Raw genomic sequence first — 47543 nt, forward strand, 5'->3', positions numbered from 1 at the left:
CGCTTCGCTTCCTCAAGCCCACGCTTCGCGGGTCCAAACAGGACGCGCTCCGCGCTCGCAAGCTCGAACGCGCTCCGCGCTTGAAAGCGCGAAAAGCGAGGTCGAGCAGGTGGAGCATGGCTCCGCCCAGCTAGTACACCAGCTTGTTGATCCCACGCATCAACAACCGATAAGCGTCCCCCGCCAACCCATTCCGCGCCAACGCCGCCCGAGCCGCATTACCCCCAGCCGCCCCATGCACCCCACCCCCAGGATGAGCCGAGGCCCCAGCCAAGAACAACCGATCCACCGGCGTATCCGCCCGCCCCGCCCCAGGCACAGGCCGAAACACCAACTGCTGATGAATAGCCGCAGTCCCAGCATTGATCGACCCCCCAACCAAACTAACGTTGCGCTCCTCCAAATCCCCAGGCCCCCACACAAACCTCTTCACGATCAAGTCCCGAAACCCAGGCGCATGCTGCTCGATCAACTGCTCCACCCGATCAGCCCGCCGCCGCAAACGATCCGCCGACCACTTCTCCCCGCGCGGCACATGCGTGTATCCCCACGCCACCTCAGTCCCAGCCGGAGACCGCGTCGGATCAGCAGTAGTCATCTGCCCCAAAATCACAAACGGCGTCCGCGGCAACCGACCCACCGCGATCTCCGTGCTCCCCACCGCCAACCCGTTGAAATCCCCACCCACATGGACAGTCCCCGCGCCACGCGGTTCCTCCGCCGTCCACGGAATCGGACCCGACAGTGCCCAGTCCACCTTCACCGTGGCGTCGTCCCACTCGAACTTGGCCAGGTCATCCACCAACCGCGCCGGCAGATGCTCCTCACCCACCAAATCCAAATACAACACAGGCGCAGGCACATCAGCCAGCACCGCCTTACGCGCACGCACGAACCCCCCAGAGGCGTCCTGCACCCCCAAAGCCCGCCCCCGCGCCACAACCACCCGCGACACCCGCCGCCCGCACTCCACAACCCCACCCAGCCGCTTCACCAGCGCCTCGGTCAACACCCCGGCCCCACCCTCAGGCACGGGATAACCGAAGTCCTGGCCCAACATGCTCAGCAGCCACCCAAAAGCAGTGCTACCCGCCTGATCCGGACCAAGATCCGTGTGCATGGCGTTGCCCGCCAACAACAACGGCCCGCCCTCACCCCTGAACCGCTCGTTCCCGAACGCCCGCACCGACTGCGTGAACATCCGGACCAAGCGCAGCGTGTCCGCCGTGCCGACCGCGTTCACCAACCCGGCCGACGCCCGCACCGGCGGGAACGGCCGCATCAACGCCTCGATCAGCGTGTCCCGAACCCTTTGCCACCGCTCGAACTCCGCACGCCACTGCTCGCCATCTCCCGCACCGAACGACTCCACCGACGCCGCCGTGCGCTCGACGTCCCGGGACAGCAGCACCGCCCGGTCGTCGGGCAGGACGTGCGCGAGCACGTCGGGTGCGTGTCGCCAGCGCAGACCATGCCGTTCCAGACCAAGACCGGCGATGATCGGTGACGCCGCGCCCAGCGGGTAGAAGGCGCTGAACAGGTCGTTGCGGAACCCGGGGGCGGTCAGTTCCGCAGTGCGCACCGCGCCCCCGGGCTCGTCGGCGGCCTCCAGGACGGCCACCTCCCAGCCCGCGTCGGCTAGCAGGTTCGCGGCGACCAGCCCGTTGGGGCCGGACCCGATGACCACCGCGTCCACGTCGTCGGCCACTCAGCCTCCTTGGCTCTGGTGCACGGGGCGTCCCCACCCCAGTCTGCCCAACCGCGGCCCGCCGTGCGGGGCGAGCGGCCCCCACGACCCGCGCCCCTGTGCCACCGCCGCCACGAATTCCGCCAACGCCTCACGGGCGTCGTGCCTCGGTTCCCACCCCAACGTGCGCAGCCGGGTGGTGTCCACAATGGACGCCTGGTCGGCGAGTCGGAGCCAGCCGGGGTGCAGGGGCTGGAGGCCGAGCCGCCAGGTGGGCCAAGCCAATGCTGTCAACACCGGCAATGGCACCGGCAGCCGGAACCCGCCGAACACGCGAGCCAGGTCATCCGCGTCCAGCAGAGGCTCACCGGCCACGTTGAACGCGCCTTGTGCCCGGTGACGCAGGATGACCACGATCGCCCGCGCCACGTCGTCCGCGTGCACCACCTGGGCGCGCAGCCCCGACCACAGCGGCACCGGCAGCCAGGGCTTGCGCAGCAGTCCGGGCGGTACGAGCGGGCTCAACGCCCAGCGGTCCAGTTCGGCCCCCGCGTCGGGCTGGACGACCGCACACGGCCTGATCCGGGCGACCGGCGCGCCGTCGTACTGGTCGAGCAGGTGCTCCAACCTGGCCTTCTGCCGGCTGTACGCGCTGCCCGGGACCCCGCGGCACGGCCAGGTCTCGTCCACCACGTGCCGTGCGGGCGCGTAGGCGGCGACCGAGGAGGCCACCACGACGTGGGGCACGCCGGCCGCCGCCGCGAGGACGTGGGCACTGCCGTCGAGGTTGGTGCGCCGCATGGGCGGATCACCGGAACCGGGCTGGACCGCCCACGCCAGGTGGACCACGGCATCGGCCCCGGCGAAGACATCCCGCAACACGACATCCGCCGCCGGCGCGCCGACATCGCAGCTAACCCACGCCTCGGCCGCCGCGCTCCCCGCCGCACCAAGCCCGGCCGCGCCTCCCGCCGCACCCGGCCCGACCGCGCTTCCCGCCGGACCTGGCCCGGCCGCGTTCGTAGCCGGACTCGGCTCGGCGGCGTCCTCGGGCACACGCCGGGCCACGCACACCACGTCCGCACCCAACCCGGCCAAGACCCGGCGCAGGGCCGTCCCCACGTTGCCGCTGGCACCCGTGACGACGACCCTCATGGCAGTCCGGGTACCCCTACTTCGACCCGCCAAGCCCCGCACGCCGCAGCGCCTCGGCCATCGCCCCGTTGGCCGGCGGTCGCTCCTGCCGCTGCCCCTGCTTACCACCCCGACCGCCGCCGCCGCCGCCACCGCCGCCGCCGCTACCGCCGCCACGCGGACCACGCTGGTCCCGCTGCTGCGGCCCCTTGCGACCCGGCTCGTCCTCCAGCCGCAGCGTCAACCCGATCCGCTTGCGCGCGATGTCCACTTCGAGCACCTTCACACGCACCACGTCACCGGACTTCACGACATCGCGCGGGTCCTTCACGTACGTGTTGGACAGCGCCGAGATGTGCACCAGCCCGTCCTGGTGGACGCCGATGTCCACGAACGCCCCGAACGCCGCCACGTTCGTCACCACACCCTCCAGCACCATCCCGGGCTTGAGGTCGGCGATCTTCTCCACGCCATCCGCGAAGGTCGCCGTCTTGAACGCCGGACGCGGGTCGCGGCCCGGCTTCTCCAGCTCGCGCAGGATGTCGGTGACGGTCGGCAGACCGAACTGCTCGTCCACGAACTGCTCGGGCTTGAGCGCCTTGAGCACCTTGGTGTTGCCGATCAGTTCAGCACCGGCCGCCTGCTGGATGCGCCGCACCACCGGGTAGGCCTCGGGGTGCACCGAGGACGCGTCGAGCGGGTCGTCGCCGTTGGGGATGCGGAGGAAGCCCGCGCACTGCTCGAACGCCTTCGGACCCAGGCGCGGCACGTCCTTCAAAGCGCGCCGCGACCTGAACGGGCCGTTGGCGTCGCGGTGCTGCACGATGTTCTCCGCCAGGCCCGCCGTGATGCCCGAGACGCGGGTCAGCAGCGGCACGGACGCGGTGTTCAGGTCCACGCCGACCGCGTTCACGCAGTCCTCGACCACCGCGTCCAGCGAGCGCGACAGCTTGGTCTCGGTGATGTCGTGCTGGTACTGCCCGACGCCGATGGACTTCGGGTCGATCTTGACCAGCTCGGCCAGCGGGTCCTGCAACCGGCGCGCGATGGACACCGCGCCGCGCAGCGACACGTCCATCCCGGGCAGCTCGGCCGAGGCGAACGCCGACGCCGAGTACACCGACGCGCCCGCCTCGGACACCACGGCCTTGGTCAGCTTGAGCTCGGGGTGCCGCTTGAGCAGGTCGCCGGCCAGCTTGTCGGTCTCGCGCGAGGCGGTGCCGTTGCCGATGGCGATCAGGTCCACGGAGTGCTTGTGCGCCAACGCGGCCAGCTTGGCGATCGACTCGTCCCACTTGTTGGCGGGCACGTGCGGGTAGATGACGTCGGTGGCGACGACCTTGCCGGTCGCGTCGACCACGGCCACCTTCACGCCGGTGCGGAACCCGGGGTCCAGGCCCATCGTGGCGCGGGTGCCGGCGGGCGCGGCCAGCAGCAGGTCGCGCAGGTTGGACGCGAACACCTTCACGGCCTCGTCCTCGGCGAACTGCCGCAGCCGGGAGCGCAGGTCGATGCCCAGGTGCACCAGGATGCGGGTGCGCCACGCCCAGCGGACGGTGTCGGCGAGCCACTTGTCGGCCGGCCGACCCTGGTTGTCCACCCCGAACCGGGCCGCGATGGCGACCTCGTAGGTCGAGGGCTCCTCGTCGTCGTCGCCCGGCTCCAGGTGCAGGTCGAGGACCTCTTCCTTCTCGCCGCGGAACAGCGCGAGGATGCGGTGCGAGGGCAGCTTGCCGAAGGGTTCGGAGAAGTCGAAGTAGTCGGAGAACTTGGCGCCCTCCTCCTCCTTGCCCTCGCGCACCTTCGACGCCACCCGACCCCGCGACCACATGCGTTCGCGCAGCTCACCGATGAGGTCGCCGTCCTCGCCGAACCGCTCGACCAGGATCGCGCGGGCCCCCTGGAGGGCGGCGGCCACGTCCGCGACCTCTTCGGTCAGGTACTCCTTGGCCACGACCTGCGGGTCGAGGGTGGGGTCGGCCAGCAGCCCGTCGGCCAGCGGCTCCAGCCCCTGCTCACGGGCGATCTGCGCCTTGGTGCGCCGCTTGGGCTTGTAGGGCAGGTAGAGGTCCTCCAGGCGGGCCTTGGAGTCGGCGGCCAGGATGGCGGCCTCCAGGGCGTCGTCCAGCTTGCCCTGCGACCGGACGGACTCCAGGACGGCGGCCCGGCGCTCCTCCAGTTCCCGCAGGTAGCCCAGCCGCTCTTCCAGCGTGCGCAGCTGGGCGTCGTCCAGCGCGCCGGTCGCCTCCTTGCGGTAGCGGGCGATGAACGGCACGGTCGAGCCCCCGTCGAGCAGTTCGACGGCGGCACTGACCTGTCCGGCACGCACGCCCAGCTCGTCGGCGATCCTCTGGTGGATGGCTGTGGTCACGACGGGCATTCTGCCCGCACGCCGACCGCGCGGGCGGGCAGGGGCCGAACTGGGCGGGTCGCGCGGGGGTCGTGCGGGCGGGGGAAAACCGGGTGCTCGCCGGCCGGACCCGGGGGGATCATGGCGGCCGTGGACGGCTTCCTCGACCGGCTGGTGTGGCGGCTGCGTGAGATCTTCGACCGGGTTCCGGCGGTGTCGGAGCCGGTCGCCGTCGTGCAGGTGCCGGACGCCGCGGACCCGCGCGGGTGGATCGCGCTGGACGCTTCCGCGCGGAGCTCGACGTGGAACGCCCCCGCGTGGACCTACACGGCGGCCCGCCGCCTGGCCGCCGGTCAGGCCGGACCGCTCGACCTCCTCCTCGCCGCCTGTCACCCGAACGGGTATGTCCGGGAGGCGGTCGTCACCGCATTGGGCGAACGTGACGATGTCACCGCGCTGCCGATGCTGGCGCTGCGGGCGGCGGACTGGGTCCCCGAGGTCCGCGACCGGGCACGCCGGGTGTGCGCGGGGATGCTGGACCGGGCGCCTGCCGAGGCCGTCACCGCCTTGGCTCCGGTCGCTCTCGCCCTGCGGGCGCGGCAGGAGGGCCGATGGCTGGCCGAGACCGTGGAGAACGTGCTGCGCGCTGGCCCCGCCGCGGCCCTGACCGCGGCGTTGGCGTCCGAGGACCGGCACACCAGGCGCCTGGCGCACACCATCGCCCTGGACACCGGCCGGCTCGACGTCGAGCGCCTGGTCCGCACGGCCAGGACCGACCCCGACCTGCCGATCCGCGTCCTGTGCGCGGAGGCCGCCATCCGCTCCACCGGCGACCCCGAGGTGGCTCGCCGACTGCTCACCAGCCGGACGGCCTCGATCCGCGCCGAAGCCGTACGCGCCCTGGCCGCCGCCGGCGACACCGACCCGGCGGACCGGGCGCTCGCCGACCGCAGCGCCCTGGTCCGCGCGACCGCCCAGGTGGCCCTCCGCCGCGCAGGCACCGACCCGGCCACCCGGTACCGCGCCCTGCTCGACCAGCAACGGCCACCCCGTCCCGCGGTGATCGCCGGCCTGGCCGAGACCGGCACCCGCACCGCCAGCACCGCCCGCGCCGAGACCGCCGCCCGCGCAAACAGCGCCGACAGCGCCGCCTGCGCCGAGGCCGGTGCCCGCGCAAACAGCGCCGACAGCGCCGCCCGCGTCGAGGCCGGTGCCCGTGCTGACAGCGCCGAGACCGGTGCCTGTGCCGACAGCGCCGCCCTGCGGCCGTGGCTGTCCCACCCGTCCTCGCGTGGCCGCGCCGAGACCGTCCGCGGCCTGCGCCACCTCGGCGACACACCGCGGGACCTCCTGCTGCCCCTGCTCACCGACCCGGTGGGGTCGGTGACGCGCCAGGTCGTGCTGTCCCTGCTCGACCAGGCCGACACCCTCGACGAGCGCTCCCTGCGCGCACTTCTGCACCGACCGCACCCGACCCACGTGCAGCGGGCCGCCTACCGCCTCCTGTGCGCCCACGGCGTCTGGACGCGGATCAGCGTCGACCTGCACCTGATCGGCGGCCCCGAACACGCCCTGCGCGCCACGGCCCGTGCGGACCTCGGCAACTGGCTCAGGCACGACGCCACCACCACCTACTCGGTCCCGGAAGGCCCGCGCGCGACCGAGCTGTCCACGCTGCTCACCCAGGCGGAACCGGTCCTGGGCCCCGAGCGCACCCGCATCCTGCGCTTCCACCTCAACCTGACCTGACCTCATCTCGACCCGACCCGGGCTCACCCCGACCCGAGCCGAAGGCCGGACAGCGCCGCCGGTGGCGGGCCGGGGTGCACGACGCCCAGTCGGTGGGTCGCCCTGGTCATGGCGACGTAGAGGTCGTGGTGGCCGAGCGGGGTGGCGTCGAGGATGCCGGCCGGGTCGGCGATCAGGACCGCGTCGAACTCCAGGCCCTTGGCCTGGTCGGGGGTGAGCAGCACGACCTCGTCGGCCAGGTCCGGTGGTGCGGGCAGGGACAGCGCGGCGGCCAGGGGCTCGATCCGGGCGTGCGGGGCGATGATCGCGAGCCGGCCGCCGGTGTGGACCCGGGCGAGGTCGGCGACGACGGCGGGCAGCTCAGCGGGTGTGGTGCCGATCCGCCAGGGTGTCTCGCCGGCCTCGCGGACCGACCGGGGTGGCGGTGTCGTGAGCAGGCCGGCGGCGGCGGTCATGATCTCCGCCGGTGTGCGGTAGTTGACGGTGAGCTCGACGAGCCGCCGGCGGTCGCCCACGTGGGGTCGCAGCACGTGGTCCCACGACGAGGCGCCGGCGGGGTTCCCGGTCTGGGCGAGGTCTCCGACGACGGTCATCGACTTGGTGGGGCATCGGCGCATCAGCATCCGCCAGGCCATTTCGGACAGTTCCTGCGCTTCGTCGACCACCACGTGCCCGAAGGTCGGGCGGTCGGCGTGACCGATCAGGGCGGCGGCCTCGTCCAGCAGCGGCACGTCCGCCGCGCTCCAGCCGTCGACCCGTCCGCCCAGGGCGTCGGAGACCACTTGCTCCGGCGTGAGCGGGGGCCACAGCTCGTCGAGCGCCGCCTGGACGCCTTTGTCGGCGATCAGCGAGTCCCGCAGAGCGGCGCGGTCGGTCTCGTCCAACAGGGTCCTCGGCTCGTCTTGATCATCGTCGACCACGACTCCCGCGGCAGCCAGCGCGCGCAGGTCGGCTTCGCTGAGCCGGCCGTCCGGACTGCCGCCGTCGAGCGCCTCGCCGGAGTCGTCGAGCACGACCGCCTCCATGCCCTCGACCAGGTGCCGCGCGAGCACGTCCGCGATCTCCTGATGGAACACCAACCTGGCCTGGTTGTGGGGGAGTCCGGTCCGCCGGGCCTTGCGCACGGCTCGGGCGCACGTGTCCGGGTCGAGCCACAGCACCTGCTGCTCGAACTCGACGTCCACCGGGTCCTCCGGGATGCGCACCCGGGACCGCACCGCCGCCGCGATCCGCTCGGCCATGACCGCCGCGCCCTTGGCCGCGACGACCTCGGGCGGGTCCACCCGGCCGACCTCGACACCCGGCAGCAACTCGCTGATCGTCGTCGTGATCACGCCCTGCTCGCCCAGCCCCGGCAGGACCTGGTCGATGTAGTGGAGGAAGACCCGGCTGGGCCCCACCACCAGCACACCCCGGGTGCGCAGGTGGGGACGGGTGTAGAGCAGGTAGGCGACCCGGTGCAGGGCGACGGCCGTCTTCCCGGTGCCGGGACCGCCCTGCACCACCAGCACCCCGCCGGCGTCGCTGCGGACGATCCGGTCCTGCTCGGCCTGGAGGGTGGTCACGACGTCGCGCATCCGCCCGGTCCGCTCGGCCGTCACCGCCGCCAACAACGCGGCCCCGCCGACCAGGCCTTCCCCATCCCCGTCTTCCAGCAACTCGTCGTCCAGCGCGACCACGGTCCGCCCGCGCGTGGTGATGCGCCGACGCCGTCTCACGCCCTGCGGGTCCACGGCGGTGGCGGTGTAGAAGGCCTGAGCCACCGGAGCCCGCCAGTCCACCAACAGCGGCTCGTCACCGTCCTCGGGGAACAGCCCGAGCCTGCCGAGGTAGACCCGCCGCCCGTCCCGCAGGTCCAGCCGCCCGAAGCACAATCCCTCCTCCACCGCCTCCAGCCGCTCCACCTCGGCCCGCCACACCCCCGCGGCTTCCCGGTCCGCGACCTCCAACCGCCGGGCGGCTTCCTCGCGCATGTCGTCCAGCAGGCCGTACAGCCCCCGGACGTACTCCTGCTCGACCTCGATCTCCCGCTCGACACCACTGCCGGCCACGCGCCCCCCAATCGACGATCAACGCCGTCGAGGGTGCACGGAGACATCGATCACAAACAGTCTTGTTCTTCCGCGCCGCCTCAGCCGCCCTGGAAGTCAGGCGCTGAGGTCGAGAGGGCTGCCGTAGACGGCGTCCAGCACCACCGAACCGGCGGCGACGCTGAGCACCTCGTGCCCGAAACTGGTCGGCACCACCGCGTCGGCCCGGTCGCCGACCTGCGCGCGCAGTTCGTCCAGGCATTCCGGGAAACCGATGACCCCGGCCTCGGTGACCACCAGCACCTCGGGGTTGATCACGTCCAGCAGCAGCCCGGCGGCCCGGCCGACGTGCCGCGCCCGTTCGCGCAGCAGGGTCCGGGCGTCGATGTCGTGCTCGGCCTTGTCGAGGAGCAGGGGGAGGGACGGTTCGGGGATCAGGCCTGCGCGTGCCGCCCGCTCGGCCACCGCGCGGTCGGACACGGTGGCCTGGAGGCACCCGCGCCGCCCGCACGGGCACTCCGCGGTGCTGTCTTCCAGCCGCAGGTGCGCTACGTCGCCGGACGCCGACCGCGGCCCGTGGTGCACTGTGCCGCCGGTGGCGATTGCCGCGTCCACCACGTTGCCCACGAACAGGTGCACGAGGCTGGACCGGGTCCGCTGGTCGCCGAACAGCTGCTCGGCGCGGGCCAACGCCCGGCTGTGGCTCTCCACGTGCACCGGCATCCCCAGTGGTGCCAAGGCTTCCCGCGCCGGCACGTCCCGCCAGCCCAACTGGCTGTGCCGGACGATCAGGCCGCGCTCGGGGTCCACCCAGCCGCCGGTCGCCAGACCGACGCCCAGCAGCGTGCGGCCGGCGCGGGTGGCTTCCAGGAAGGCCGGGAACCTGGCCAGGACGCGGCCGAACACGGCCTCCGGCGTGCGTGCGCCGTGCGGCTCACGCTCTTCGTGCAACACGCGACCGCGCAAGTCCATCAACGACAAGGTCGTGTGCGGGACGGCGATGTGCACGCCGCACACCGCGAACCGGTCCACGTCGATGTCCACCGGCACGTGCGGCCGGCCCACGGTGGCCCGCGGCACGCGTCGCTCCTGGACCTCGCGCACCAGCCCGAGGCCGGCCAGTTCGGCGTACTGCCGGGTGACCGCCGCCGGCGACAGACCGGTCAGCCGCGCGATGGTGCTGCGGGCGACCGGACCGTTGTCCAGCACCGAGCGCAGGACGGTCGCGGCGGTCGAAGTTCTGCGGCGGGCGTGCATGGGGTGTCCCTCCCGTGCTTGGTGTCCACAGTGGACTGGTCAAGCGGGCACGGCACACATCGCGCTCGCCTGCCGACGGAAGTCGACGTGGCGGCGCGTGCACAGCGCGGGTGCCCGGGACATGGCTCGATGCTGGCACCCCGGCCGGCGCGGGGCCAAGGGCGTTCGGATCGTGGGAAGGGCTGGTGGACTCGCGGCTCAGGGCAGGTAGCCCGTGGGGGTGGTGCCGGTCAGGGCGCGGAAGTCGCGGTTGAGGTGGGCTTGGTCGGCGTACCCGCTCAGGACGGCCGCGGTCGCGAGGTCGGTGGTCGGCAGCAGGCGCACGGCGTGGTGCAGGCGCAGCACCCTGGCGGCGGCCTTCGGGGTCAGGCCGAACTCGTGGCGGAACCTGGTGACCAGGTGCTGGCGGCTCCAGCCCAGTTCGGTGGCCAGCGCCGCGATCCGCAGCGTGCCGCGGGTTTCGGTGAGCCGTCGCCACGCGTGCAGGGTCGCCGCCCGCGGGCGCGGACCGGTGGCGAGTCGGCCGGCCAGGAAGCGGTCGAGCAGGGCGAAGCGCTCGGGCCACGAACCCAGGTCCGCGAGTTGCTCGGCCAGGTGGGTGGTGAGCGCTTCGGACAGGCCCACCGCGGTGCCGGCGAACGGGTGCAGCGGACCGAGCAGCGCGTGCGCGGCGGGCAGGCTCAGGGCGATCGTCACGCCCTCCGCCCGGCCCGACTGCGTGGCGGTCAACGGGCGGTCACGCGGACCGATGATCGCTGAAGGTGGCAGGCCGGCGCGGTCCGGGGTGATCAGGTCGACGGTCAGGGTGACCGCGCCGAGCGGCATGACGGTCCAGTGCTGCACGTCGGTGGTGGTGTCGTGGGCGCTGTAGGACAGCACGCCCGGGACGCGCGGCCGGCCGAACACCAGCGGGTCGGCACGGGCGATGTCCCGGTGCGGTGCGACGAGCGACCAGGCCGACATGGGCCGAGCTTACTTTCGTCCAAGACCCCGGGTGGGCCGGTTCCTAGCGTTCGGGGCATGAGAACAGGGGATTTCCGCGGTGCCGAAGCCCGTGACCGCTACCTGGCCGCCTACCGCGCGGCGTGGGAGGGCGCTCCGGTGCCCGACGCCGCGCTGGACGTGCCGACCTCCTACGGCCCGACCCGGGTCTACCGGTTCGGGCCGGGTGACGACGTGCCGCTGGTGCTGGTGCCCGGGATGTCGGTCACCGCGGTCGGGTGGGGCGACGACCTGACCCGGTACTCGGCCGACCGGACCGCCTACGCCGTCGACACCCTGGGCGAACCCGGGCTGAGCGTGCAGACCGCGCCGCTGCGCGACGCCCGGGACCGGGGCCGGTGGCTGGGGGAGGTGGTCGCCGGGCTGGGGGTGCGGCGGGCGCACCTGGTCGGGGCGTCCACCGGCGGGTGGCACGTGTGCGCGGCGGCGGTGCACGCGCCCGAGCGGGTGGCGTCGGCGAGCTTGCTCGACCCGACCGGGGTGTCGGTGGGGTTCGGGTTCGGCGTGGTGTGGCGGGGCGCGGTGGCGATGGTGGTGCGCCGCGAGTGGGCGTGGAGGTGGTTCCTGCGCTGGGCCGGCGGTGTGGGCGTGGACCGGCCGGACGTGCGGTTGGTCCTCGCGGGCATCCGGGAGTTCCGCGCCCACCTGCCGCCGCAGGTGCCGTTCGGCGACGACCTCCGCCGGGTGACCGCCCCGGTGTTCGCGGTGTTCGGCGGGCGCAGCGTCGTGCACGACGGGGTCAAGGCCGCGCGCCGGCTGAGCGCGGGTGTCCCGCACGCCGAGGTCGAGTTGTGGCCGGAGGCCGGGCACCAGGTGCACGCCGCCGAGCGGGTCCTGGAGTTCGTGCGACGATGCGGGGCGTGATCGAACTTCCCGGTCCGGTCGGGTTCGTGCTGGGTGGCGGGGGCAGCCTGGGCGCGGGGCAGGTCGGCATGTTGCGGGCGCTGGCCGAGCACGACGTCGTGCCGGACCTGGTCGTCGGGACGTCCGTCGGCTCGGTGAACGGTGCCCTGCTCGCGCTGGACCCAGCCAACGCCTTTACCCGTCTGGCCGAGATCTGGCACCACATGACCCGCGCCCGCGTGTTCCCCGGCGGCCTGCTGGCCCAGGCCCGGACCCTGCGGCAGCACAAGACCCACCTGTTCCCCAACACCGGCCTGGCCGAGGTGCTGAAGTTCGGGTTGGGCGGCGCCGCGGACTTCGCCGAGCTGACCCTGCCGTTCGGCGCGGTCGCGGTGGACTGCGTGACCGGCACGGCGCTCACCCTGACCGAGGGGGACCTGGTGTCGGCGGTGCTGGCGAGTGCCGCCATCCCCGGCATCTACCCGGCGGTCCACCGCGAGGGCCGGGTGCTCTACGACGGCGGGGTGCTGGCGAACGTCCCCATCCGGCAGGCGCTGGCGATGGGCGCGCGGTCCCTGGTGGTGCTGGACTGCGCGTTCCCCGGCCACCTGCCGACCGTGCCCGCCACCCTGGCCGAGACCCTGCTGTTCTGGGCCACGCTGGGCATGCGCAACCAGGCCGTGCTGGAGGTCGAGCTGGCGGCCACGCACGTCCCGGTCCTCTACCTCCCCGGTCCGCCGGTGCAACCGGTGACCCCGCTGGACTTCGGGCACACCGCCGAGTTGGTGGAGGCGTCCTACGCGGCCTCGACGGCGTTCCTGGCCGGGGTGACCGTCGACGGACCCGGCCTCTACGGCCACCCTTCCGGGGCGATATCCGGTTGAGATGTATTCAGGGCTGGTGCGACCGGTTCTTGAGAAACATCATGGAAAGTCTGGGGAGCTCGACGACGAGCCGGGGGTGAGGGGCCATGTCGGCACTACCGGAGATCACACCGGACCCGCCCACGCCCTCGCCGAGCGCCGCGCCCGCGCCGCCGGATGCCACGCCCGCGTTTGCCGGTGGCGCGCCTGCCTCGCCTGCGTTCGCCGGTGCCGAGCCCTCGCCGCCGGACGCCTTGCCCGCGTTCGCCGGTGCCGAGCCCTCGCCGCCGGACGCCTTGCCCGCGTTCCCCGGTGCCGAGCCTGCGTTGCCGGCCGAGCCCGCTCTGCCGAGTGGCGCGCCCAACCTGCTTTGGTACCTCACCGAGCCGACCCGGGCCGTCGTGGACATCGGGCAGTTCGCCGCCACCCGGTCCCTCCTGCGGGCCGCGCCCAGCGGGGACGGGCACGGTGTGCTGGTCTTGCCCGGTCTGGGCGCCACCGACGGGGCCACCGGGATGCTGCGGAAGTTCCTCGCCGGCCTCGGCTACGACGTCCGCGGGTGGGGGTTGGGTCGCAACATCGGGCCGTCCGTTCCCGTCGTCACCGGCATGCGCGCCCTGCTGGAGGACATGGCCGCCCGCGGTCCGGTCAGCCTCGTCGGGTGGAGCCTGGGCGGCATCTTCGCCCGTGAGCTGGCCCGGGAGAGGCCCGAGCTGGTGCGCCAGGTCGTCACCCTGGGCAGCCCCTACGCGATGACCGACCTCCGGCAGACCCGGGTCAACCCCGTCTACCAGCTGCTGGCCCGGTTCTACGTGACCGGCGCGGACCGGCCGCCGCCCGAGCACACCCGGCCGCCGATCCCGGTGCCGGCGACGTCGGTCTACTCCAAGTCCGACGGGATCGTGGCGTGGCGGACGTGCGTCGAGGAGCCCGGGCCGCGCCGGGAGAACGTCGCCGTCGCCTCCAGCCACCTCGGCTACGGCTACAACTCGACGGTGTGGTGGGTGGTCGCGGACCGCTTGGCGCAGCCGGCGGACGACTGGCGGCCGTTCACCCCGCCGCCGGGCATGGCGAAGATGTTCCCGGCCCCCTGAACCGAACCGTTACCCCGCAAGGGGATCCGGGTGCGGGTTCCCGCATTTTCCCGCGCACGCCCGCAAAGCTCATCTGATCAACGCCTTGCGTTGGTCGCCGCTTCACCGCAGGGTTCCGCGTGGCCCGTTGGCTCAGCCGTCGGGCCACATCCCTGTCAGGAAGGTGGAGCACCTTGTCCCCTGCACGCAAAGCCGCTGCGGTGCTGTTGACCGCGGCGGCGCTCTCCGCGACCCTCACCCCGCCCGCGTCGGCCGCGACCGACGCCGAACTGGCGTTCCACTGGGCGCCGGTCCACTACCAGGACACCGACTCGTCCGACTACGACGCCGACTACCTGTCCACTGTGGACTTCGACGGCGAGTGGAACGCCTTGAACAACTGGGAGTCGCAGGACGACACCCTGTCCCGGCTGACCGGCGCCGCCTACTACTCGGTGGTGGAGACCACCACGCACTGGTTCCTGGTCTACAGCTTCTACCACCCGCGCGACTGGGAGGACTTCCCCGACCCGTTCGGCCAGTACACCCACGAGAACGACATGGAGGGCCTGCTGGCGACCGTCCGCAAGGACGGCTCGGTGTACGGCAAGCTCGAAGCCGTGATCACGGTGGCGCACAGCGACTTCTACTCGTACGTGCCCGCCGGCAGCACCTTCACCAGCGGCCGGGAGAGCGTGGACGGCACGCTGGTGTTGCAGAACGGCCGGCCGACCACGCGGCAGGAAGCCAAGGGGCACGGGCTGTACGCGTGGAACGGCGCGGAGTTCCCGGGCGGTGACGGCGTGGTGTACGTGCCGTCGTCCGCGGGCGAGGTGCCCTCGGGCGGCAACGACCGGTCCGTCGGCTACCGCCTGGTGGACTCGTTCGCGACCGGCGGCCTGTGGGCGCGGCGCAACGACTCGACCACCTACGCGAGCTGGGGCACCTTCCGCGGCGACAACGGCAAGGACAACGCCGCAAATACGGCATGGGGCTGGGACGACGGCAACGACGGCAGCGACCTCCAGCGCGGCCTGCTCGCCACCGACCCGGCGTACCTGGTGTCGGCGTACTTCGCCAACCGGGGGACCTTCAGCCTGACCTACACGCGCAACGCGTACCGCCAGTAGTCCCGTCACACGGCCCGGTGGTCGTGGGCGATCTTGGCGACGCCCGCGGCCACCGCGCTTTACGCTGCGCTGCATGGCCATCTCCACGCCGCCGTTACTCGCCCGAGTGGTGACGGAGGTGCTCGCGCCGTGGGTGCTGGTGCTGAGCCTGCCGCTGCTGGTGGCCTGGCACGCGACCGGCGACCCGGTGGCGACGGTGGTGTGGGGGACGGTCGTCGGGGTGTTCGGGTCGGTGATCCCGATGGCCGTGGTCGTGCGCGGCGCGCGGCGGGGCCGGTGGCAGGGCCACCACGTGACCAACCGCGAGGGCCGCCTGGTGCCGCTGTTCACGTGCGCGGTGTCGTTGGGCGCGGCGATCGTGCTGCTGGTGTGGGGCGGCGCGCCGCACCGGATGCTGGCGCTGTCGGTGTCGATGTTCCTGAGCCTGCTGGTGAGCATCGCGGTGACGTTCCTGTGGCCGGTGCGCGGCGGTCGGGGGTGGAAGATCTCGGTGCACGCGGCCGTGGCGTCCGGGGCGCTGGCCGTGCTGGTGGTGACGTTCGGCTGGTGGACGCTGGTGTTCTCGCCCGCGGTGGCCCTGGTGGCGTGGTCGCGGGTGGCGCTGCGGGACCACACGGTGGCGCAGGTCGTCGGCGGTATCGCGATGGGCCTGGTGGTCGGCGGCCTCACGTTCTGGTGGCTGGCGTGAGGGCGGTCACGGGGCTGGGCGCGCGTTCGCGCTTTACCCTCCGGTAATGACGCTGAGGTTGGACACGTCCGGGCCGGTCGCCACCCTGACCATCGACCGCCCCGCCAAGCGCAACGCCATGAGCTACGAGATGTGGTCGGCCCTTCCGGGCTTGATGGCCACGGTCGCAGAGGCCCCCGAGGTGCGGGTGCTGGTCGTGCGGGGCGGCGAGCACTTCTCGGCGGGCGCGGACATCAGCGAGTTCTCGACTTTGCGTGCGGGCGCGGCTGGTGCGGCGCGGTACAGCGAGGCCGTGCACAACGGGGAACGGGCCATCGCTTTGCTGGGCAAGCCGACGATCGCGGCGGTGAACGGCTTCTGCGTGGGTGGCGGGTGCGAGATCGCCTTGGCCTGCGACCTGCGCATCGCGTCATCCGGGGCGCGGTTCGGCATCACGCCCGCGAAGCTGGGGATCGTCTACAACTTCACGTCCACCAAGCAGTTGGTCGACGTGGTGGGTCCGGCGTGGGCCAAGCAGATCCTGTTCAGCGGCGAGCTGATCGACGCGGCGACGGCGCTGCGGATCGGGTTGGTGAACGAGGTGCACGACGACCTGGACGCCCGGGTGAAGGAGCTGTCGGAGGTCATCGCGTCGCGGGCCCAGGTGAGCGTGCGGGGGGCGAAGGAGATCGTGAACCGGGTGACCGTGGGGCAGGTGGAGGAGGACGCGGCCGTGCAGGCGTTGTACGACGAGGCCGTGCACAGCGCGGAGTACGCGGAGGGTGTGGCGGCGTTCCTGGAAAAGCGCACGCCCCGGTTCTGACACGACACAGCGGGATCGCTCCGGAGTGGAGCGATCCCGCTCGCCGCTACTTGTCCACGTCCTCCGTGTCGCCGGGCCACTCGCCGGTCAGCTTGTCGTAGCCGGTGGCGCCGCCCCGGTCGATCGCGGCCTTCACCAGGCCGAAGATCGCGCCCTGCACGGTGGCCGCCAGCAGGACCTCGCCCCACCCGCGGTCCCTCTGGGTGGCGGTCGGGGCGACCTTGTCGCCGCTGATCAGCTTCCACACCTGGGCGAACAGCCGGGAGGCCGCCAAGCCGCCCAGGACGCTGAACAGCATGCCCAGCGGTCGGTACAGCAGTTTGTTCATGACCTGCCCCTCACCAGCCGCCACACCAGCAGGACGGCCGCCGCCGCCCCGAGCGCCAGTGCGGCCGGGTGGCGGCGGACCTGCTCGGCGACCGGTTGCGGCAGGGCCTGCACGGCCCTGTCGGTCACCTGGGACGCCTGCACGGTCACCTTCGACGCCGCCTCCTGCGCCTTCTCCGCGGCCACGGCGGCAGCGGTGTTGACGCGTTCCGCGACGGTCGCGGCCTGTTCCTTCACCTGCACCGCGCTCTGCTGTGCGGTTTCCTTCACACGCTCCGCGCCCTGCTGCGCGGTTTCCTTCACGCGCACCGCGCTCTGCTGCGCGGTGTCCTTCACCTGCTCGACCTTCTCGTGCGCCGTCTCCTTCACCCGTGCCGGCACGTCGGCCTTGTGCACCAGCGCTTCGACGGTGTCGCCGAGGTCGCCGCGCGTCCGCTCGATGTCGGCGCGCAGTTCGGTGGGGTCCTGCGGGTTGTCCTTGCTCATCGGTGCGCCCTCGCCTTCACCTGGGTGATGTCCCGCTTGACGCTTTCCGCGGCCTGTTCGGGGATGGGCGGCGTGCCCCGGTCGATCTGCTTGCGGCCGATCAAGGCCAGCACGCCGGCCACGGCGAACACCACGCCGGCGACGACGAACGCCGCCGCCCACGCGGGCATGACCAGGGCCAGCACCAGGACCAGCCCGGCGATCAGCGCCATCACGCCGAACCAGGCCAGCACCCCGGCGCCGCCCAGCAGCCCCGCACCGACCCCGACGTGCTTCCCCTTGTCCTTGACCTCCGCGACGGCGAGCCTGATCTCGTCCCGGGCCAACCGGCTGACCTGCTCGGACAGCCGGCTGACCAGCTCGGCGGTGGACGGGTCGCGGTCGCTGGCGACGTGGTTCATGGGCCGTCTCCTCTCATCGGCCCAGGACTACCCACATCACGCACGGTGTACGCACACCGGACGCGTCACACCGGCGGGCGCTTGATTCACCGCACCGGGCTTCACAGCAGCGGGCGCAGGCGCTCCACGAACGGGACCGGGTCCTCGGCGAACGCGATGTGCCCGCCGGGGAACATCGTCGGCTCGACGCCCAGCGCGGCGGCCAGCGCCCGCGAGGTCCGGTCGCACAGCTGGCCCGCCGACTCCTCGCCGAGCCCGACGAGCACCCGCGTGGACGTCGTCCGCAGCACGTCCAGGTCGGGCTCCCACAGCGTGGTGGGCAGCAGCATCCGGGCGTGCTGGTACCAGGCGTCGGCGGCGGCCTGCGGGTCCTGCTGCTCGGCGGCCATGTGCTCGACCACCTCGTCGGGCACGTGGATGTTCGCCACCGCGAGGAACTTCTTCCACGCGCCCAGCACGTCGCCGGCCAGGTGGGTGGCGACGATGTCCTCGGTCTTGACCCGCAACTCCTCCCGGTCGTCCAGCAGCTGGTCCAGCGGCGGCTCGTGCGCGATGACGGTGTGCGCGGCGGCCGGGTGGTGCTGCGCGAGCGCCAACGCGCTGACCGCCCCACCGCTGGACCCGAACACCGCGGCCGGCCCGACGCCGACGTGCTCGACGAGCCGGCGCAGGTCGTCGGCGCGCAGCTCAGGCGTGGAGTCGCGGTCCCGGTCGTCCACCGGGCTGCGCAGGATGCCCCGCGGGTCGGTGGTGAGCACGGTGTGGTCGGCCGCGAGCAGGTCGGCCAGCGGCTCGAACGCCCGCGCGTCCATCGGCGCGCCGACCAGCACGACCAGCGGCCCGCTGCCGCGCAGCTCGTAGTGCAGCGTGGCGTCGTCCACACGGAGCGTGTCGGCCGTGACTGTGTGGCTCATGGGGTTCCTCCGAATCGGTTGGGACTGTCGTCCATTCGGAAGGGGGTGACTCCCGCGGCGGGGCAGAATCGTCGGTCGTGAGCGAAGTTTCTGTTCGCCGGTCCGACGACCCGGGCCTGACCCTCGCCCGATCAGGCGACCACGAGGCCTTCACGCGCCTGGTGGAACCCCTGAAACGCGAGGTCCACGCCCATTGCTACCGCATGCTGGGGTCCGTCCACGACGCCGACGACGCCCTCCAGGAGGCGCTGCTGCGGGCGTGGCGCGGGTTCGGGCGGTTCGAGGGGCGGTCGTCGGTGCGCAACTGGCTGTACGCCATCTGCACCAACGCCTGCCTGGACGCGGTCGAGCACCGGGGCAAGCGCGCCCTGCCGGTGGACCTGGGACCGGCGAGCACGGAGGTCACCGAGCACGTCCCGCGCACGGATGTGGCCTGGCTGGGCCCGTACCCCGACGCCCGCTACGAGCAGCGCGAGGCAGTGGAACTGGCTTTCGTCGCCGCTTTGCAGCACCTGCCGGGCAACCAGCGCGCGGCCCTGCTGCTGTTCGAGGTGCTCGGCTTCACCGTCGCCGAGATCGCCGACGTCATGAAGACCACCCCCACCAGCGTGAACTCGGCCCTGGCCCGAGCACGGCGGGTCCTGGCGGCCAAGGTCGGCGGTGCGTCGGGGCAGCCCGCGCTGAGCAAGGTCCAGGACGCCCGGATCCGCGAGGTCGTCGCCGGCTACACCGCAGCTCTGGAACGCGGCGACGCAGATCGCTTGGTCGCCCTGCTCACCGAGGACGTCACCTGGTCCATGCCGCCGATGCCGCACTGGTACCGGGGTCGCGACGCGGTGATGGACTTCGCCACCCGCGTGCCGCTGACCACCTGCGGGGCGTGGCGACACATCGTGACCAGCGCCAACGCCCAGCCGGCTGTGGCGTGCTACCTGCGTAGGGAGGGGGAGGAGCGGCACGACGCCTGGTCCATCACGGTGCTGACGCTGCGGGGTGGCCTGATCGCCGAGCTGACGTCCTTCATCGGCACCGAGCACTTCGAGCTCTTCGACCTACCCCTCAGCCTGCCCGCCGCCCCCTGACCAGCGCGGACACCTCCTGACGGCACCCTGCGCACACCACCCGCGCACACCGCCTCAGCCGGCTCCGCCCCACGATCCTGTCGGTCCCTCGTGGGACAATGGAATCGGGGGCCGGAGGCCGGCAGGCGGGCGCGGCTGGGCTGATGTGGTTGTCCGGGCCGGTGTCGTGAAGCCGGCCGGTGCGGTCGAGCCGGCTGGTCCACGTGAGCCGGCTGACCTGGTCGAGCCGGCTGGTCCACCCGAGCCGGGTCGAGCCGGGCGGGTCAGGCCTGCTGCTCGGCGACCTGCTTGCGGACCTCTTCCATGTCGACCTTGCGGGCCTGGTCGATCAGGTCCTCCAGGGCCGCCTCGGGCAGGGCGCCCGGCTGGGCGTAGAGCACGACGCCGTCGCGCACGATCATCAGGGTCGGGATCGAGCGGATCTGGAACGCCGCCGCCAGCTGCTGCTGGTCCTCGGTGTCGACCTTGCCGAACACGATGTCCTGGTGCTTCTCCGCCGACCGCTCGAACACGGGGGCGAACTGCTTGCACGGGCCGCACCAGTCCGCCCAGAAGTCGACGAGGACCAGGTCGGAACCGCCGACCACCTCGTCGAAGTTCTGCGTGGTCAGCTCCACCGTCGCCATTGAGTACTCCTCGCCTCGACTGGGGTTTCGCCCCCGGTTACCCGGGTCAACGCGCGCGCGAACCCCTCGATTCCCTTCAACGAGTTGTGGACGCCTTCAACAATCAGTTGTAACTTGCAGGCCACCCGCTGAGGAGGTGGCCTGTGACCCGCTGGATCGCCGCTCTTGCCCTGGTCGTGCTCGCCGCGTGCGCGCCCGCGCCCACCGGAGGAGCCACACCGGAGACGCCGGTCGTCGCCAAGGACGACGGGCTCGCCGCGCTGGTCCCGCCGCAGGTCGCCCAGGCGGGCAAGCTGCGGGTCGGCTCGAACATCCAGAACCCGCCGAACAACTTCTACGCCGAGGACGGCAAGACCCCGATCGGCTCCGAGGTCGACCTGATCACCGCCGTCGCCGCCAAGCTCGGGCTGAAGGTGGAGCACCAGGACATGGCGTTCAGCTCGCTGATCACCAGCCTCCAGGCGGGCCGCATCGACGTCACGATGGACGCGATGAACGACACCGCCGAGCGGCAGCAGAAGATCGACTTCGTCGACTACTTCACGTCCGGCATCACGATCATGGTCCGCAAGGGCAACCCGGACGGCATCAAAACCCCGCAGGACCTGTGCGGCAAGGCCGTCGCGGTGAACCTGGGCAGCAGCCAGGAGCAGTACGCCAAGACCTTCCCGTGCCCGACCGGGTCCATCGCCGTCACCGCCACCGACAGCGACACCCAGAACCAGAACCAACTCCGCACCGGCCGGGTCGCGGCCATCCTCAACGACCTGCCCACTGCCGTCTACGTGGCCAAGACCGCCGGTGACGGCCAGTTCTTCGAGGTCGTCGACGCGGCCCCGATCAACGGCGGCCCCTACGGCATCGGCGTCAACAAGAGCACGCCCGAGCTGGCCACCGCGATCCAGAAAGCGTTGCAGGCGCTGATCGACGACGGGACCTACCGCAAGATCATGGACAAGTGGGGCGTCACGCAGGGCGCTATCGCGAAGGCCACCGTCAATGGTCGATGACGAGCTGCCCGTCGTCCCGCTGCGGCACTGGGGCCGGTGGGTCGGCGGGGCGGTGATCCTCGGGGTGCTGGTCGCGCTGGGCTTCGCGCTCGCGGACGCGCAGATCGACTACGCGGCCGTGCCCGGGTTCTTCGTGCACGACATCATGTTGCGGGGCTTGTGGAACACGGTCGTGCTGGCGGTGTGCGCGCAGGCCGGGGCGATCGTGCTCGGGGTGGGCATCGCGTTGCTGCGGCGGTCGGCGAACCCGGTGGCGAGGTGGTTCGCGACCGGGTACGTGTGGTTGTTCCGCGGGTTGCCGGTGCTGTTGCAGATCCTGTTGTGGTTCAACCTGGCGCTGGTGTTCGAGCACATCTCGATCCCGATGCTGTTCGAGGCGAAGACGAACGTGCTCATCACCGCGTTCGTCGCCGCGCTGCTGGGGTTGGGCCTGAACGAGAGCGCCTACATGGCCGAGATCGTGCGCGCCGGCCTGGGCAGCGTCGACCACGGGCAGGTGGAGGCGGCGAAGGCGATCGGGATGACGCCCGCGGTCGCGTTGCGGAGGGTCGTCCTGCCGCAGGCGATGCGCGTGATCATCCCGCCCACCGGCAACAACTTCATCAACATGCTCAAGGGCACGTCGATGGCGTCCGTGATCGGGTTCCTGGAACTGGTGCACGCGGCCAACAACATCGCGTCCCGCAACCTCCAGATCATGGAGACCCTGCTCGCCGCAGCGGCCTGGTACATGGTCGTGGTGAGCCTCGCGTCGGTGGGACAGCACTTCCTGGAACGCTTCTACGGCAAGGGGGTCGCGCGATGAGCGTCGTGCGCGCGGTCGGGGTGCGGAAGTCGTACGGGTCGGTCGAGGTGTTGCGCGGCGTGGACCTTTCCGTGGCACAGGGCCAAGTCGTGTGCCTGCTGGGACCTTCGGGCGCCGGGAAGTCGACGTTCCTGAGGTGCGTCAACCACTTGGAGACCATCGACGCCGGGCGGATCTGGGTGGACGGGCAGCCGGTCGGGTTCCGTGAGCGCGGCGGGCGGCTGTTCGAGCTGCGCGAACGGGAGGTGGCGCGGCAGCGGCGGGGGATCGGGATGGTGTTCCAGCGGTTCAACCTGTTCCCGCACCGGACCACCGTGGAGAACGTCGCCGAAGGACCGGTGCACGTCCTGGGCGTGCCCAGGTCACGGGCGTTCGCGGAGGCCGCGGAGTTGCTGGCACGGGTCGGGCTGGCCGACCGCGCGGGCGCCTACCCGCACCAGCTGTCCGGCGGGCAGCAGCAACGGGTGGCGATCGCGCGGGCGCTGGCGATGCGGCCGTCGCTGATGCTGTTCGACGAGCCGACCTCCGCGCTGGACCCCGAGCTGGTGGGGGAGGTGCTGGACGTGATGGCCGACCTCGCGCGCGACGGGATGACCATGCTCGTCGTCACGCACGAGATCGGGTTCGCGCGGCAGGTCGCGGACGAGGTGGTCTTCCTGGTCGACGGCGCGGTGGTCGAGTCGGGGCCGCCGGGGCAGGTGCTGGACAATCCCCGGGAACAACGGACCCGGCAGTTCCTCGCGAAGGTGCTCTGATCATGCGCATCCCGTCCTCCTACCTGATCCAGTTCGCGGAGCCGGAGGGCTACCTGGACTTCGCCCGCTTCGGGCCGCCCGCGCACGCCGTGGTGGAGGAGTCGACGCGGTTGCTGGAGCGGTCCGCGGCGGCCGGTCCGTCCACTGTGGACGAGCTGATGCGCGAGGAGGTCCGGGCGAAGGCGGCGGTGGCGCGGTTGTGCGGGGTGGACACCGAGCACGTCGTGCTGCTGCCCAACACCAGCACCGGCCTGTTCCAGGTCGCCCTGGGCCTGACCGGCGAGGTCCTGCTGTCCCCCGCGGAGTTCCCGGCCAACACCTACCCGTGGACCAGGTCCGGCCGCGCGACCGTCCGCCCGCTCCCACCCGCACCGGTGACCCCCGAGGCGGTCCGAGGGGCGCTGACCCCCACGACCACCGCACTGTCGGTGAGCGCCGTCGACTTCCGAACCGGCTACCGGGCGGACCTGGCGGCCCTGCGGGATGTCCTCGGCGACCGCATGCTGGTCGTGGACGGCATCCAGGGCTTCGGAGTGGTGGACGAGCCGTGGTCGGTGGCGGACGTCCTGGTGGTCGGCGGGCAGAAGTGGCTCAGGGCGGGGTGGTCGACCGGGTTCATGGTGCTGTCGGACCGGGCGCTGGAACGCCTGGACCCGGTCGTGTCGGGGTGGACGGGCGCCGAGGACGCCGGGCTGTTCGACGACGAGGTGCACCCGGTGGCCGAGGGCGCGGCGGGCTGGTCGATCACCAACTTGAGCCCTGTCGCGGCAGGTGCGCTGGCCACGGCCCTGGAACTGGTGGAACTAGCCGGTGTGCCGGCTCTGGGTGCCCGGATCGCCGAGCACGTCGACACCTTGGCGGAGGCGGTCCAGTCGGCCGGCGGGACCGTCGTTTCGGCACAGGACCGGCGAGCAGGCATCCTGGCCTTCACCCTGGGCGACCTCCCGTCCACGATGGTGGGCGAGACCCTCACCCGGCTGGGCATCACGGCGACCATTCGCCCGGAACACATCCGCCTGTCACCGCACGCCTCCACCACACCGGCCACCATCGCCCGCTTCACCGACGCCCTGACCACCCTCCGCCGACACCACCACCCCATCGCCACTCAAGCCACGCCAACCGCTTCCGCCGCGCCCACGCCCCCCGATGTCATACCCGCGTGGGACAATGGAGACGGGGGCCGGAGGCCACACCAAGCCCACCCCCAGCCCGACGAATCCACCGCAACCGCAGACGTGTTCGCCGCGCTCATCCCCACCGTCCACAGCCTCGCCGACGCCCTCGGCCCCGGCACCGAAGTCGTCCTGCACGACCTCTCCGCCCTGCCCAACTCCATCGTCGCCATCGCGGGCGACCTCACCGGCCGCAAGGTCGGCGGCCCGATGACCGACCTCCTGCTCGGCCTGGTCCGCCGCGGCACCACCCAGGACCTCGCCGGCTACGAGACCTACGCCCCCGACGGCCGGCCCATCCGCTCCTCGACCGTCTTCCTCCGCGACGCCCGAGGCGTGGCGATCGGCTGCCTGTGCGTCAACAGCGACCCCGGCCGACCCCCCACCGCACCGACCGAGCCGGTCGAGACCTTCCCGAGCGACGTCGACACCCTCCAGCGGGTCCTGGTCGACCGGGCGATCCGCGGTGTCGGCGTCCCCGTCGAGCTGATGAAGAAGTCCCACAAGTCCCAAGTGGTCAAGGTGCTCGACGAGGCTGGGCTGTTCCTCATCCGCGACTCCGTCGACCACCTCGCCGGTGTGCTCGGCGTCACCCGCTACACGATCTACAACTACCTCAACGAGCACCGCAAACCGGAATAGCGGTCCACGGCACGGCGTTGGCAGCGATCAACAGACGAACTGGAGCGATCAATGAGCCTGTTGCCCGACCCGTCGACCGAGCTGGGCGCGCGGGTGGCCCGTGACCTGTCCGAACGCATGATCGGCTGGATCACCTCCGTCGACCGCACCGGCACCCCGCAGCCCGCGCCGGTCTGGTTCGTGTGGCACGAGGACCGGGTCGTGTTCTACTCCCAGCCCGGCGCCAAGCGGCTCGAACGGATCAAGGCCAACCCGCGCGCCTCCTTCCACCTCAACGACGAGGGCCTGGCCCGGCAGCTCACCCTCTTCACCGGCACCCTCGCCCGCGCCGACGACGTCCCGCCCGCCGCTCAGCACCCGGAGTTCGCGAAGAAGTACGGCGAGCGGGCCACCGCGGTGTTCGGCTCGGTCGAGCGGTTCGCCGAGATCTACTCGGTGCCCTTCGTCTTCACGCCCGAGAAGGCACGCCTGCACTAGACGAAGTCCCGGCGTGGACCGCGGCGTACACGGCGTCGCGGGCCGCGTTGGCCTCCTCGTCGGTCAACGTCCGGGTCAGGTGCCGGAGCACCAAGCGCAGCAACACGTTCTTCTGCCCCGAGACAGCGCCCAACCGCGCCACTGCGGCGGGCGGCAGCTCCGACACGGGCGTCTCGCTCACCACGTGCACGGCCTCCACCAGTTCACCCAGCACCGACCGCACGACGTCCCCGATCGTCTCGGCGTCCTGCTCAACATCCACCGCCACCGAGATGTCACGCAGAACCGGCGGGTGCTTGGACACCGGCCGGTAGGGCGTGAGGTCGAGCATCTGGGACGCCACCCGGGGATCGGTCGCGGACAGCAGGCGGATGTCCGGGACACCCTTGTGCAGCATGAGCAACCGGTCCAGGCCCAGCCCCATCGCCAGACCGTGCGTCCCCGAAGGCAACCACGCCCGGCGAAGCACGTGCGAAGCCGCCAGGCCGCACTCGCCGACCTCCAGCCACTCGCCGTCAACCAGCACGTCGATCTGCCGCCCGGCCGTGGTGTACGGGTGGGTGGCGGGCACGGTCCGGTACCGCACCCCCGGCAACGCGGCCCGCACGACGGTGTCGATCAGCTCGTCCAGATCGGCCTGGTGGCGCGAGATCCGCCACAGGTCGAGCTGGTGCGGTGTGCCGGAGTGCACGCGGTCCACGGTGTCGCGCCGGTACACCATCCCGACGCACGCCAGCACCACGTCGTCCCACTCCTCGGTACCCAGCACCCGCAGTGCGGGCGGGATCATCGCGGACGTGTGGCTGCGCAGCATCCGGCCGGGGGTGGTGTAGCGGGTGTAACGGGCGTCACGCGTGACGGCGTCCGGCGTGTAGCCCAGGTTGTCGTAGTTGTCCTCGACCGCCACCTCCGGGTTCTCCCGGATCAGGCGCACCTCGGGCACGTCGAGCGCGGCGAGGATGCGGTCGAGCAGCAGTTGCACGGCGTGCGGCCCCTGGACGGGGTCGCTGAGGTCGCGTGGCATCGCGGAGGTCCTTTGTGAGAGCCGGCACGGGAGCGACATCCCCCTGGGCCGGTCCGCCACCTCGGGACCCGCGTCAGCGCACGCCCCGGATGGCCGGGTCTCCCGGCCAGGGGCGGCTAAATCGACGCGTCACGTTTTCGACCATAGCGGGTCGGTGCCGCATGATGCACGCATGTTGTCGAGCAAGGGCGAGGACTTCCGCGCGTTCTGGACCGAGCGCCACCTGTGCACGCTGACCACCGTGCGACCCGACGGCACACCGCACGTGGTGCCGGTCGGCGTGACGCTGGACGTGGACACCGCGACCGCACGCGTGATCGCCTCGCGCGGCTCGCACAAGGTGCGGCAGGTGCTCGCGGCCGGACCGGAGGGCGCGGTCGTCGCGGTGTGCCAAGTGGACGGTGCCCGCTGGTCGACGCTGGAGGGGCGGGCGGTGGTCCGGCAGTCGCCCGAGGAGGTCGCCGACGCCGTGCGCCGCTACGCCGAGCGCTACCGGCAGCCCCGGCCCAACCCGGAGCGGGTCGTGATCGAGATCGCCGTCACGCGCGTCCTGGGCACGGTCTGATGCTCACCGTGGTCGGCATCGGCGCGGACGGCTGGGACGGCCTGTCCCCGGCCGCCCGCGCGGAGGTCGCCGCCGCCGAGGTCGTCCTGGGCAGCGCCCGGCAGCTCGACCTGGTGCCGGGGTCGTTCGACCGGGTGACCTGGCCGTCGCCGCTCGTGCCCGCCCTGCCCGGCATGCTCGACGCGCACGCCGGCCGCCGGATCTGCGTGCTGGCCAGCGGTGACCCGATGTTCCACGGCATCGGCACGACCCTGGTCCGGCTGCTCGGCCCCGACGCCGTCCGGGTGATCCCGCACCCCTCGTCGGTGTCGCTGGCGTGCGCGCGGTTGGGGTGGGCGCTGGACGACGTGGACGTGGTGAGCCTGGTCGGCAAGCCCGCGTCCCTGGTGGTGCCGTTCCTGCACCCCGGGCGGCGGGTGCTGGTGCTGGGGGGTGCACCCCGGGAAGTCGAAGCCCTCGCGGGAGACGCCCGGCTGACCGTGCTGGAGCGGCTGGGCGGGCCGGACGAGCGCGTCCACCACGACCTGGACGCCGCCGACCCGCTGCACGTGCTGGCCGTCGAGTGCGGGACGGGCGGGTTCTCGCTGGTCCCGGGCCTGCCCGACGACGCCTACGAGCACGACGGCCAGCTGACCAAGCGCGAGGTGCGGGCGGTGACCCTGGCCCTGCTCGCCCCGCGCCCCGGCGAACTGCTGTGGGACGTGGGCGCCGGGTCGGGCAGCATCGCCGTCGAGTGGTGCCGGACGCACCCGTCGTGCCGGGCGTTCGCGGTGGAGCGTTCTCCCGAACGCGCTGAGCGGATCAGGCACAACGCCGAAGCGCTGGGCGTGCCGCGGATCGAGGTCGTGGAGGGTTCCAGCCCCGACGTGCTCGACCTGCCCGCACCGGACGCCGTGTTCATCGGCGGTGGTCTGACGGTCGAAGGGGTCGTCGAGCGCTGCTGGGCGGCGCTGCGGCCCGGCGGGCGGCTGGTGGCCAACGCCGTGACGCTGGAGTCCGAGACCGTGCTCGCCCGGTGGCACGGCGAGCTGGGCGGCTCGCTCACCCGGCTGTCGGTCAGCCGGGACACCCGCGTCGGCGGCTTCACCGGCTGGCGCCCGCACATGCCCGTGACCACGTGGTCCGTGACGAAGGAGAACGCGTGACCGTCCACTTCATCGGCGCCGGACCGGGTGCGGCCGACCTGCTGACGCTGCGCGCGGTGCGGCTGCTGGAGGCCTCGCCGGTGTGCCTGTACGCGGGGGCGCTGGTGCCGGTCGAGGTGCTCGCGCACTGCCCGCCGGACGCCCGTCTGGTGGACACGGCCAACCTGGACCTGGACCAGATCCTCGCCGAGCTGTCCGCCGCGCACGCGGCTGGGCACGACGTGGCCCGGCTGCACTCCGGCGACCCGTCGGTGTACTCGGCGATGGCCGAGCAGATGCGCCGCCTGGACGCCTTGGGCATCCCCTACGACGTCACCCCCGGTGTGCCCGCGTTCGCGGCGGCGGCGGCCTCGCTGAAGCGGGAGCTGACCGTGCCGGGCGTGGGGCAGACCGTGATCCTCACTCGGACCTCGGCCCGTGCCACCCCGATGCCGCCGGGGGAGGACCTGGCGACGCTGGGCCGGTCCCGTTCGACGCTGGTGCTGCACCTGGCCGTGCAGCGGATCGACGAGGTGGTGGCCGAGCTGCTGCCGTCGTACGGCCCCGACTGCCCGACCGCCGTCGTCGCCTACGCCAGCCGGTCCGACGAGGTCGTGCTGCGGGGCACGTTGTCCACGATCGCCGGTGAAGTGCACGCGGCCGGGATCAAGCGGACCGCCGTGATCATCGTGGGGGACGTCTTGGCCGCCGAGGGCTTCATCGACAGCCACCTGTACTCCGTGGACCGATGCCGCAGCTAGGCCCGACCCACGATCGTGCCCGCCCGGTCGATGACGACGACGTCGACCTCGACCGGCGCGCCCTTGAGGACGGCGTCGGCGGTGTCCTTGGCCTTGGCGGCGATGAGGTCGCCGAACGGGACACCGGCCTCCTGGCACAGGTGCAGCGCGCCCAGGGCGGTGTTGGCGGTGCGGACGCGTTCGGCCAGGTCGGGGTCGTCGACGAGGGACGCGAGGAAGTCGTGGTTGACCTGCGACCGCCCGGAGTGCAGGTCGAGGTGGCCGTCCGCGAGCTTGGACAGCTTCCCGATGCCGCCCGCGATGGTCAGCCGGGGCACGGGGTGGCGCTTGAGGTACTTCAGCACCGCGCCCGCGAAGTCGCCCATGTCCAGCAGGGCGTCTTCGGGCAGCCCGTGCACCTCCGCCGCGACCTTCTCCGAGGTGCTGCCGGTGCACCCGGCGACGTGCTGGTAGCCGGCGGCGCGGGCCACGTCGATGCCCCGGCGGATGCTGTCGATCCACGCCGAGCACGAGTAGGGCACGACGATGCCGGTGGTGCCCAGGATGGACAGCCCGCCGAGGATGCCCAGACGCGGGTTCCAGGTCTTCTTGGCCAGTTCCTCGCCGTGGTCGACGGAGATCTCGATCTCCACGTCCCCGGTGCCGCCGTGCGCCGCGGCGACCCGTTCGACGTGCTCGCGCATCATCCGGCGGGGAACCGGGTTGATGGCCGGCTCGCCCACCGGGAGGGGCAGGCCGGGCTTGGTGACCGTGCCCACGCCGGGACCGGCCTTGAACGTGACACCCGTTCCCGGTGCGCCGTGGCGGACCGTCGAGCGGATGAGCGCGCCGTGCGTGACGTCCGGGTCGTCCCCCGCGTCCTTGACGACGGCGGCGGAGGCGTGGTCCTCGGCGAGTTCCTCCTGCGCGAGGGCGAAGCTCGGGGTCTGGCCCTTGGGCAGCAGGATCTCCACCGGGTCGGGGAACTCTCCGGTGAGCAGCGCCGTGTAGGCGGCGGTGGTGGCGGCCGTGGCGCAGGCCCCGGTCGTCCACCCGTAGCGCAGGTTCACGAGGTCAGGATGCAACAGCCGTGAGAACCGTGTTGGTCCTGGGTGGCACCGGCGAGGCCCGCGCGCTGGCTGCGGAGCTGACCGGCGGGCGGCCTCCGGCCCCCGATTCCATTGTCCCACGGGGGTACGACACTGCGGCCGAAGCTCCCCTGGGGCTCATTCTGCCGGCCGGGTGCGACAGTGCAGTCGAAGCGCCCCCGGGGCTCAGTCTGCCAGCCGGGTATGACACCGCCGCGCCGCTGCGGGTGGTGTCGTCGCTGGCCGGGCGGGTGAGCGCGCCCCGGCTGCCGGTCGGTGAGGTGCGGATCGGCGGGTTCGGCGGGGTGGGGGGGCTGGTCGAGTACCTGCGGACCGAAGACGTGTCCGCGGTGGTCGACGCCACGCACCCGTTCGCCGAGCGGATGACCGCCAACGCCGTCGCGGCCTGTCGGGAAGCCGGCGTGCCGTTGCTGGTGCTGCGGCGGCCCGGATGGCCGGCGGAAGAAGGCTGGACCTGGGTGGACTCGCTGGAAGAGGCGGCAGCGGCGGTGGGGGAGCGCAGGGCGTTCATCACCACCGGGCGGCAGGGGCTGGGGGCGTTCTCCAGCGGTATCGCGCGCACGGTGGACCCGCCCGAGCCGCCGGTGCCCGGCGTGACCGTCCTGCTCGACCGCGGACCGTACACAGTGGACAGCGAGCTGGAACTCCTGCGGGAGCACGACATCGAGGTGCTGGTCACCAAGGACAGCGGCGGGCCGATGACCTCCGCCAAGCTGCAAGCCGCGAAAGAGCTGGGCATCCCGGTGGTCGTCGTGAGGCGACCGCCCCTGCCCGCCGGGGTCGACGTGGTGGGGACGGTCGCCGAAGCGGTCGAGTGGGTCAGCCGGGGTAGCGGCGGGGCGTGAAGACGGTGCCGCGGTCGGTCAGCTTCGTCTGGGACGAGCCGATCAGCAGCAGGCAGCGCATGTCCACGGTCGACGGGTCCAGGTCGGCCAGCCGCACCACGCGGACCTCCTCCTCCGGACCGCCGACATCGCGCCCCACCACGACCGGGGTGTCCGGCGCGCGGTGCTCCAGCAGCAGGTCACGGGCCTTCTCCACCTGCCACGTCCGGCTGCGCGAGGCCGGGTTGTAGATCGCCAGCACCAGGTCGGCGGCAGCGGCGGCGGCCAGGCGGGACGCGATGACGTCCCACGGCTTGAGCCGGTCGGACAGCGAGATCACGGCGTAGTCGTGCCCCAGCGGCGCGCCCGCCCGGCTGGCCACCGCGTGCGCGGCGGTCAGGCCCGGCAGGACCCGCACGGGCACGTCGGCGAACTGCTCCTCGGCGGCCACCTCCAGCACGGCGCTGGCCATCGCGAACACCCCCGGGTCACCGGAGGACACCACGGCCACCCGCCGCCCCCGCTTGGCCAGGTCCAGCGCGAACGCCGCCCGCTCGGACTCCACCTTGTTGTCCGAGGCGTGCTTGCGCTGGCGCGGCGACACGGCCACCCGATCGAGGTAGGTGACGTACCCGACCAGGTCATCCGCCGACGCCAACGCCTGCCGCGCCTCGGGCGTCAGCCACTCCGGCCCGGCCGGACCCAGACCGACCACCACCACCTCACCGCGGCCCTCGGGCGAGCTGGGGGACTTGCTGGGCAGCAACGCCAACGAGAAGTACGGCACCCCGTCAGCGTCCACTTCGGACAGTGGCGAGGTGCGTTGCTTCCCGGTCGTGGCGCGCTCGACGTACCAGGCCTCGTCCAGCCGCCCCGACCGTTCCAACGCCGCCCGCACCTGCGGGAACGTCCGACCCAGCTTCATGATCGCCACCGGGTCGCCGGAGGAGAGGTGCGCGGCCAGCGTGTCGGCGGGCAGCGTGCCGGGCAGCACGGTGAGCACCTCGTCCCGCTCCACCAACGGCTTCCCGATCACCGCCGCGCCGGCCGACACCGACGTCACCCCGGGCACGACCTCCGCCGGGTACCGGTCCGCCAACCGCTTGTGCAGGTGCATGTACGAGCCGTAGAAGAACGGGTCGCCCGCCGCCAGCACCACCACGGTCCGCCCCGCGTCCAGGTGCGCCGCCAGCCGCGCCGCGCACTCCTCGTAGAACGCGTCGATCTCGCCCTGGTAGTCGTCGCTGTCCTCGGTCGTCACCGGGTAGACCAGCTGCTCTTCGATCTGGTCCGGCCGCATGTAGCAGGCGGCGATGTTCCGGGCCACGCTGCGGCCGTGCCGCGCGCTGTGGAACACCACCACGTCGGCCTCGCCGATCAGCCGGGCCGCCTTGACGGTCACCAGCTCCGGGTCGCCCGGCCCCACCCCGACCCCGTACAGCCTGCCCGTCATTCTTCCTCGCTCGCGATCGCGTTGACGGCCGCCGCGGTCATGGCGCTGCCGCCCCGACGCCCGCGCACGACCAGGTACTCCAAGCCGAGGTCGTTGGCCGCCAAGGCGTCCTTCGACTCGGCCGCGCCGATGAACCCGACCGGCACGCCCAGCACGGCGGCGGGCTTCGGCGCGCCCGCGGCCACCATGTCCAGCAGGTGGAACAACGCGGTCGGCGCGTTGCCGATGGCCACCACCGCGCCTTCCAACCGGTCACCCCACAGCTCCAGCGCCGCCGCACTGCGCGTGTTGCCCATCTCCGCGGCCAAACCGGGCACGCGCGGGTCGGACAACGTGCACAGCACCTCGTTGTCCGCGGGCAACCGCTTGCGCGTCACGCCCGCCGCCACCATCTGCGCGTCGCACAGGATCGGCGCGCCCGCGAGCAGCGCCTCCCGCGCGGACTCGACCACGCCGGGGGAGTAGGAGAGGTCGTGGACCAGGTCGACCATGCCGCAGGCGTGGATCATCCGCACCGCGACCCGCGCCACGTCCGCCGGCAGCCCGGTCAGGTCCGCCTCGGCGCGGATGGTCGCGAACGACTGGCGGTAGATCTCCGCGCCGTCCTTGATGTAGCTGGTCACCTGATCTCCTCGTACCCGTCGCCGGTCGCGACGTACTCCACCACGTCCCCCGCCGGCCGCCCGCACCGCCGCGCGCAACCCGACCAGTGCACCCGACCCGCGTGCGGCGTGCCGATCCACGCCGTGGCGTCCGCCCGCACGTCCGACAGCGACTTCGCGCAGCCGGGCCGCCCGGTGCACGCGCTCACGCCGTGCCACGGCGAGTCCGGCGAGGTGAACAGCCCTGTCGTATCCGTCCCGCTCGGCACGACCACACTGCGCCACGGCGTGATCCGCACCGGCACCCCGGCGAGCAGCCGGGCGTCCAGCCGCCCCAGCGGCACCCCCGCGACCACCTGAGAGCCGTACTCCCCGGGTGCGACCGGAGTCACAGCCGGGACAAGCCTTTCGGCGACCGGCTCGCCCAGGGCGTCCGTGATCTTCCGCACACCGGAGTCCACTTCGGACAGCCGCCAGGCGCTGCCGCGGATCCGCTGGAACAGCCGGGAAGCCGCCACCACCGCCGCCACTGGATCGGTCACGCGCACCCCGGAATCGGTTCCGGCGAGGAACAAGGCGTCACCCACCAGGCCGATGTCCCCACCCAGCCCGCTCACGCCCGCACCCACTGTGACCAGGAACCGCCCCGGCAGGTCGGCCAGCCCCGGCACCGCGCACAGCGCCCGGTCGATCTCGTCCACCAGGTCCTGGTTGTCCTCCAGCGGCGCGGCGATGATGTTGCGCATCCGCTCGTGCGTCCGCGAGGGCAGCAGGCCGACTTCGGTCAGGAGCGCTCCCAGGACGTGCTCGTCACCCGCCCGCAAGCCCCTGATCTGCACGTTCGCCCGCGAGGTCAGCTCGAGCGACCCGTCGCCCCACTCCAGCGCGGCCCCGCGCAGGGCGTCGAACTGGACGGCCGAGAGCGTCCCGCCGGGCACCCGGACGCGCGCCAGCCCGCCGTCGGCCGCCTGGTGCACGTCGACGGCGCCGGGGCACGCGTCGGGTCGTTCACGCTCCTGGGGCATGGGCTGGATGCTAACGCCCGTTAGGGTTGGCTCCGAACGGCGAAGCACAGCAGAGGAAGCCGGTGCGAATCCGGCGCGGTCCCGCCACTGTGACCGGGCGCGAGCCCGGGAGCCAGGAACTCTCGCCCAGCCGTTTCCCTACGACCTGGGGCGAGGACCCCCGAGGGATGGAGCCCGCACGTGATCCTGCTGCTGTCGACCTCCGACACCGACCTGCTGTCCGCCCGATCGAGCGGCGCCGACTTCCGCCTGGGCAACCCCGCCCGGCTGACCGTGGACGACCTGCCCGCCCTGGTTGAGGGCGTGGACCTGGTGGTCGTGCGCATCCTGGGCGGTCGGCGGATGTGGGAGGAGGGCCTGGACTGGCTGCTCGCCGGCCCCCGCCCGGTCGTCGTGCTCGGCGGTGAGCAGAACCCGGACGCGCCGCTGATGGAGCTGTCCACCGTGCCGGGCGGGGTGTGCGCGGAGGCGCATGCCTACCTCGCCCACGGCGGCCCGGCGAACCTCGCCGAGCTCTTCAACTTCCTGTCCGACACGGTCCTGCTGACCGGTTTCGGCTTCAACCCGCCCGTCGCCGCCCCCACCTGGGGCCTGCTGGAGCGCGCCGAGGGGCGGCCTCCGGCCCCCGCTTCCATCGTCCCACCGACCACCGACAATTTGGCGGCTCCGGTCGTGGCGGTGTTGTACTACCGGGCTCACCACGTCGCCGGGAACACCGCGTTCGTGCACGCCCTCTGCGACGCGATCGAGGCCAAGGGCGGCCGGGCGCTGCCGATCTACTGCGCGTCCCTGCGCACCGCCGAACCCGAACTGCTCGCCGAACTCGGCAAGGCCGACGCGCTGGTCGTGACCGTGCTCGCGGCCGGCGGCACCAAGCCCGCCACGGCCTCCGCGGGCGGGGACGACGACGCCTGGGACGTGGGCGCGCTGGCCGCGCTCGACATCCCGATCCTCCAGGGCCTGTGCCTGACCTCCAGCCGTGCCGCGTGGGACGAGAACGACGACGGACTGTCCCCTTTGGACACCGCCACCCAGGTCGCCATCCCCGAGTTCGACGGCCGGATCATCACCGTCCCGTTCTCCTTCAAGGAGGTCGACGAGGACGGTCTCACCGTCTACGTCGCCGACCCCGAGCGCGCGCTGCGCGTGGCCGGCATCGCCGTCCGCCACGCACGACTCCGGCACATCCCCAACGCCGACAAGAAGATCGTCGTCATGCTGTCGGCCTACCCGACCAAGCACTCCCGCATCGGCAACGCGGTCGGCCTCGACACCCCGGCCAGCGTCGTCCGGCTCCTCAACGCCCTGCGCGACAACGGTTACGACATCGGCGACGACCTGCCCGGCGTGGACAACCTCGACGGCGACGCCCTGATCCACGCGCTCATCGCCGCCGGCGGTCAGGACGTGGACTGGCTCACCGAGGAGCAGATCCAGGGCAACCCGGTGCGCATCAAGGCCTCCGCCTACCGCGAGTGGTTCGCCACCCTCCCCGAGGACACCCGGCAGGAGATCGAACAGCACTGGGGCCAGGCCCCCGGCGAGCTGTTCGTCGACCGGTCCCGGGACAAGGACGGCGAGATCGTCCTGGCCGCGCTCCGGTCCGGCAACGTCGTCGTCATGGTCCAGCCGCCGCGCGGCTTCGGCGAGAACCCCATCGCCATCTACCACGACCCGGACCTCCCGCCCAGCCACCACTACCTGGGCGCGTACCGGTGGCTGGAGTCGGAGTTCGGCGCGGACGCCGTCGTGCACGTCGGCAAGCACGGCAACCTGGAGTGGCTGCCCGGCAAGGCGGTCGGCATGTCCGCCGGCTGCGGCCCGGACGCGGCCCTCGGTGACCTGCCGCTGATCTACCCGTTCCTGGTCAACGACCCGGGCGAGGGCACGCAGGCCAAGCGCCGCGTGCACGCCACCCTGGTAGACCACCTGGTGCCGCCGATGGCCCGCGCCGACAGCTACGGCGACATCGCCCGCTTGGAGCAGCTGCTGGACGAGCACGGCACCATCGCCGCGATGGACCCGGCGAAGCTGCCGGCGATCCGCGCCCAGATCTGGACCCTGATCCAGGCCGCGAAGCTCGACCACGACCTGGGCCTGGACGACCGCCCGCACGACGCCGAGTTCGACGAGCTGATCCTGCACGTGGACGGCTGGCTGTGCGAGGTCAAGGACGTCCAGATCCGCGACGGCCTGCACGTGCTCGGCGAGCCGCCCACGGGGGAGACCCGCGTCAACCTGGTGCTGGCGATCCTCCAGGCCAAGCAGATGTGGGCCGGCCAGGTCGCCGCCCTGCCGGGCCTGCGCGAGGCCCTGGGCCTCAAGGACTCCACCCGCACCTCCGTCGACGCCGTCGAGGCCGAGGCACGCGCCCTGGTCCAGGCGATGGAGGACGCCGACTGGGCCCCGGCGACCGCCCGCACCCTCACCGACAACGAGGACGTCGCCCGCATCCTGGAGTTCGGCGCACGAGAAGTGGTCCCACGCCTGGCCCGCACCACCGACGAGCTGACCAACACCCTGCACGCGCTCAACGGCGGCTACGTCCCCGCCGGCCCGAGCGGCTCCCCGCTGCGCGGCTTGGTGAACGTTCTGCCGACCGGCCGCAACTTCTACTCCGTAGACCCCAAGGCGGTGCCGTCCAAGCTGGCCTGGGAAACCGGCCAGGCGATGGCGGACTCCCTGCTGGACCGCTACCGCACCGACCACGACGGCCAGTGGCCCGCGTCGGTCGGCCTCTCGGTGTGGGGCACCAGCGCCATGCGCACGGCAGGCGACGACATCGCGGAAGTCCTGGCCCTGATGGGCGTCCGCCCGGTGTGGGACGACCAGTCCCGCCGAGTCACGGGCCTGGAACCGATGCCCTTGGACGAACTGGGCCGCCCCCGCATCGACGTGACCGTCCGCATCTCCGGCTTCTTCCGAGACGCATTCCCGCACGTAGTCGCGCTCCTGGACGACGCCGTCCAACTAGTCGCCGCCCTGGACGAGCCCGCCGAACACAACTACATCCGCGCCCACGCCCAAGCAGCGGAATCCGACCACGGCGACCGCCGCCGAGCCACCCTCCGCATCTTCGGCTCCAAGCCCGGCGCCTACGGCGCAGGCCTGCTCCCGCTAATCGACAGCCGCAACTGGCGCGACGACGCCGACCTGGCCGAGGTCTACGCGGTGTGGGGCGGCTACGCGTACGGCCGCGAACTGGACGGCGTCGAGGCCCGAACCGACATGGAAACCGCCTACAAGCGCATCGCGGTGGCAGCGAAGAACATCGACACCCGCGAACACGACATCGCCGACTCGGACGACTACTTCCAATACCACGGCGGCATGGTCGCCACAGTCCGAGCCCTGACCGGCAAAGCCCCAGCAGCCTACGTAGGCGACAGCACCCGCCCCGACGCCGTCCGCACCCGAACCCTGCACGAAGAAACCAACCGAATCTTCCGAGCCCGAGTCGTCAACCCCCGCTGGCTGTCGGCAATGCGCAAACACGGCTACAAGGGCGCCTTCGAACTGGCCGCAACAGTCGACTACCTCTTCGGCTACGACGCAACAACGGGCGTGGTGGCCGACTGGATGTACGAACAACTGGCGGCCAGCTACGTCCTGGACCCGGAAAACCGCAAGTTCCTGTCCGAATCCAACCCGTGGGCACTGCACGGCATCTCGGAACGTCTGCTGGAGGCAGCGGACCGGGGAATGTGGGAACACCCGGAACAGGAAACCCTGGACGCCCTCAAGGCGGTGTACCTGGAAACCGAGGGCGACCTGGAAGACGGCCGCTGACACCCAAGGCGACCCGGTCACGCGAGCGCACGCTCTTCGAAGTAGCTCGCGCAGCAGACCTCCCGACTTGGGCTTCTTCCGTCATCCCCGTATGGCCTGCCCGAAGGGCTACCACACTTTCCAGGGGTTGCAGCCGAAAGTTTTTGCGAGGAACGAGCAAAAAGTTTTAGCGGCAACCCCTGGAAAGTGTGGTTGGCTTTGCCAGGCCATACGGGGATGACGGAAGAAGCCCCCGCCCTTTCTTTTCCGTCCATCCTTGGCGGCCTGCCCGCCGGCGAGGCTCTTTTAATCTTTAGACAGGCGCTTCGCTTCCCAAACGCACGCTTCGCGGGTCCGAACAGGACGCGCTCCGCGCTCGCAAGCTCGAACGCGCTCCGCGCTCTCAAGATGAAAAGCAGCGCTCGCCGCGCGGCAGGCCCCCGGGGGGAAGGGCGTCGGTTTCTTTCCCCGTCCGACCTGCCGGAGGCAACCACACTTGGTCCGTTTTCGCAACCGGAAAAGCTGGTTGCAAAAACGGACCAAGCGTGGTTGGGCTTCGCCCAGGCCGGACGGGGAAAGAAACCGAGGCCCTTCCCGTGGGCGCTAGCCGCTTCGGCTCGCGCCTTCGGCGCGTAGCGCCCTGCGGGCGGCGGAATATGTCGCCGGTTGGTAGGGGGTGTTAATAGGGGTGCAACAGGCCTGTGGCGGAAGGCTGGGTGAGGTGTCCGGAGTGTCCGGAGTGGGTGAGTTGGGCGCCCGGGAGCGCTCCACGTCGTAACCCGGTGTGCGGAGACCGTCCCAGTGCGGATACACCCGCACCGGTCCGGTCATCACTCGTTGGCGTGTAGGTAACAGCGCGGACACGGGCGCTTGACACGTGTGCGTGGTGCGAACCACACTCGCCAAAACCTGGGAGCGCTCCCAGAACGTCACCGCCGATCAACTGAGGAGTTCTCGTGCGCAACCGTCGAGCGGGCTTGGCCAAGGTCGTGGCCTGCACCGCAGTGCTCGCCGCAGTCACCGCGGCATGTGGGTCGGGAGGGTCCGGCGCGTCTTCGGACGGCAAGGTCGAGCTGACCGTGGCCACGTTCAACGAGTTCGGTTACGAAGAGCTCTTCAAGGAGTACGAGGCCGCGAACTCGAACGTCAAGATCACCCACCGCAAGACCGGTCAGGGCAACCCGCACCACCAGAACCTGTTCACCAAGCTCGGCGCGGGTTCCGGTCTGGCCGACGTGGAGGCGGTCGAGGAGGGTTACCTCAGCCAGGTCATGGCCAAGTCCGGCCAGTTCAACGACCTCAAGGAGATCGGCCCGTCGGACGTGCGCGCCGACCGCTGGCTCCAGTGGAAGACCGACGCCGTCACGACCAAGGACGGCAAGCTCATCGGCTACGGCACCGACATCGGCCCGCTGGCCATGTGCTACCGCAAGGACCTCTTCGAGGCCGCCGGCCTGCCCAGCGACCCCGAGGGCGTGAAGGCCCTGTTCACCTCGTGGGACGCCTACTTCGAGGCCGGCGACAAGTACGTCAAGGCCACCGGCAAGCCGTGGTTCGACTCGGCTGCCCAGGTCTTCAACCCGATGCACAACCAGGCCAAGACCGGCTACTTCGACCGCGACGACAAGCTGGTCATCGAGACCAACGACGACAAGAAGTTCTGGACGCAGGTCACCGGCGCGGTCGCGCGCGGCCAGTCGGCCAAGCTCGCCGCGTGGAGCCCGGAGTGGCAGAACGGCTTCAAGCAGTCCGCCTTCGCCACCAAGACCTGCCCGTCGTGGATGCTGGGCGTGATCGAGGGCAACGCCGGTCCCGAGCACAAGGGCCACTGGGCCGTCACGGCCGCCTTCCCCGGCGGCGGCGGCAACTGGGGCGGCTCGTACCTGACCGTGCCCAAGCAGTCCAAGAACGCCAAGGAGGCCGCGAAGCTGGCCGCGTGGCTGACCGCCCCCGAGCAGCAGATCAAGGCGTTCGTCGCCAAGGGCACCTTCCCCAGCCAGACCCAGGCGCTGATCTCGCCCGAGCTGCTGAACAAGACCAACGACTACTTCGGTGGTGAGAAGGTCGGTCTGCTGTTCGCCGAGCAGGCCAACAAGGTCGCCGGCGCCCAGTACAAGGGCCCGAAGGACGGCGAGATCCAGGACAACGTGATCGCACCGGCGCTCCAGGCCGTCGAGCAGGGCAAGACCGCCGACGAGGGCTGGCAGATGGTCGTCGAGGGAGCCAAGAAGGCTGCCAAGTGACCACCGAACTCACGGTGGCGCGCGGACGACGAGGACGTCAAGCTCTCGTGGCGCTACCGCCTCACCCACTTCGACGTCAAGTACACGCCCTACCTGTTCATCGCCCCCTTCTTCATCCTGTTCGCCATCACCGGCTTGTTCCCGCTGATCTACACGGCCTACGTGTCGTTGTTCGACTGGGAGCTGGGCGCGGACGAGACGCCGTTCATCGGCATCGACAACTACGTCACCCTGGCGACGGACAGCCAGTTCTGGAACGCCCTGGTCAACACGCTGAGCATCTTCGTGCTCTCCAGCGGCCCGCAGCTGGTGGTCGCGGTGCTGCTGGCCGTGCTGCTCAACACCGCGCTGCGCGCGCGGACCGCGTGGCGCATGGGCGTGCTGCTGCCCTACGTGGCCAGCCTCGTGGCGTTGACGATCATCTTCGGCGACCTGTTCGGGCCGCAGTACGGCATGATCAACGACATCCTGGAGTTCTTCGGGATCGGCCGCATCGACTGGCAGGCCGACCGGTGGTGGAGCCACGTCGCCATCGCCACGATGGTCAACTGGCGGTGGACCGGCTACAACGCGCTGATCGTGCTGGCCGCCATGCAGGCCATCCCGCGCGACGTCTACGAAGCCGCCGTCGTGGACGGCGCGAGCCGGGCGCGCCAGTTCTTCAGCATCACGCTGCCGCTGCTGCGCCCGACGCTGATCTTCGTCGTCGTCACCTCGACCATCGGCGGCTTGCAGATCTTCACCGAGCCCAAGCTGTTCGCCCCCTCCGGCGGCAACAACGGCGGCGCGACCAACCAGTACCAGACGGTCGTGCTCTACATGTACCAATCGGGCTTCACCTCGCAGGACCTCGGCTACGCCTCGGCGATGGCCTGGGTGCTGTTCATGATCATCATCGTCATCGCGGGGATCAACTTCCTGCTCACACGCCGCCTCGCCGGCACCGGGGAGGGCTGACGTGCTGAAGAAGGGTGCCACGCCAGTGCGGCGCGGCTCGTCGTCGACGGTCAAGCGACCCGGCATCGGCGTCTACGGACCGCTGATCGCCTTCATCCTGGGCTCGGCCTTCCCGTTCTACTGGTCGTTCGTGGTGGCCAGCAACGACGACAGCGCGGACGGGCCGCTGCTGCCGGGCGGGAAGTTCTTCGTCAACGCCGGCCGCGTCTTCGACACCATCCCGTTCTGGAAGGCGCTGGGCAACAGCATCATCGTCTCCGGCACGGTGACGCTGTCGGTCGTGCTGCTGTCCACGCTGGCCGGGTTCGCCTTCGCCAAGCTGCGCTTCCGCGGGCGCGGGCCGCTGCTGGTGTTCGTGATCGCCACGCTGGCGGTGCCCACGCAGCTGGGCATCATCCCGCTGTACATGGCGATGGCCGAGTTCGGCTGGTCCGGCACGCTCGGCGCGGTCATCATCCCGAACCTGATCACCGCGTTCGGGGTGTTCTGGATGCGCCAGTACATCGTCGACGCCGTCCCGGACGAGCTCATCGAAGCCGCCCGCATGGACGGGTGCAGCCTGCTGCGCACGTTCTGGCACGTGTGCCTGCCGGCCGTGCGCCCGGCCGCCTCGATGCTGGGCGTGTTCACGTTCATGATGTCCTGGAACGACTTCCTGTGGCCGCTGGTGGTCCTCGACGCCGAGAACCCGACCATGCAGGTGGCCCTGGAGAAGCTCCAGAGCGGCTACTACGTCGACAACTCGCTCGTGCTCGCCGGGACCACGCTCGCGACGGTCCCGATTCTGCTCGTGTTCCTCGTCCTCGGGCGGCAGATCGTCGCCGGTATCATGCAGGGTGCTGTGAAGGGGTAGCTGTGGAGTCGATTTCCTTTCCCGAGGGCTTCGTCTGGGGCGCCGCGACCGCGGCGTTCCAGGTCGAGGGTGCGACCACTGTGGACGGTCGCACCAAGTCCATCTGGGACACGTTCTGCGAGACGCCCGGCGCCGTGGTCGGCGGCGACACCGGTGAGCCCGCGGCGGACCACTACTACCGCGTGGAATCCGATGTCCAGCTGATGGCCGACCTGGGCCTGCACGCCTACCGGTTCTCCACCGCCTGGCCGCGGGTGCGGCCCGACGCGGGCCCCGTCAACCAGGCCGGCCTGGACTTCTACTCCCGGCTGGTCGACGCGCTGCTGGAGAAGGGCATCACGCCCTGGCTGACCCTCTACCACTGGGACCTGCCGCAGACCCTGGAGGACAAGGGCGGCTGGGCCAACCGGGACACCGCGTACCGCTTCGCGGAGTACGCCGAGTCGGTCGTGGGCACGCTGGGCGACCGGGTGGAGAACTGGACCACGCTCAACGAGCCGTGGTGCTCCTCGTTCCTGAGCTACGCGGCGGGCATCCACGCGCCCGGCCGGCAGGAGCCGGAGGCGGCCGTGGCGGCGGTGCACCACCTGCTGCTCGGGCACGGTCTCGCCGTCGAAGCGATTCGCGCGCAGAAGGCCGACGCCAAGGTCGGCATCACGCTGAACATGTACCCGATCATCCCCGCCGACCCCGAGGACCCCGCCGACCTGGACGCGGCGCGGCGGCTGGACGGCCTCCAGAACCGGATCTTCCTGGACCCGCTGTTCAAGGGCGAGTACCCCGAGGACATCGTGCAGGACCTGACGCCGTACGGGTTCACCAAGCACATCCGGGAGAACGACCTGGAGATCATCTCCACGCCGTTGGACCAGCTGGGCGTCAACTACTACGCCGAGCACTTCGTCAGCGCCAAGTCCGAGCCGCCGGCCCCGGTCGCCGAGGGCCGCCGCCCCACCGGGTCGCCGTGGGTGGGCGCCGAGCACGTGTCCTTCCCCAGCCGCGGGCTGCCCCGCACCGACATGGACTGGGAGGTCGAGCCGGACGGGCTGAAGAAGGTCCTGGTCCGGGTCGCCCGGGAGTACACCGACATCCCGCTGTACGTGACCGAGAACGGCGCGGCCTACCCGGACGCGATCTCCTCGGACGGCTCGATCGAGGACGTCGACCGGCTCAACTACATCCACTCGCACCTGCGGGCGGCGTGGGAGGCCATCCAGGAGGGTGTCGACCTGCGCGGCTACTTCGCGTGGTCGCTGATGGACAACTTCGAATGGGCGGAGGGTTACGCCAAGCGGTTCGGGATCGTGCATGTCGATTACGAGACGCAAGTCCGGACACCTAAGATGAGCGCCATGTGGTACTCGAAGGTTGCCCGGGGCAACGTGCTCTCAGCGACGGCCGCCTCGTGACCGATGCCGTTGATCCCCCCAAGGCGACGCGCCGACCCAACACCCGGCTCGAAGAGGTGGCCCGGGCCGCCGGGGTGTCCAAGTCCACCGTGTCGCGGGTGATCAACGGCGAACCGTACGTCAGCTCGAAGGCGCGTGAGGCCGTGGCCCAGGCCATCACGCGCCTGGGCTACAGCCCGAACCAGGCGGCGCGCACGCTGGCCGGCAGCCGCGCGAACTGCATCGCGCTGGTCGTGTCGGAGCAGGGCAGCCGGGTGCTCGCGGACCCGTTCTTCGCCGGTGTCCTGCGCGGTGTGCACGCCGAACTGGCGGGCAAGCGGGTCCAGCTCGTCCTCATGATGAGCAAGGAGGGCGACGAGCAGGACCTGGTCAACTACCTGTGCGGCGGCCACGTGGACGGCGTGCTGGTGATCAGCCTGCACGGCCAGGACCCGCTGCCCCGCACGCTGGCCGACGCGGGCCTGCCGACCGTCGTGGGCGGCAGGCCGCTCGGCGCGGGTGGCGTGCCCTATGTGGACTCGGACAACTTCAACGGGGCGATGGAAGCGGCCCGGTACCTGGCTTCGGCGGGCCGCAAGCGAATCGCTTCGATCGCCGGTCCCCGGGACATGGCCGTGGGCATGGACCGGCTGTCCGGGTGGAAGCGCGGGATGTCGCAGGCCCGGCTGCCGGTCGACCTGGTGGCCTACGGCGACTTCACCCCGGAGAGCGGCGCGGCGGCGATGGAGGAGCTGCTGTCGCGCGAGCCGGACATCGACGCCGTGTTCGTCGCGGCCGACATCATGGCGCTGGGCGCGTTGCAGACCCTGCACGCCCACGGCAAGAGGGTGCCCGAGGACGTGGCCGTGGTCGGGTTCGACGACCTGATGATCGCCTCCACCGCGGTGCCGCCGCTGACCACGATCCGGCAGGACGTCGAGCAGCTGGGCCGGACCATGACGTGGCGGCTGATGGCGGAGCTGGCGGGCGAGGAGAACCTGCCGCCGTTCCTGCTGCTGCCGACGTCGATGGTGAAGCGCGTCAGCGCCTGATCACTCGTTCGGCCTAGTGCCCTGGGGTGGGCCGGGGCGTTAACGTTCGAGCGGAGCAGTTCTGGGAGCGCTCCCAGAACGGCTGGGTGTGACCGGCTCGCGCACCGACCCGTGTGGACCTGACCGCCATCGTGGTCCGCCTTCGTTGATCCCTTGCGCAAAGGAGCGCTTGATCGATGGCACCCCGACTCGTGGTGAAGCGGCTGGTCGCCGTGGTGGCCGCGGTGTGCGCGGCGGTGGGGCTGGTGCTGGTGTCCACCCAGACCCGACCCGCCGCGGCGGCGGCCGAGCAGCAGTACGACTGGAAGAACGTCGAGATCGCGGGCGGCGGCTTCGTGCCCGGGATCGTCTTCTCGCCCGCCGAGAAGGACCTGATCTACGCCCGCACCGACATCGGCGGCGCCTACCGGTGGGACAAGACCACCGGCCGCTGGATCCCCCTGCTGGACTTCGTCGGCTGGGACCGGTGGGGCTGGAACGGCGTCGCCTCCATCGCCCCCGACCCGAAGGACGCGTCCAAGGTGTACGCGGCCGTGGGCATGTACACCAACAGCTGGGACCCCGGCAACGGCGCCATCCTGCGCTCCGCCGACCGCGGCGCGACCTGGCAGGCGTCCGTGCTGCCGTTCAAGCTCGGCGGCAACATGCCCGGCCGCGGCATGGGCGAGCGGCTGGCCGTCGACCCCAACGACGGGCGGGTGCTGTACTTCGGCGCGCCCAGCGGCAAGGGCTTGTGGCGCAGCACGGATGGTGGCGCCACCTGGGGGCAGGTTACCTCGTTCCCGAACCCCGGGAACTACGTGGTCGACCCGAACGACACCAGCGGGTACTCCAGCGACAACCAGGGTGTCGTGTGGGTGACCTTCGACCCCAATTCGTCGGCGGGCGGTGTCAGCCGGACGATCTACGTCGGCGTCGCGGACAAGCAGAACACCGTGTACCGGAGTGTGGACGGTGGGGCGACCTGGGCACGGCTGGCCGGCCAGCCGACCGGTTTCCTGGCGCACAAGGGCGTCCTGGCCGGGTCCACGCTGTACATCGCGACCAGCGACACCGGCGGGCCGTACGACGGCGGCAAGGGTGACGTGTGGAAGTACGACACCGTGGGCGGGACGTGGACGCGGATCAGCCCGGTGCCGTCCACCAGTGCGGACAACACCTTCGGGTACTCCGGGCTGACCGTGGACCGGCAGAACCCGAACGTCCTCATGGTGTCCACCCAGATCTCCTGGTGGCCGGACGTCGTCCTGTTCCGGTCGGTCGACGGCGGTGCCACGTGGACGCGGGCGTGGGACTTCACCTCGTACCCGAACCGCAGCTTCCGGTACAAGATGGACATCTCGGCCGCACCGTGGCTGACGTGGGGCGCCAACCCGCAGCCGCCCGAGGTCACGCCGAAGCTGGGGTGGATGGTCGAGTCGATGGAGATCGACCCGTTCGACTCCAACCGGATGCTGTACGGCACCGGCGCGACCATCTACGGGACGACTGATCTGACCAAGTGGGACAGCGGCGGGCAGATCACCATCAAGCCGGTGGTGGGCGGTCTGGAGGAGACCGCGGTGCTGGACCTGATCAGCCCGCCGGCAGGTGCGCCGCTGATCAGCGGTCTGGGTGACATCGGCGGGTTCCGGCACACGGACCTGACCAAGGTGCCGCCGATGATGTTCCTCCAGCCCAACTTCACCACCACGACGTCCCTCGACTACGCCGAGTCGACGCCCGCGGTCATGGTGCGGTCCGGCAACGTCGACGGCGCCGCGCACGTGGCCTTCTCGACCGACGGCGGCGCCAACTGGTTCGCCGGTTCCGAGCCCGGCGGGGTCAGCGGTGGCGGGACTGTCGCGGCGGCGGCTGACGGGTCCCGTTTCGTGTGGAGCCCGGCTGGGGCGGCCGTGCACTACTCGGTCGGGTTCGGCAACTCGTGGACGGCGTCCAGCGGGGTGCCGACCGGGGCTGTCGTGGAGTCCGACCGGGTCAACCCGCGGCGGTTCTACGCGCTGGCCGGCGGGCGGGTGTACTCCAGCGTGGACGGCGGTGCTTCGTTCACCGCTGGTGCCACGGTGGCGGCGTCGAAGCTGCACGCCGTGCCCGGCAAGGAAGGTGAGCTCTGGCTGGCCGGGGAAGGCGGGTTGTTCCGGTCGGTCGACGGTGGCGCTTCGGTGGCTCGGGTGGCCAGCGTGACCTCGGCGGTGAACATCGGTTTCGGCAAGGCCGCGGAGGGCAAGACGTACCCGGCCCTGTACGCGGTGGCGAACCTGGGGTCCGGGAACGGGGTCTACCGGTCGGACGACGTGGGCGCGAACTGGGTCCGCATCAACGACGACCGGCACCAGTTCGGGAACATGGGCGAGGCGATCACCGGCGATCCGCGGGTGTACGGGCGGGTCTACCTGGGCGCGAACGGGCGCGGCATCTTGTACGCCGACCCCGTGGGTCCGTCCCCGACGACCTCCACGTCGACGTCAACCAGCACCACAACCACCACGACCACCACGACCACCACCAGCACCACCACGCTGCCGCCGGTGACGTGCAAGGTGGACTACAAGGTCTCCAGTCAGTGGACTGGGGGGTTCACGGCCTCGGTGAAGATCACCAACACGGGCGTGAACGCGCTTTCACGATGGGCGTTGAAGTTCACCTTCCCCAGCGGACAGGTGATCAGCAACGCGTGGAACGGCAAGGCGTCGCAGACCGACGCCGTTGTCACGGTGACCAACGAGGGTTGGAACGGGACCATCGCGGCGGGTGGCTCGGTGGAGTTCGGATTCCAGGCGAGCTGGCAGGGCAGCAACGTCAATCCCACCGGCTTCACGCTGAACGGCGGTCCTTGTTCGGCTTAGTGGTTGAAGGCTCGGCTTAGTGGTTGGAGGCGCGCAGCCCTCGTTTGGCCTGGCGGCGCAGCTGGAGAATTCTGGCTGCGCCGACCAGCGCCACCACCACGGCCCCACCGATGGCGGCGAACAAGAGCGCCACACCCAACGGCAGGGTCGCCGCGATGCCGAAGAAGTGGATCGTGGCATCGGTCAGGTTTTGCAGGATGAAGACCAGCAGGAAGATCAAGACGACGATCGAGGCCAGCACCGCCACCCACGTGCCGCTGATCCGAGTCGACTTGATCTTGGTGGTCCCAGGCGCAGGCGCACCCTTGTCAGGCGTCAACCGACTCTCGGGCTGCCGGTCCACGGCCGTCGGACCCACCGGGGGAGGACCCTCCGGGATGGGTGCGGTGGGGATCGCGTCCGTGCGGTCCTCGTCACGGGGAGTGGTCACGTGGCGATTATCGGACTGAGACAGGCCAACCGCCAGTCAGACCGCCCCCACCACCCACATGGCCGCACAAGCCCAGGGTTTCCTCTCGCCTACCGCGCGCTTGCGCCGACTCACCCGCGCGCGCCAGGTTTTTCACGAAGCTGCCGCACGGCACTCCTCTACCTGGGCTTCTTGCTTGTGTCATCCCCGTATGGCCTGCCCGAAGGGCTACCACAGATTTCCCCGGGTGCAG

At 71.4% G+C, this 47543-nt stretch carries 40 protein-coding genes, 1 pseudogene and 1 riboswitch; of the genes and pseudogenes, 24 read left to right on the forward strand and 17 right to left on the reverse strand.

The window, feature by feature from the left end; all coding sequences use genetic code 11:
• Nucleotides 1-130: 130 nt before the first annotated feature.
• The 3 genes from WBN91_RS23415 to WBN91_RS23425 are packed head-to-tail and all read right to left on the reverse strand — an operon-like array spanning nt 131 to nt 5201.
• Nucleotides 131-1708 carry a phytoene desaturase family protein gene (locus WBN91_RS23415; RefSeq protein WP_337727122.1) on the reverse strand — a complete coding sequence of 526 codons (1578 nt, stop codon included), beginning with the start codon at nt 1706-1708 and terminating at the stop codon, nt 131-133.
• Nucleotides 1709-2842, reverse strand: coding sequence for an NAD-dependent epimerase/dehydratase family protein (locus WBN91_RS23420; protein WP_337727121.1), 1134 nt, complete (start codon nt 2840-2842; stop codon nt 1709-1711).
• Between the two features lie 16 nt (nt 2843-2858).
• Complete coding sequence (locus WBN91_RS23425) at nt 2859-5201, reverse strand: Tex family protein (RefSeq protein WP_337727120.1); 2343 nt, start codon at nt 5199-5201, stop codon at nt 2859-2861.
• 120 nt (nt 5202-5321) lie between these two features.
• Here WBN91_RS23425 and WBN91_RS23430 point away from each other — a divergent pair, with 120 nt between their 5' ends.
• Entirely contained in the window at nt 5322-6920 is a 1599-nt protein-coding gene (locus tag WBN91_RS23430) for a hypothetical protein (RefSeq protein ID WP_337727119.1), read from the forward strand.
• Nucleotides 6921-6943: 23 nt separating this feature from the next.
• Here WBN91_RS23430 and WBN91_RS23435 read toward each other — a convergent pair whose 3' ends face one another.
• The 3 genes from WBN91_RS23435 to WBN91_RS23445 form a co-directional block, all read right to left on the reverse strand.
• Entirely contained in the window at nt 6944-8893 is a 1950-nt protein-coding gene (locus tag WBN91_RS23435) for a HelD family protein (protein ID WP_337727126.1), read from the reverse strand.
• A gap of 174 nt (nt 8894-9067) precedes the next feature.
• Nucleotides 9068-10207, reverse strand: coding sequence for an ROK family transcriptional regulator (locus WBN91_RS23440; RefSeq protein WP_337727118.1), 1140 nt, complete (start codon nt 10205-10207; stop codon nt 9068-9070).
• 198 nt (nt 10208-10405) lie between these two features.
• Nucleotides 10406-11170: an AraC family transcriptional regulator gene (locus tag WBN91_RS23445; RefSeq protein WP_337727117.1), complete on the reverse strand. Its 765-nt coding sequence runs from the start codon at nt 11168-11170 to the stop codon at nt 10406-10408.
• A 57-nt stretch (nt 11171-11227) separates the two neighbouring features.
• Between WBN91_RS23445 and WBN91_RS23450 the strand changes: the two genes are divergently transcribed.
• The 6 genes from WBN91_RS23450 (at nt 11228) to WBN91_RS23475 (ending at nt 16608) form a co-directional block, all read left to right on the forward strand.
• Nucleotides 11228-12073 carry an alpha/beta fold hydrolase gene (locus tag WBN91_RS23450; RefSeq protein WP_337727116.1) on the forward strand — a complete coding sequence of 282 codons (846 nt, stop codon included), beginning with the start codon at nt 11228-11230 and terminating at the stop codon, nt 12071-12073.
• Entirely contained in the window at nt 12061-12936 is an 876-nt protein-coding gene (locus WBN91_RS23455; protein WP_337727115.1) for a patatin-like phospholipase family protein, read from the forward strand. The genes WBN91_RS23450 and WBN91_RS23455 overlap by 13 nt, the downstream gene beginning before the upstream one ends.
• Nucleotides 12937-13022: 86 nt before the next feature.
• A complete protein-coding gene (locus WBN91_RS23460; protein WP_337727114.1) occupies nt 13023-14009 on the forward strand; it encodes an esterase/lipase family protein in 987 nt (328 codons plus the stop codon).
• A 173-nt stretch (nt 14010-14182) separates the two neighbouring features.
• Nucleotides 14183-15118 (forward strand): hypothetical protein, encoded by a 936-nt coding sequence (locus tag WBN91_RS23465; RefSeq protein WP_337727113.1) that lies wholly within the window; start codon nt 14183-14185, stop codon nt 15116-15118.
• A 73-nt stretch (nt 15119-15191) separates the two neighbouring features.
• Nucleotides 15192-15806, forward strand: coding sequence for a hypothetical protein (locus tag WBN91_RS23470; protein ID WP_337727112.1), 615 nt, complete (start codon nt 15192-15194; stop codon nt 15804-15806).
• Nucleotides 15807-15852: 46 nt separating this feature from the next.
• A complete protein-coding gene (locus tag WBN91_RS23475; RefSeq protein ID WP_337727111.1) occupies nt 15853-16608 on the forward strand; it encodes an enoyl-CoA hydratase/isomerase family protein in 756 nt (251 codons plus the stop codon).
• A gap of 46 nt (nt 16609-16654) precedes the next feature.
• Here the strand turns inward: WBN91_RS23475 and WBN91_RS23480 are convergent, their stop codons facing one another.
• The 4 genes from WBN91_RS23480 to WBN91_RS23495 form a co-directional block, all read right to left on the reverse strand.
• On the reverse strand, nt 16655-16936 hold the full coding sequence (locus WBN91_RS23480) for a DUF4235 domain-containing protein (protein WP_337727110.1): 282 nt from the start codon (nt 16934-16936) through the stop codon (nt 16655-16657).
• The gene (locus WBN91_RS23485; RefSeq protein ID WP_337727109.1) at nt 16933-17421 is read right to left on the reverse strand and encodes a DUF3618 domain-containing protein; all 489 of its coding nucleotides are present in this window, start codon (nt 17419-17421) and stop codon (nt 16933-16935) included. Before WBN91_RS23485 ends, WBN91_RS23480 begins: the two co-directional genes overlap by 4 nt.
• The gene (locus tag WBN91_RS23490; protein WP_337727108.1) at nt 17418-17822 is read right to left on the reverse strand and encodes a phage holin family protein; all 405 of its coding nucleotides are present in this window, start codon (nt 17820-17822) and stop codon (nt 17418-17420) included. Before WBN91_RS23490 ends, WBN91_RS23485 begins: the two co-directional genes overlap by 4 nt.
• Nucleotides 17823-17923: 101 nt before the next feature.
• A complete protein-coding gene (locus tag WBN91_RS23495; RefSeq protein ID WP_337727107.1) occupies nt 17924-18736 on the reverse strand; it encodes an alpha/beta fold hydrolase in 813 nt (270 codons plus the stop codon).
• 77 nt (nt 18737-18813) lie between these two features.
• On the opposite strand from WBN91_RS23495, the gene WBN91_RS23500 reads away from it, so the two are divergent.
• Nucleotides 18814-19818 carry a sigma-70 family RNA polymerase sigma factor gene (locus WBN91_RS23500; RefSeq protein WP_337727106.1) on the forward strand — a complete coding sequence of 335 codons (1005 nt, stop codon included), beginning with the start codon at nt 18814-18816 and terminating at the stop codon, nt 19816-19818.
• Nucleotides 19819-20081: 263 nt separating this feature from the next.
• On the opposite strand, the gene trxA is transcribed toward WBN91_RS23500, so the two are convergent.
• Nucleotides 20082-20444 (reverse strand): thioredoxin, encoded by a 363-nt coding sequence (gene trxA / locus WBN91_RS23505; protein ID WP_337727105.1) that lies wholly within the window; start codon nt 20442-20444, stop codon nt 20082-20084.
• Between the two features lie 143 nt (nt 20445-20587).
• On the opposite strand from trxA, the gene WBN91_RS23510 reads away from it, so the two are divergent.
• The 5 genes from WBN91_RS23510 to WBN91_RS23530 are packed head-to-tail and all read left to right on the forward strand — an operon-like array spanning nt 20588 to nt 25308.
• Nucleotides 20588-21454 carry an ABC transporter substrate-binding protein gene (locus WBN91_RS23510; protein ID WP_443217781.1) on the forward strand — a complete coding sequence of 289 codons (867 nt, stop codon included), beginning with the start codon at nt 20588-20590 and terminating at the stop codon, nt 21452-21454.
• The gene (locus WBN91_RS23515; RefSeq protein WP_337727104.1) at nt 21444-22259 is read left to right on the forward strand and encodes an amino acid ABC transporter permease; all 816 of its coding nucleotides are present in this window, start codon (nt 21444-21446) and stop codon (nt 22257-22259) included. The genes WBN91_RS23510 and WBN91_RS23515 overlap by 11 nt, the downstream gene beginning before the upstream one ends.
• Complete coding sequence (locus tag WBN91_RS23520; protein WP_337727103.1) at nt 22256-23014, forward strand: amino acid ABC transporter ATP-binding protein; 759 nt, start codon at nt 22256-22258, stop codon at nt 23012-23014. The genes WBN91_RS23515 and WBN91_RS23520 overlap by 4 nt, the downstream gene beginning before the upstream one ends.
• The gene (locus WBN91_RS23525; RefSeq protein ID WP_443217783.1) at nt 23014-24831 is read left to right on the forward strand and encodes an aminotransferase class V-fold PLP-dependent enzyme; all 1818 of its coding nucleotides are present in this window, start codon (nt 23014-23016) and stop codon (nt 24829-24831) included. Before WBN91_RS23520 ends, WBN91_RS23525 begins: the two co-directional genes overlap by 1 nt.
• 51 nt (nt 24832-24882) lie before the next feature.
• On the forward strand, nt 24883-25308 hold the full coding sequence (locus WBN91_RS23530; protein ID WP_337727101.1) for a TIGR03667 family PPOX class F420-dependent oxidoreductase: 426 nt from the start codon (nt 24883-24885) through the stop codon (nt 25306-25308).
• Here WBN91_RS23530 and srmL read toward each other — a convergent pair.
• Nucleotides 25280-26332 carry a PheS-related mystery ligase SrmL gene (srmL, locus tag WBN91_RS23535; RefSeq protein ID WP_337727100.1) on the reverse strand — a complete coding sequence of 351 codons (1053 nt, stop codon included), beginning with the start codon at nt 26330-26332 and terminating at the stop codon, nt 25280-25282. The genes WBN91_RS23530 and srmL overlap by 29 nt on opposite strands.
• A 172-nt stretch (nt 26333-26504) precedes the next feature.
• Here srmL and WBN91_RS23540 point away from each other — a divergent pair, with 172 nt between their 5' ends.
• Genes WBN91_RS23540 through cobM form a run of 3 tightly spaced genes read left to right on the forward strand, consistent with a single transcriptional unit; the run spans nt 26505 to nt 28782 of the window.
• On the forward strand, nt 26505-26897 hold the full coding sequence (locus WBN91_RS23540) for a pyridoxamine 5'-phosphate oxidase family protein (RefSeq protein WP_121220110.1): 393 nt from the start codon (nt 26505-26507) through the stop codon (nt 26895-26897).
• Nucleotides 26897-28042, forward strand: a complete 1146-nt coding sequence (gene cbiE, locus WBN91_RS23545) for a precorrin-6y C5,15-methyltransferase (decarboxylating) subunit CbiE (protein ID WP_337727099.1) — start codon at nt 26897-26899, stop codon at nt 28040-28042. Before WBN91_RS23540 ends, cbiE begins: the two co-directional genes overlap by 1 nt.
• Nucleotides 28039-28782 carry a precorrin-4 C(11)-methyltransferase gene (gene cobM / locus WBN91_RS23550; protein WP_337727098.1) on the forward strand — a complete coding sequence of 248 codons (744 nt, stop codon included), beginning with the start codon at nt 28039-28041 and terminating at the stop codon, nt 28780-28782. Before cbiE ends, cobM begins: the two co-directional genes overlap by 4 nt.
• Here cobM and WBN91_RS23555 read toward each other — a convergent pair.
• Nucleotides 28779-29825, reverse strand: a complete 1047-nt coding sequence (locus WBN91_RS23555; RefSeq protein ID WP_337727124.1) for a cobalt-precorrin-5B (C(1))-methyltransferase — start codon at nt 29823-29825, stop codon at nt 28779-28781. The genes cobM and WBN91_RS23555 overlap by 4 nt on opposite strands.
• A gap of 215 nt (nt 29826-30040) precedes the next feature.
• Between WBN91_RS23555 and WBN91_RS23560 the strand changes: the two genes are divergently transcribed.
• Nucleotides 30041-30715: a cobalt-precorrin-6A reductase gene (locus WBN91_RS23560; protein WP_337727123.1), complete on the forward strand. Its 675-nt coding sequence runs from the start codon at nt 30041-30043 to the stop codon at nt 30713-30715.
• Here WBN91_RS23560 and WBN91_RS23565 read toward each other — a convergent pair.
• Genes WBN91_RS23565 through WBN91_RS23575 form a run of 3 tightly spaced genes read right to left on the reverse strand, consistent with a single transcriptional unit; the run spans nt 30690 to nt 33774 of the window.
• Complete coding sequence (locus WBN91_RS23565) at nt 30690-32147, reverse strand: precorrin-2 C(20)-methyltransferase (RefSeq protein ID WP_337727097.1); 1458 nt, start codon at nt 32145-32147, stop codon at nt 30690-30692. The genes WBN91_RS23560 and WBN91_RS23565 overlap by 26 nt on opposite strands.
• The gene (locus tag WBN91_RS23570; RefSeq protein ID WP_337727096.1) at nt 32144-32770 is read right to left on the reverse strand and encodes a precorrin-8X methylmutase; all 627 of its coding nucleotides are present in this window, start codon (nt 32768-32770) and stop codon (nt 32144-32146) included. The genes WBN91_RS23565 and WBN91_RS23570 overlap by 4 nt, the downstream gene beginning before the upstream one ends.
• Nucleotides 32767-33774, reverse strand: coding sequence for a hypothetical protein (locus WBN91_RS23575; protein ID WP_337727095.1), 1008 nt, complete (start codon nt 33772-33774; stop codon nt 32767-32769). Before WBN91_RS23575 ends, WBN91_RS23570 begins: the two co-directional genes overlap by 4 nt.
• A gap of 11 nt (nt 33775-33785) precedes the next feature.
• A riboswitch (cobalamin riboswitch) is annotated at nt 33786-33918 on the forward strand.
• Between the two features lie 36 nt (nt 33919-33954).
• On the opposite strand from WBN91_RS23575, the gene cobN reads away from it, so the two are divergent.
• The 7 genes and pseudogenes from cobN to WBN91_RS23610 all read left to right on the forward strand — a co-directional run bounded on the left by cobN (nt 33955) and on the right by WBN91_RS23610 (nt 46881).
• On the forward strand, nt 33955-37563 hold the full coding sequence (cobN, locus tag WBN91_RS23580; RefSeq protein WP_337727094.1) for a cobaltochelatase subunit CobN: 3609 nt from the start codon (nt 33955-33957) through the stop codon (nt 37561-37563).
• Nucleotides 37564-38498: 935 nt separating this feature from the next.
• Nucleotides 38499-39785, forward strand: a complete 1287-nt coding sequence (locus WBN91_RS23585; protein ID WP_337729096.1) for an ABC transporter substrate-binding protein — start codon at nt 38499-38501, stop codon at nt 39783-39785.
• 45 nt (nt 39786-39830) lie between these two features.
• Nucleotides 39831-40742 (forward strand): annotated as a pseudogene (locus WBN91_RS23590) (carbohydrate ABC transporter permease); the annotation flags it as partial.
• Between the two features lie 64 nt (nt 40743-40806).
• Nucleotides 40807-41595: a carbohydrate ABC transporter permease gene (locus tag WBN91_RS23595; RefSeq protein ID WP_337729099.1), complete on the forward strand. Its 789-nt coding sequence runs from the start codon at nt 40807-40809 to the stop codon at nt 41593-41595.
• 11 nt (nt 41596-41606) lie between these two features.
• A complete protein-coding gene (locus tag WBN91_RS23600; RefSeq protein WP_337729100.1) occupies nt 41607-43004 on the forward strand; it encodes a GH1 family beta-glucosidase in 1398 nt (465 codons plus the stop codon).
• Nucleotides 43001-44035 carry a LacI family DNA-binding transcriptional regulator gene (locus tag WBN91_RS23605; RefSeq protein WP_337729097.1) on the forward strand — a complete coding sequence of 345 codons (1035 nt, stop codon included), beginning with the start codon at nt 43001-43003 and terminating at the stop codon, nt 44033-44035. The genes WBN91_RS23600 and WBN91_RS23605 overlap by 4 nt, the downstream gene beginning before the upstream one ends.
• 176 nt (nt 44036-44211) lie before the next feature.
• Complete coding sequence (locus WBN91_RS23610; protein ID WP_337729098.1) at nt 44212-46881, forward strand: cellulose binding domain-containing protein; 2670 nt, start codon at nt 44212-44214, stop codon at nt 46879-46881.
• 16 nt (nt 46882-46897) lie between these two features.
• On the opposite strand, the gene WBN91_RS23615 is transcribed toward WBN91_RS23610, so the two are convergent.
• Nucleotides 46898-47311 (reverse strand): lipopolysaccharide assembly protein LapA domain-containing protein, encoded by a 414-nt coding sequence (locus tag WBN91_RS23615; protein WP_443217782.1) that lies wholly within the window; start codon nt 47309-47311, stop codon nt 46898-46900.
• Nucleotides 47312-47543 lie beyond the last annotated feature (232 nt).

Origin of the sequence: Saccharothrix sp. CCNWYY140 (assembly GCF_037401995.1) — a bacterium.
Classification (GTDB): Bacteria; Actinomycetota; Actinomycetes; order Mycobacteriales; family Pseudonocardiaceae; genus Actinosynnema.

What these genes read in the sequence shown, in the direction of transcription:
- WBN91_RS23450 (WP_337727116.1), top strand. Translation starts at nt 11,228, where the DNA reads ATGAGAACAGGGGATTTCCGCGGTGCCGAAGCCCGTGACCGCTACCTG.
- trxA (WP_337727105.1), bottom strand. Translation starts at nt 20,444, where the DNA reads ATGGCGACGGTGGAGCTGACCACGCAGAACTTCGACGAGGTGGTCGGC.
- WBN91_RS23440 (WP_337727118.1), bottom strand. Translation starts at nt 10,207, where the DNA reads ATGCACGCCCGCCGCAGAACTTCGACCGCCGCGACCGTCCTGCGCTCG.
- WBN91_RS23575 (WP_337727095.1), bottom strand. Translation starts at nt 33,774, where the DNA reads ATGCCCCAGGAGCGTGAACGACCCGACGCGTGCCCCGGCGCCGTCGAC.
- WBN91_RS23565 (WP_337727097.1), bottom strand. Translation starts at nt 32,147, where the DNA reads ATGACGGGCAGGCTGTACGGGGTCGGGGTGGGGCCGGGCGACCCGGAG.
- WBN91_RS23470 (WP_337727112.1), top strand. Translation starts at nt 15,192, where the DNA reads ATGGCCATCTCCACGCCGCCGTTACTCGCCCGAGTGGTGACGGAGGTG.
- WBN91_RS23515 (WP_337727104.1), top strand. Translation starts at nt 21,444, where the DNA reads ATGGTCGATGACGAGCTGCCCGTCGTCCCGCTGCGGCACTGGGGCCGG.
- WBN91_RS23480 (WP_337727110.1), bottom strand. Translation starts at nt 16,936, where the DNA reads ATGAACAAACTGCTGTACCGACCGCTGGGCATGCTGTTCAGCGTCCTG.
- WBN91_RS23435 (WP_337727126.1), bottom strand. Translation starts at nt 8,893, where the DNA reads ATGCGCGAGGAAGCCGCCCGGCGGTTGGAGGTCGCGGACCGGGAAGCC.
- WBN91_RS23495 (WP_337727107.1), bottom strand. Translation starts at nt 18,736, where the DNA reads ATGAGCCACACAGTCACGGCCGACACGCTCCGTGTGGACGACGCCACG.
- WBN91_RS23420 (WP_337727121.1), bottom strand. Translation starts at nt 2,842, where the DNA reads ATGAGGGTCGTCGTCACGGGTGCCAGCGGCAACGTGGGGACGGCCCTG.
- WBN91_RS23490 (WP_337727108.1), bottom strand. Translation starts at nt 17,822, where the DNA reads ATGAACCACGTCGCCAGCGACCGCGACCCGTCCACCGCCGAGCTGGTC.
- WBN91_RS23425 (WP_337727120.1), bottom strand. Translation starts at nt 5,201, where the DNA reads ATGCCCGTCGTGACCACAGCCATCCACCAGAGGATCGCCGACGAGCTG.
- WBN91_RS23540 (WP_121220110.1), top strand. Translation starts at nt 26,505, where the DNA reads ATGTTGTCGAGCAAGGGCGAGGACTTCCGCGCGTTCTGGACCGAGCGC.
- srmL (WP_337727100.1), bottom strand. Translation starts at nt 26,332, where the DNA reads ATGCCACGCGACCTCAGCGACCCCGTCCAGGGGCCGCACGCCGTGCAA.
- WBN91_RS23475 (WP_337727111.1), top strand. Translation starts at nt 15,853, where the DNA reads ATGACGCTGAGGTTGGACACGTCCGGGCCGGTCGCCACCCTGACCATC.
- WBN91_RS23485 (WP_337727109.1), bottom strand. Translation starts at nt 17,421, where the DNA reads ATGAGCAAGGACAACCCGCAGGACCCCACCGAACTGCGCGCCGACATC.
- cbiE (WP_337727099.1), top strand. Translation starts at nt 26,897, where the DNA reads ATGCTCACCGTGGTCGGCATCGGCGCGGACGGCTGGGACGGCCTGTCC.
- WBN91_RS23455 (WP_337727115.1), top strand. Translation starts at nt 12,061, where the DNA reads ATGCGGGGCGTGATCGAACTTCCCGGTCCGGTCGGGTTCGTGCTGGGT.
- WBN91_RS23530 (WP_337727101.1), top strand. Translation starts at nt 24,883, where the DNA reads ATGAGCCTGTTGCCCGACCCGTCGACCGAGCTGGGCGCGCGGGTGGCC.
- WBN91_RS23520 (WP_337727103.1), top strand. Translation starts at nt 22,256, where the DNA reads ATGAGCGTCGTGCGCGCGGTCGGGGTGCGGAAGTCGTACGGGTCGGTC.
- WBN91_RS23445 (WP_337727117.1), bottom strand. Translation starts at nt 11,170, where the DNA reads ATGTCGGCCTGGTCGCTCGTCGCACCGCACCGGGACATCGCCCGTGCC.
- WBN91_RS23610 (WP_337729098.1), top strand. Translation starts at nt 44,212, where the DNA reads ATGGCACCCCGACTCGTGGTGAAGCGGCTGGTCGCCGTGGTGGCCGCG.
- WBN91_RS23460 (WP_337727114.1), top strand. Translation starts at nt 13,023, where the DNA reads ATGTCGGCACTACCGGAGATCACACCGGACCCGCCCACGCCCTCGCCG.